This window comes from Mesorhizobium sp. M0145 (genome assembly GCF_040322355.1).
GTDB lineage: Bacteria > Pseudomonadota > Alphaproteobacteria > Rhizobiales > Rhizobiaceae > Mesorhizobium.
Genome location: NZ_JAMYTK010000004.1, coordinates 168,327 through 225,997, shown reverse-complemented (window position 1 = coordinate 225,997; position 57,671 = coordinate 168,327). Strand labels below are relative to the sequence as shown.

52 protein-coding genes and 1 pseudogene (2 of these 53 cut by a window edge) are annotated in these 57,671 nt (G+C 61.9%); 43 read left to right on the top strand and 10 right to left on the bottom strand.

All coding sequences use genetic code 11. The annotated features are described in order from the left end of the window. The 4 genes in view from asnB to nadE are tightly spaced (at most 22 nt apart) and all read left to right on the top strand, a layout consistent with a single transcriptional unit that may run on beyond the window. Positions 1-666 carry the 3' portion of an asparagine synthase (glutamine-hydrolyzing) gene (gene asnB, locus NKJ28_RS10095; RefSeq protein ID WP_352635315.1) on the top strand. 1,272 nt of this gene lie to the left of the window's left edge, so only the last 666 of its 1,938 coding nucleotides appear in the window; the start codon falls outside the window, past its left edge; its stop codon occupies positions 664-666. Between the two features lie 19 nt (positions 667-685). Beyond that, positions 686-949 carry an acyl carrier protein gene (locus NKJ28_RS10090; protein ID WP_352635421.1) on the top strand — a complete coding sequence of 88 codons (264 nt, stop codon included), beginning with the start codon at positions 686-688 and terminating at the stop codon, positions 947-949. Positions 950-971: 22 nt separating this feature from the next. Beyond that, the gene (locus tag NKJ28_RS10085) at positions 972-2,519 is read left to right on the top strand and encodes a class I adenylate-forming enzyme family protein (protein WP_352635313.1); all 1,548 of its coding nucleotides are present in this window, start codon (positions 972-974) and stop codon (positions 2,517-2,519) included. Continuing rightward, positions 2,516-3,523, top strand: a complete 1,008-nt coding sequence (gene nadE / locus NKJ28_RS10080; protein WP_352635311.1) for an NAD(+) synthase — start codon at positions 2,516-2,518, stop codon at positions 3,521-3,523. The genes NKJ28_RS10085 and nadE overlap by 4 nt, the downstream gene beginning before the upstream one ends. Positions 3,524-3,765: 242 nt before the next feature. Here nadE and NKJ28_RS10075 read toward each other — a convergent pair whose 3' ends face one another. After that, positions 3,766-5,523 (bottom strand): adenylate/guanylate cyclase domain-containing protein, encoded by a 1,758-nt coding sequence (locus NKJ28_RS10075; protein ID WP_352635309.1) that lies wholly within the window; start codon positions 5,521-5,523, stop codon positions 3,766-3,768. A gap of 303 nt (positions 5,524-5,826) precedes the next feature. After that, on the bottom strand, positions 5,827-6,942 hold the full coding sequence (locus tag NKJ28_RS10070; protein ID WP_352635307.1) for a hypothetical protein: 1,116 nt from the start codon (positions 6,940-6,942) through the stop codon (positions 5,827-5,829). 522 nt (positions 6,943-7,464) lie between these two features. On the opposite strand from NKJ28_RS10070, the gene NKJ28_RS10065 reads away from it, so the two are divergent. The 13 genes from NKJ28_RS10065 (at position 7,465) to NKJ28_RS10005 (ending at position 21,441) form a co-directional block, all read left to right on the top strand. Beyond that, positions 7,465-8,592, top strand: coding sequence for a transporter substrate-binding protein (locus NKJ28_RS10065; protein ID WP_352635305.1), 1,128 nt, complete (start codon positions 7,465-7,467; stop codon positions 8,590-8,592). Beyond that, positions 8,589-9,191, top strand: a complete 603-nt coding sequence (locus NKJ28_RS10060; RefSeq protein ID WP_352455770.1) for an ANTAR domain-containing response regulator — start codon at positions 8,589-8,591, stop codon at positions 9,189-9,191. The genes NKJ28_RS10065 and NKJ28_RS10060 overlap by 4 nt, the downstream gene beginning before the upstream one ends. Before the next feature lie 19 nt (positions 9,192-9,210). After that, positions 9,211-10,077: an ABC transporter permease gene (locus tag NKJ28_RS10055; RefSeq protein ID WP_198023515.1), complete on the top strand. Its 867-nt coding sequence runs from the start codon at positions 9,211-9,213 to the stop codon at positions 10,075-10,077. Beyond that, the gene (locus tag NKJ28_RS10050; RefSeq protein WP_352635303.1) at positions 10,074-10,994 is read left to right on the top strand and encodes an ABC transporter permease; all 921 of its coding nucleotides are present in this window, start codon (positions 10,074-10,076) and stop codon (positions 10,992-10,994) included. The genes NKJ28_RS10055 and NKJ28_RS10050 overlap by 4 nt, the downstream gene beginning before the upstream one ends. Before the next feature lie 32 nt (positions 10,995-11,026). After that, positions 11,027-12,670, top strand: a complete 1,644-nt coding sequence (locus NKJ28_RS10045; protein WP_352635301.1) for an ABC transporter substrate-binding protein — start codon at positions 11,027-11,029, stop codon at positions 12,668-12,670. Further along, on the top strand, positions 12,660-13,604 hold the full coding sequence (locus NKJ28_RS10040; RefSeq protein WP_352635299.1) for an acetamidase/formamidase family protein: 945 nt from the start codon (positions 12,660-12,662) through the stop codon (positions 13,602-13,604). The genes NKJ28_RS10045 and NKJ28_RS10040 overlap by 11 nt, the downstream gene beginning before the upstream one ends. Continuing rightward, positions 13,601-15,397 (top strand): ABC transporter ATP-binding protein, encoded by a 1,797-nt coding sequence (locus NKJ28_RS10035; RefSeq protein ID WP_352635297.1) that lies wholly within the window; start codon positions 13,601-13,603, stop codon positions 15,395-15,397. Before NKJ28_RS10040 ends, NKJ28_RS10035 begins: the two co-directional genes overlap by 4 nt. A 203-nt stretch (positions 15,398-15,600) precedes the next feature. Further along, the gene (locus tag NKJ28_RS10030; protein WP_031211068.1) at positions 15,601-16,485 is read left to right on the top strand and encodes a dihydrodipicolinate synthase family protein; all 885 of its coding nucleotides are present in this window, start codon (positions 15,601-15,603) and stop codon (positions 16,483-16,485) included. Between the two features lie 39 nt (positions 16,486-16,524). Next, positions 16,525-17,184, top strand: coding sequence for a GntR family transcriptional regulator (locus NKJ28_RS10025; protein WP_023674176.1), 660 nt, complete (start codon positions 16,525-16,527; stop codon positions 17,182-17,184). A 61-nt stretch (positions 17,185-17,245) separates the two neighbouring features. After that, complete coding sequence (locus tag NKJ28_RS10020) at positions 17,246-18,583, top strand: extracellular solute-binding protein (protein ID WP_023674177.1); 1,338 nt, start codon at positions 17,246-17,248, stop codon at positions 18,581-18,583. Between the two features lie 35 nt (positions 18,584-18,618). Next, positions 18,619-19,521, top strand: a complete 903-nt coding sequence (locus tag NKJ28_RS10015) for a carbohydrate ABC transporter permease (RefSeq protein WP_352476784.1) — start codon at positions 18,619-18,621, stop codon at positions 19,519-19,521. Then, the gene (locus NKJ28_RS10010; RefSeq protein WP_023674179.1) at positions 19,522-20,343 is read left to right on the top strand and encodes a carbohydrate ABC transporter permease; all 822 of its coding nucleotides are present in this window, start codon (positions 19,522-19,524) and stop codon (positions 20,341-20,343) included. A 39-nt stretch (positions 20,344-20,382) separates the two neighbouring features. After that, positions 20,383-21,441 (top strand): ABC transporter ATP-binding protein, encoded by a 1,059-nt coding sequence (locus tag NKJ28_RS10005; protein ID WP_352571378.1) that lies wholly within the window; start codon positions 20,383-20,385, stop codon positions 21,439-21,441. Positions 21,442-21,469: 28 nt separating this feature from the next. On the opposite strand, the gene NKJ28_RS10000 is transcribed toward NKJ28_RS10005, so the two are convergent. Together NKJ28_RS10000 and NKJ28_RS09995 are read right to left on the bottom strand one after the other, a co-directional pair. Further along, positions 21,470-22,543: a Gfo/Idh/MocA family protein gene (locus NKJ28_RS10000; RefSeq protein WP_502902176.1), complete on the bottom strand. Its 1,074-nt coding sequence runs from the start codon at positions 22,541-22,543 to the stop codon at positions 21,470-21,472. Between the two features lie 60 nt (positions 22,544-22,603). After that, entirely contained in the window at positions 22,604-23,260 is a 657-nt protein-coding gene (locus tag NKJ28_RS09995) for a GntR family transcriptional regulator (RefSeq protein WP_352635294.1), read from the bottom strand. 225 nt (positions 23,261-23,485) lie between these two features. Between NKJ28_RS09995 and NKJ28_RS09990 the strand changes: the two genes are divergently transcribed. After that, positions 23,486-24,643, top strand: a complete 1,158-nt coding sequence (locus tag NKJ28_RS09990) for an LLM class flavin-dependent oxidoreductase (protein ID WP_352571375.1) — start codon at positions 23,486-23,488, stop codon at positions 24,641-24,643. After that, a complete protein-coding gene (locus NKJ28_RS09985) occupies positions 24,643-25,125 on the top strand; it encodes a flavin reductase family protein (protein ID WP_023674185.1) in 483 nt (160 codons plus the stop codon). Before NKJ28_RS09990 ends, NKJ28_RS09985 begins: the two co-directional genes overlap by 1 nt. Here NKJ28_RS09985 and NKJ28_RS09980 read toward each other — a convergent pair. Continuing rightward, positions 25,110-26,177: a LacI family DNA-binding transcriptional regulator gene (locus NKJ28_RS09980; RefSeq protein ID WP_352455781.1), complete on the bottom strand. Its 1,068-nt coding sequence runs from the start codon at positions 26,175-26,177 to the stop codon at positions 25,110-25,112. The genes NKJ28_RS09985 and NKJ28_RS09980 overlap by 16 nt on opposite strands. A gap of 111 nt (positions 26,178-26,288) precedes the next feature. Between NKJ28_RS09980 and bglB the strand changes: the two genes are divergently transcribed. The 15 genes from bglB to NKJ28_RS09905 all read left to right on the top strand — a co-directional run bounded on the left by bglB (position 26,289) and on the right by NKJ28_RS09905 (position 46,771). Continuing rightward, positions 26,289-27,389 carry a beta-galactosidase BglB gene (bglB, locus tag NKJ28_RS09975; RefSeq protein WP_352571374.1) on the top strand — a complete coding sequence of 367 codons (1,101 nt, stop codon included), beginning with the start codon at positions 26,289-26,291 and terminating at the stop codon, positions 27,387-27,389. Continuing rightward, positions 27,386-28,219, top strand: coding sequence for a 5-dehydro-4-deoxy-D-glucuronate isomerase (kduI, locus tag NKJ28_RS09970; protein WP_352635291.1), 834 nt, complete (start codon positions 27,386-27,388; stop codon positions 28,217-28,219). The genes bglB and kduI overlap by 4 nt, the downstream gene beginning before the upstream one ends. Further along, a complete protein-coding gene (locus tag NKJ28_RS09965; protein WP_023674189.1) occupies positions 28,216-30,735 on the top strand; it encodes a hypothetical protein in 2,520 nt (839 codons plus the stop codon). Before kduI ends, NKJ28_RS09965 begins: the two co-directional genes overlap by 4 nt. An 89-nt stretch (positions 30,736-30,824) precedes the next feature. After that, positions 30,825-32,093: an ABC transporter substrate-binding protein gene (locus tag NKJ28_RS09960; RefSeq protein ID WP_352635289.1), complete on the top strand. Its 1,269-nt coding sequence runs from the start codon at positions 30,825-30,827 to the stop codon at positions 32,091-32,093. Continuing rightward, positions 32,090-33,112 (top strand): carbohydrate ABC transporter permease, encoded by a 1,023-nt coding sequence (locus tag NKJ28_RS09955; protein ID WP_023674191.1) that lies wholly within the window; start codon positions 32,090-32,092, stop codon positions 33,110-33,112. Before NKJ28_RS09960 ends, NKJ28_RS09955 begins: the two co-directional genes overlap by 4 nt. Then, positions 33,109-34,161: a carbohydrate ABC transporter permease gene (locus tag NKJ28_RS09950; protein WP_023674192.1), complete on the top strand. Its 1,053-nt coding sequence runs from the start codon at positions 33,109-33,111 to the stop codon at positions 34,159-34,161. The genes NKJ28_RS09955 and NKJ28_RS09950 overlap by 4 nt, the downstream gene beginning before the upstream one ends. Positions 34,162-34,168: 7 nt before the next feature. After that, positions 34,169-35,257: an ABC transporter ATP-binding protein gene (locus tag NKJ28_RS09945; protein WP_023674193.1), complete on the top strand. Its 1,089-nt coding sequence runs from the start codon at positions 34,169-34,171 to the stop codon at positions 35,255-35,257. A gap of 655 nt (positions 35,258-35,912) precedes the next feature. Beyond that, entirely contained in the window at positions 35,913-39,041 is a 3,129-nt protein-coding gene (locus tag NKJ28_RS09940) for a PAS domain-containing protein (RefSeq protein WP_023674194.1), read from the top strand. Between the two features lie 374 nt (positions 39,042-39,415). Continuing rightward, on the top strand, positions 39,416-42,253 hold the full coding sequence (locus NKJ28_RS09935) for a sensor histidine kinase (protein ID WP_352571427.1): 2,838 nt from the start codon (positions 39,416-39,418) through the stop codon (positions 42,251-42,253). After that, positions 42,250-42,891, top strand: coding sequence for a response regulator transcription factor (locus NKJ28_RS09930; protein WP_023674196.1), 642 nt, complete (start codon positions 42,250-42,252; stop codon positions 42,889-42,891). Before NKJ28_RS09935 ends, NKJ28_RS09930 begins: the two co-directional genes overlap by 4 nt. A 2-nt stretch (positions 42,892-42,893) precedes the next feature. After that, on the top strand, positions 42,894-43,283 hold the full coding sequence (locus tag NKJ28_RS09925) for a response regulator (RefSeq protein WP_031211076.1): 390 nt from the start codon (positions 42,894-42,896) through the stop codon (positions 43,281-43,283). Then, positions 43,273-43,956 carry a response regulator transcription factor gene (locus tag NKJ28_RS09920; RefSeq protein ID WP_031211078.1) on the top strand — a complete coding sequence of 228 codons (684 nt, stop codon included), beginning with the start codon at positions 43,273-43,275 and terminating at the stop codon, positions 43,954-43,956. Before NKJ28_RS09925 ends, NKJ28_RS09920 begins: the two co-directional genes overlap by 11 nt. Positions 43,957-44,514: 558 nt before the next feature. Next, the gene (locus NKJ28_RS09915; protein WP_502899049.1) at positions 44,515-45,495 is read left to right on the top strand and encodes an alpha/beta fold hydrolase; all 981 of its coding nucleotides are present in this window, start codon (positions 44,515-44,517) and stop codon (positions 45,493-45,495) included. A 50-nt stretch (positions 45,496-45,545) separates the two neighbouring features. Further along, positions 45,546-45,908, top strand: a complete 363-nt coding sequence (locus tag NKJ28_RS09910) for a hypothetical protein (RefSeq protein ID WP_023674201.1) — start codon at positions 45,546-45,548, stop codon at positions 45,906-45,908. Between the two features lie 113 nt (positions 45,909-46,021). Continuing rightward, positions 46,022-46,771 (top strand): glucose 1-dehydrogenase, encoded by a 750-nt coding sequence (locus NKJ28_RS09905; protein WP_023674202.1) that lies wholly within the window; start codon positions 46,022-46,024, stop codon positions 46,769-46,771. A gap of 264 nt (positions 46,772-47,035) precedes the next feature. Here NKJ28_RS09905 and NKJ28_RS09900 read toward each other — a convergent pair whose 3' ends face one another. Next, complete coding sequence (locus tag NKJ28_RS09900; RefSeq protein WP_352571370.1) at positions 47,036-47,263, bottom strand: DUF680 domain-containing protein; 228 nt, start codon at positions 47,261-47,263, stop codon at positions 47,036-47,038. Between the two features lie 470 nt (positions 47,264-47,733). Here NKJ28_RS09900 and NKJ28_RS09895 point away from each other — a divergent pair, with 470 nt between their 5' ends. The 9 genes from NKJ28_RS09895 to NKJ28_RS09855 all read left to right on the top strand — a co-directional run bounded on the left by NKJ28_RS09895 (position 47,734) and on the right by NKJ28_RS09855 (position 53,533). Then, on the top strand, positions 47,734-48,525 hold the full coding sequence (locus tag NKJ28_RS09895) for an alpha/beta fold hydrolase (protein ID WP_023674204.1): 792 nt from the start codon (positions 47,734-47,736) through the stop codon (positions 48,523-48,525). Between the two features lie 66 nt (positions 48,526-48,591). After that, positions 48,592-49,350, top strand: coding sequence for an SDR family oxidoreductase (locus NKJ28_RS09890; protein WP_023674205.1), 759 nt, complete (start codon positions 48,592-48,594; stop codon positions 49,348-49,350). A gap of 46 nt (positions 49,351-49,396) precedes the next feature. Further along, the gene (locus tag NKJ28_RS09885; protein WP_023674206.1) at positions 49,397-49,798 is read left to right on the top strand and encodes a cupin domain-containing protein; all 402 of its coding nucleotides are present in this window, start codon (positions 49,397-49,399) and stop codon (positions 49,796-49,798) included. A gap of 51 nt (positions 49,799-49,849) precedes the next feature. Further along, positions 49,850-50,497 carry an HD domain-containing protein gene (locus NKJ28_RS09880; RefSeq protein WP_023674207.1) on the top strand — a complete coding sequence of 216 codons (648 nt, stop codon included), beginning with the start codon at positions 49,850-49,852 and terminating at the stop codon, positions 50,495-50,497. 266 nt (positions 50,498-50,763) lie between these two features. Beyond that, positions 50,764-51,285 carry a carboxymuconolactone decarboxylase family protein gene (locus NKJ28_RS09875; RefSeq protein ID WP_023674208.1) on the top strand — a complete coding sequence of 174 codons (522 nt, stop codon included), beginning with the start codon at positions 50,764-50,766 and terminating at the stop codon, positions 51,283-51,285. A gap of 137 nt (positions 51,286-51,422) precedes the next feature. Then, on the top strand, positions 51,423-51,860 hold the full coding sequence (locus NKJ28_RS09870; RefSeq protein WP_031211084.1) for a CBS domain-containing protein: 438 nt from the start codon (positions 51,423-51,425) through the stop codon (positions 51,858-51,860). 129 nt (positions 51,861-51,989) lie between these two features. Further along, positions 51,990-52,724 carry a sensor histidine kinase gene (locus tag NKJ28_RS09865; RefSeq protein ID WP_352635283.1) on the top strand — a complete coding sequence of 245 codons (735 nt, stop codon included), beginning with the start codon at positions 51,990-51,992 and terminating at the stop codon, positions 52,722-52,724. Positions 52,725-52,778: 54 nt separating this feature from the next. Further along, positions 52,779-53,060, top strand: a complete 282-nt coding sequence (locus tag NKJ28_RS09860) for a GNAT family N-acetyltransferase (protein ID WP_023674211.1) — start codon at positions 52,779-52,781, stop codon at positions 53,058-53,060. A gap of 41 nt (positions 53,061-53,101) precedes the next feature. Next, positions 53,102-53,533: a DUF1810 domain-containing protein gene (locus NKJ28_RS09855; protein WP_352635281.1), complete on the top strand. Its 432-nt coding sequence runs from the start codon at positions 53,102-53,104 to the stop codon at positions 53,531-53,533. 67 nt (positions 53,534-53,600) lie between these two features. Here the strand turns inward: NKJ28_RS09855 and NKJ28_RS09850 are convergent. From NKJ28_RS09850 to petA, 4 genes and pseudogenes are all read right to left on the bottom strand, one after another. After that, positions 53,601-54,327: pseudogene (locus NKJ28_RS09850) on the bottom strand (pirin family protein). Between the two features lie 26 nt (positions 54,328-54,353). Beyond that, positions 54,354-55,871, bottom strand: coding sequence for a mechanosensitive ion channel family protein (locus tag NKJ28_RS09845; protein ID WP_352635279.1), 1,518 nt, complete (start codon positions 55,869-55,871; stop codon positions 54,354-54,356). Between the two features lie 23 nt (positions 55,872-55,894). Continuing rightward, positions 55,895-57,190, bottom strand: coding sequence for a cytochrome b (locus NKJ28_RS09840; RefSeq protein ID WP_023674217.1), 1,296 nt, complete (start codon positions 57,188-57,190; stop codon positions 55,895-55,897). Positions 57,191-57,205: 15 nt separating this feature from the next. Further along, positions 57,206-57,671, bottom strand: partial view of a ubiquinol-cytochrome c reductase iron-sulfur subunit gene (petA, locus tag NKJ28_RS09835; protein WP_023674218.1) — the 3' portion only. It continues 44 nt past the right edge of the window; the window shows 466 of its 510 coding nt (coding positions 45-510); its start codon lies off the right edge, out of view — the gene reads right to left on this strand; it ends in the stop codon at positions 57,206-57,208.

Below are 57,671 nucleotides of genomic sequence, written 5' to 3'. Positions count from 1 at the left end.
AGCGCTGCCCTGGACGATCCGCTGTTCTCGCATCGGCCGCGTTTCAAGACCACATCAGCGGCGAAGATGTTCTTTTCCGGTGACCTGCGCGCGACATTGAAGGGGTATGACGCAGCCGAGGACCTAGCCAGCCGGTTGCCTGAGGCATTTTCCCGGTGGCATCCGCTGCATCAGGCGCAATATCTCGAAACCCGCTTTCTCTTGCCGGGCTACATCCTCTCCAGCCAGGGCGATCGCATGGCCATGGCGCACGGTATCGAAGGGCGATTCCCCTTCCTTGACCATCGCTTGGTAGAGTTTGCGGCCAGACTTCCGCCGGAGATGAAGCTGAAGGGACTGGTGGAAAAACACATATTGCGCAAAGCTGCCAAGCACCTGCTTCCGACGGCCATCCGCGAGCGCACCAAACAGCCTTACCGGGCACCGGAAGCCCGCTCCTTCGTTGGAGCGGGAGAACTGGACTACGTACGCGACTCACTGAGCGAAGCGAGCATCGCCGCCGGCGGACTATTCAACGCCAACGCGGTGGCGAACCTGCACGAGAAATGCCGCTTGCAGCCAGCGTCCGGATTCCGCGACAATGCGGCTTTCGTCGGCATTTTGTCGACGCAACTGTGGCAGAAGATTTTCACTGGCGAAAAGGTCGGTGCAGCACGAGCGGCCTGAGAAATCGAGGGAATGAAAAATCATGGTAGCAATCAAGGACAAGGTCAAAGCCTTTATCGTCGACAACTTCCTGTTCGGGGACACGTCCTACGAGCTTGCAGACTCCGTATCACTGATCGAGAACGGCATCATCGACTCGACGGCCGTGTTGGAGCTCGTGGCATTCATAGAGGATGATTTCGGCATAGCGATGGTCGATGCCGACATCGTACCGGCCAATCTGGATTCGATTGACCGCATCTCAGCCTTCATCAAGGCAAAGGCAGAAGCGCTGGCAGCGTAGGCGCCATCGGCGAGGAGCGTCCGTGCGGATCGAACATTTTCTGACGGCGAAGGCCGCTGCCCATCCAGCCAAAACGGCATTGATCACCGAGCACAAAAGGCTGTGCTATGAAGAGCTGGACGATCTTTCGAGCCGCCTGGCCGCCGCCCTTTTCATGAATGGCGTCAGGCGCGACGACCGGGTGCTGATCTTCATGGACAATTGCTGGGAGGCTGCGGTTTCGATTTTCGCAGTTCTTAAGGCAGGCGCGACTTTCAGTCCGATCAATGCATCCACCAAGGCCGAAAAGCTGGCCTACATCATCGCCGATTGCGACGCAGCTGCGATCCTCACGCAAGCAAAACTGATGCCCGTGGTCGCCGAGGCGTGCGGATCGTCCGGCAAGACCGGCATCTTCGTGGCCTCCACCGTTGGTGCCGATAACCAATGCCCGGCAGGGGCCACATCCCTGGCGGATTGCTTGACGCTCCAAGCCAGGGAGATTGACCACCGCGGCGTTGACGTCGATCTTGCGATGTTGATCTACACCTCGGGCTCGACCGGCCGGCCCAAGGGCGTGATGATGACGCACCGCAATTGCGACGCGGCGGCCGACTCCATCACCACCTACCTGCGCAACTCGCCCGACGACATCATCTTGAATGTTCTGCCCCTCGCTTTCGACTACGGCCTCTATCAGTTGCTGATGGCTGTCAGGCTCGGCGCCACGCTCGTGCTCGAGAAGTCCTTCGCTTTTCCCCAGGCGGTCTTTGAACGCATCCGCCAGGAAGGCGTCACCGGGCTTCCGCTCGTGCCCACGATGGCAGCGATGATCCTGCAGATGCGTGATCTGGCGCCGGGCTTCCTGCCCAGCCTTCGCTATATTTCCAACACGGCGGCTGCCTTGCCGCCGGCTCACATAGAACGCTTGCGGTTCCTTTTTCCCGGTGTCAGGCTCTATTCGATGTATGGCCTGACGGAATGCAAGCGCTGCACCTATCTGCCGCCCGAGGAGCTAGACCGCCGGCCGGGGTCGGTCGGAATAGCCATTCCGAACACCGAAGCCTTTGTCGTCGACGACGAGGGGCAACGGGTGCCGCCGGGCGTAGCAGGTGAGCTGGTCATTCGCGGGCCGCACGTCATGCAGGGTTATTGGCGAAACGAAGCTGCGACGACACGAGCCTTGCGCCCGGGTCCGAACCCTTGGGAGAAGGTCCTCTACACCGGCGATCTGTTCAGGGCCGATGAGGAAGGCTTTCTTTATTTCGTCGGCCGCAAGGACGACATCATAAAGACACGGGGAGAGAAGGTGGCGCCCAAGGAAGTGGAAGCCGTGCTTCACGCTCATCCGGGCATCGCGGAAGCGGTTGTCTTCGGCGTGCCGGATCCTGTGCTTGGGCATGCGATCGGCGCATTTGTCGTACGGTCCGACCCAGCGCTTGGCGAAAAAGATGTCGTTCGTCACTGTGCACGTCATCTTGAGGACTTCATGGTGCCCAAGATCGTCGAGTTCCGCCGCGAGCTGCCGAAGACCGATACCGGCAAGGTCAGCCGTCGGCTTGCGGCAGAAACCATGGAGGCCGCGCAATGAATGTTCGCCCGATCGAGGATGCGCGGACCTTTCTGGCGCAGGCTCTGGCAATCGACCTGATCACCGAAACGGACCGTATCGTAACGGCCTTGCGCCAGCAGTTGCGCGGGCTTCGCAAGCGGGGCCTTGTGCTCGGTCTTTCGGGCGGGATCGATTCGAGCGTGTCGGTCGCGTTGGCCGCACGTGCCGTCGGTCCGCGGAATGTGCTTTGCCTGTTCATGCCGGAAAGCGATTCTGATCCCGAAAGCCTGCGGCTCGGCCGCCTCGTCGCCGAAACTTTTGGTGTCGAGGCTGTGACGGAGGATATCGGGCCGGCCTTGCGCGCGATGGGCTGCTACCAGCGCCGCGACGCCTTCATCCGCGAATTGGTCCCGGAATACGGCGAAGGCTGGGCCTCGAAGATCGTGATCGCGAACGCGCTCGAGGGCCAAGGCTATAATATCTCGTCGCTGGTGGTGCAGGATCCCGAAGGCAAGCAGACGAAACTGAGAATGCCGTTGCCTGTCTATCTCGGCGTCGTCGCCGCTACCAATATGAAGCAGCGCACCCGCAAGCAGATCGAATACTATCATGCTGATCGTCTGAACTTCGCCGTTCTTGGAACACCGAACCGGCTGGAATATGATCAGGGATTCTTCGTGAAGAACGGTGACGGTGCCGCGGACGTCAAGCCGATCGCCCACCTCTATAAAACGCAGGTCTATGCGCTGGCGCCCCATCTCGGCGTTCCGGAGGAAATCCGGAACCGGCCGCCGACCACCGATACCTATTCGCTGGCGCAGACACAGGAGGAGTTCTACTTCTCGCTTCCATATGACCGTATGGATATTTGCCTTTACGGTCTCAACAATGGCATGGCGGCCGAAGTGGTGGGGCAGGCGGCCGGATTGGCCGCCTCACAAGTGGAACGCGTCTGGGCCGATATCATCGCCAAGCGCAAGGCGACGCGTTATCTGCACATGCGTCCGCAACTCGTCGAGGAAGTCGAAGAACTCGGTACCTGACCTGCTTCGAGACCGCCACGTCCCAGGCCGCCGCCATGCCCGAGATGGGCGGGAAGTTGCCGTTCGTCTCATCTGCCAGACGAGCACGTTGCGCCAGGAGCGGAAGCTTAGCAGGGGTCACGCCAGCGCCCAGTTAGCGCTACGAAGCAGACCTTCAGCCTGTGCAGGAAGCGGGGCCCGGCTTACCAAGTGGCATATCCAGGAAGCGCGTCCCCCTCCTCAGCTAGGCACCGTTTTCGGCTCTACGCTATACCTGCGCGACGAGCCCCTTCCTTAATCGCAGCGAGGGCCAGAGGATTGGTGACGGGATAGGTTCGGATGAAGTTCTCGACGGTGAACCTTGGAAACTCGACGGCAATCCGCCTGGCGATCGACTGCGCCTGCGCCGGCTCTTCGAGCAGCGCGTGACACAGGGCACGGAACATCAGAGTGACGGGAATATCCGGCGGACTTTGGCACAGCGACGACAGACTGTCGGCATAGCGACCGGCGACGAACCGCGCCCGGGCGAGCTGCGCGTAGTACCAACTCGGAGCCTGCGGATTGAGGCGAAGCGCCCGTTCGGCAAGAGCACAGCCTTCTTCCGGATTTCCACACACGAGAGCTCGGCTTGAGGCAAGCATCGACAGCACATCGGCGTCATTGGGTGCCAGGGCCAGCGCCCGGTCGTATTCCTCTGCGGCCCCGCTGATATCGCCGTCAATGGCGCGGAGAGCGCCCATGTAAAGGCGCGTCATCGGATCGGTAGGGTCGAGCGCCAGAGCCTTTTCCACGCATTCTCGCCAGCGCTCGACCGAAGCGGCTGAATCTGGCGTGAAGGCATTGAAGGCATCGACCGCATGTGCCAATCCCAACGTCATCCAGGCCCGCGCGAAGCCGGGGTCGAGTTCCACGGCGCGGGACAGCATGCGTATGGCTTCTGCTCTCGCATCGGTCGTGAATCTGTCGTGCAGTTCCACCCCGAGTAGATAGCAGTCGTAAGCACCCAGGCTCGACGGAGGCTTCCGCCGAGCCACCTCACGCCCGAGATTGGCGAGCTTGCCGAAAGTGCCTGCCAGGGCATTGATGACGTTCTGTGTGATGCTGTCCTGCATGAGAAAAAAATCATCGGTCGACTCGTCGAACCGCGCCGACCAAAGGTTGGCTCCGGTCCGGGTGTCGACCAGCTGCACCGCGACGCGGACACGCTGTCCGATCGCCTGGAGGGTGCCTTCCAGCAGGTAATCGGCGTTCAGTTCCCGTCCAACCGAGCGTGTGTCGCTCGCCCGTCCCCGATAGGACTGCATGGTCTGGCGCGAAATGACCGCAAGGTCGGGATAGCGCGCTAGGTCGCCGATCATGTCGGCCGACAGGCCGTCTGCCAGCCGCGTCCAGCCGTCGTCGGCGCTCAGGTTTTCGAACGGCAAAACCGCAATTACCGGCGGCTTACTGTCGTCGCCGGAAGAAAGGCCTGGTTTGGCATCGACGATCTTGCCCGCAGTAGCGGGGTCGATCAAGACACGGTACACGCGAACCGGTTCGGCGATACTTTTCATTTTCTGCACGCCGAGTGAGGCAAAGCCGATCGGCACCTTTCCCCTCACATGGTCGCAGGCGGTGGCGGAAATCGCGATTCCTCCAGGTTCCGCCAGCCCTTGCAGCCGATCGGCGATGTTCACCGCATCGCCGTGGATGTCGTCACCCTCAACGATAACATCGCCCAGATTGATGCCGATGCGGAAATCAAGCCGCCGTTCTGGCTGCGTGAGAACGTTCACCTCCGCCTTCTGTTGCTGGATTTCGACCGCGCAGCGTAGGGCGTCGACCACACTGTGGAACTCGACCAGCATCCCATCTCCCATGGTTTTCACCAGTCGACCATGGTGCGCAGCGATCCTTGGCTCGAATACTTCGTTCAGGTCGGTTCGGAAAAGCGCACGCGTACCCTCGTCGTCGATCTGGCTCAAGCGGCCATAGCCGACGACATCGGCAATCAGGACGGCTGCGAGATGACGTTCCATCCCCCAATCCTACGCGGATTGTTACCCGCTTTCCAAGCTTACAGCAGGTCGCAGGTTGATGCCATTGCCGCCGCCCTTGAAAGACAGCTTTTCGGGTCTGTGTACCTTGCTGCATGAGAGCCCGAATGTCGGACAAGGGTCAGATCGCGTCATGCGACGCTCCCAACTGGATGACGGCAAAGGGTCGAACTCGGTCGTTCAGAGTGATTGGGTTTTGACCCAAGCATTTTGCAGCCAAGTGGAAACGCGCCTAAAATAAATAGATAGAGCGGGATGCTCGGTTCAACTTGAAAGCATCCCGCCTCAGCTGAAACGGCTGCCGATCAGCCGGCTCCACTGCTCGCCCGCAAGCCCATTCAGGAAGACTTGCGAGTTCTTCATCGCGTCCAAAAGCTCTGGATCACGTGAATGTACCACCGTTGAGGCAACGGTCAGGAAAGCAATGCGTCGTCCAAGCATCGCCTCCAGAAGTGCAGGTTGAATACGTCCGCGCAGGCCGCTGACGCCGCGCGCGGCGGCGTGATCGATCAGGCAGTCAATCACCGGGCCCGCCTGGCCGGGGAGGGCGAAGATCTGCAGCACGCGACCAATTTCATACTTTCGTGCGTAATAGGCGAAAGCGCCGACATTGGTGCCGACTGGCGACGTCACACAAACGTAGACAAGCTCGCCCAGATCCGGCTTTTGTGCCGCATCGGTCAGGATGTGGTCGAGTTGGCCTTTCGTCCATTCCGGGCGCAGGGCGAATTGAGCGGTAAACGGTTCGATGAGCCTGGCAAATGCGTGGCTGTCGATTTCGGATGTACGAAATGCTCCGTGGCCTGCCCCGTCCACCGCCACACCCGACCAACGTCGTTCGCTGGATGTCATCCTTCTGCAGTAAAATCGGTCGACTGTACGCGCCAGCGGATTGAGCATTCGCGCAAGCGCCATGCGATTGGCGGAAAGGCTGAGCATGAAGGCCGCGGGGCGCATCACGCGGACCCAGTCAAGGCTGTATTGCGGCAGGACCACGCCGCGCAGCCGGGTCCACAATTTCACGGAAATATCGTTGGCCGTCTCGCTGAAGGAGATGTCCTGCGGACCATCCAGGTAAGCTTTCAGCAAGCGGGCGCCGGCCAGCGGGTCGTGCTCATGGTCCTCGACCATGAGCGAGCTACAGATAGCCGCGCGTAGTTGTCGGCCGTTGAACGTCATCGGCAGGACGTGGACGCCGACAAATCCGGAGACGCGACCGGCGTCGTTGACATGGACAAGCGACCGGAGGTTGTCTGCGCAACCGGGCGCATCCAGATAAAACCGTTTCATGTATTCCACGAGAGAGGCCGGCGCTTCGGTCCTCTCCTTCAACAGCACGCGCTGAAACATGTTCGCAACTGCCGGGAGGTCGGCGCCTTGCAAGGCGCGAATGACGCTCAAGCCCGGCTCCCGCCACCAAAGTCCCATCCACCGAGCTTCCGGGCCAAGGCGACGCGAGGCACGAGAACATCGGGCGCGCGTTCCAACTCGACGCCCATGAAGCCGTGCAACCTCGGCCAGTTGCGATCGCCCCGGTGACAGAACGGAGTGCTGAATTGCTGCGGCAAGGTGGAACCCTTTGCTTGACCGACGAAAAACCGGCGTCATTGCTGCTAGCAGATTCAGGTAAACCGATATTAAAGTCGTTGCTTTGAATGGTAGCGAACCGGGTTTGTCCGGCCCCATACCTGGACATCAGCAATTTTGGTTCCTGGCGGACTCTACACGACCAGCGGCATGAGTTGCGTGCTCCGCGCCGAACCGGTTCGGCTGGCCAAAGTTTCGCGTGGCGGCTCTTGACTGGGAGCGCGGGCGTAATACGGTGAGGACAAATACCGGCTCTGACCGCCGGGCGGCAAGAATGCCTCGTATGCTCTCGCCTGGCGGCGGTGGCTGCGGGGCATTGTCATTTTGAGGCATTGCTTGAAACGGCATATCGAGATCGGCATTCTCTATTCGCGGTCCGGCAACTACCGGCTGGTGTCCGAATCCTGCCGTGCGGGTGCGATGAACGCCATCGCCGACGTCAACGCCGCTCCCGCTATCCCATTCGAATTCATCCCGATCGAGCGCGACCCGCAGGGCAACATCGATCGGTATGCAAGCGGCTGCGCGGACATTCTCGCCAACAGCGGCGCGCGTCACATCATTGGCTGCATCACCTCATGGAGCCGCAAGGAGGTCATTCCAATCCTGGAGAGGGCAGGCGGCACGCTGTGGTACGCCTGCCCGTACGAGGGCTTCGAAGCCAACGAGCATGTCGTCTACACGCACGCCTGCCCCAATCAGCATCTCGTACCGCTGCTTGCCTATGTCGTGCCTCGTTTCGGCGCCGACGGCTTCCTGCTCGGTTCCAACTACATCTGGGGTTGGGAGACCAACCGCGTGGCGCGCGACCTGATTGCGGACGCTGGCGGCAAGGTGCTGGGCGAACGCTATCTGCCGCTCGGCGAGGTCGATGTTGCGCGGCTGATCGCGGAGATACAGGCGACGAGACCTGATTTCATTCTGAACAATCTCATCGGCCCTTCTTCTTATGCCTTCATCGCTGCCTATGCGGAGCTTGGCCGGCGCGACCCGCATTTCAGGCCGGAGCGTTGCCCGATCCTGTCCTGCAATCTCACGGAATGCGAATTGCCGGCGCTCAATGGGGCAGGCGATGGCCACCTTTCCGTTGGGCCCTATTTTCACGACATCTCGGGGGCGGATCGCGGTGCGGCTCCAGTGCCTTCCGTCATGCCGGCCTCATCCTTCGAGGCGGCGGCTTATGCCTCGGTGCGCATGCTCGCCGAGATCCTCACCCGCAACCCCGGTGCACAATGGACGGACCTTCCCAAGGTCTTTACCGAAACTTCATTTCGATCGCCACTGGGCGACATCGCCATCGACCCGCAAACCCAGCATGCTACCTTGCCGGTGCTAATCGGACGTATCGATGGAACATCGTTCAAAACGGTCACGCTGACGAAGGGCGTGGCACCCGATCCCTACCTTTCCCGCTATGACCGGACGGAGACGTTCGGGCGGCCACGCCTGCGGGTGGTGTCGTGAGCAAGATGGCGCGTATCCCGAACCTTGGAGGCGCCAGGGCTTTTGTCCTGCATCGTCCACATCCGACCGTGCAGGCGATCACAAGGCAATTGTCGGCCATCGGCCTTGAGGCGATTGGCTTCTGGCCGGAACTGCCGGCCGAAGCCTTGGCGGCGGACTTCGTCTTCTTCGACGTCGATCTCGGCTTTGACGAGCAATTTCCGTGGAAGCCGGGCGAGGCACCGATGCCGCTGATAGCACTGATCGGCTCCGAGGCGCCGGGGCGCGTCGAATGGGCATTGTCGCACAAGGCCGATGCGCAGTTGCTGAAACCGGTGGGCAATGCCGGCGTCTATAGCGCGCTTTTGATTGCGAGGCAGAGTTTCGAGGCGCGCAAGCTTCTGGCCAGCGAGATTGCCTCGCTTCGTCAGCGGGTCGCGGAGCGCCAGACCATCGTACGCGCGGTGGAGGTCTTGTCGAAGGGCGCCGAGGACGGCCGTGCCTATGCGCAGCTCCGCTCGCTGGCGATGAGCTGGCAAATCAGTGTCGAGGAAGCCGCGCGCAGGATCGTGGCGATGACACAAGAAGAAGGCGACGATGACCAATCCGATCGCGCCTGAGCTTTCGGCCGCCGGGCGTATGCCAGCCAAGCCTCGCGCCGGCGTCTGGCGACGTCTGCTAAAACGGCCTCTCGCTTTGCTCGGCCTCGGGATTATTGCCGTTGTCTTGGCCGGCGCCATTCTTGCACCGTGGCTGACAGGCTACGATCCAAACGAGCAGATGTTCGACGGGCTCACGCTTGAAGGCGCGCCACTGCCGCCGGGGGCCCAATTCTGGCTGGGCACCGACCTGCTTGGCCGCGACCTGCTGACCCGTCTCCTTTTCGGCGCGCGCACGTCGCTGATCATCGGCATCGTCGCCAATGGCGTGGCACTTCTGATCGGCACGTTGGTCGGCATCACGGCCGGCTATTTCCGCGGCTGGATCGGCAGCGCGCTTATGCGTTTCACCGATTTGATGATGGCTTTCCCGGCGCTGCTGCTCGCCATCTGCCTGGCGGCGGTGCTCCAGCCGAGCCTATGGATCGTCGCCATGGTGATCGCATTGGTGAACTGGGTGCAGACCGCCCGCGTCATCTACACCGAGACAAGTTCGCTCTCCGAGCGCGAGTTCATCGATGCCGAGCGCACCATCGGCGCAAGCGCCCCGCGCATCCTGTTTCGTCATATCCTGCCGCACCTTTTGCCGACGATCATCGTCTGGGGCACGCTCGGCATCTCGACGACGGTGCTTCTTGAAGCGACGCTCAGCTATCTCGGCATCGGCGTGCAACCGCCGACTGCTTCCTGGGGCAACATCATCTTCGAAAACCAAACCTATTTCCAGGCAGCGCCCTGGCTGGTTTTCTTTCCGGGTGCGGCGATCCTGGCGCTGGCGCTAGCCTTTAACCTGGTCGGCGATGCGCTGCGCGACATCCTCGATCCGACGCAAAGGGGGCGGGCATGATCGCCTATCTCGGCCGCCGCGTTGTCCAGTCCGTGCTCATCTTGCTCGGCGTCTCCCTGATCACCTTTGCGTTGCTCTATCTGCTGCCCGCCGATCCCGTCCGCCAGATCGCCGGCCGCAGCGCCACGCCCGAGACGGTCGAGAACATCCGCCGGCAGCTCGGCCTCGATCAGCCCTTCGTCGTCCAGTATTGGCACTATCTGATCAGTCTGCTCAGCGGCGATCTGGGGCGCTCCTACATCCAGCGCTCGGAGGTCACGGAGCTTATCGTCTCGCGGCTCCCGGCAAGCCTGCTGCTGATGCTCGGCGCAATTGCCTGCGAAGTCGTGATCGGGCTGACGATGGGCCTCATCGCCGCCGTCAAGCGTGGCACCGCCACCGACCAGTCGCTGATGGTCGCCTCCTTCGTCGGCGTCTCGGCGCCGCAATTCGTCGTCGGCCTGCTGCTGCTTTATGTGTTCGCGGTGCGGCTCGGCTGGTTCCCGATCGGCGGTTACGGCACCTGGCGTCATCTGGTGCTGCCATCGCTGACCATGGGAATTCTCGGTGCCGGCTGGTACGCCCGCATGATGCGCTCGTCGATGATCGACGTGCTGCGCCAGGATTACGTGCGTACCGCGCGTGCCAAGGGTCTTGCACGCAGCGCCATTATCTTCCGGCACGCGCTGCCCAACGCCATCCTGCCGGTCATCGCCATGATCGGCATCGACATCGGCATCTTCATGGGCGGCATCGTGGTTGTCGAAAGCGTGTTCGGCTGGCCAGGCATCGGCCAGCTAGCCTGGCAGGCCATTCAGCGCATCGATATTCCGATCATCATGGGGGTCACCCTGGTTTCGGCCTTTGCCATCGTGCTCGGCAATCTCCTGGCCGACACTGTCGCACCGTTCATCGATCCACGCATCAAGCTCAGATGAAAACCAAGAAAACCAGAGAAAGGGAACATGACATGAGAAAATATCTGATATCGACCGTGGCGGCATCGGCGCTTGCGCTGGTGCTTGGCATGACAAGCGTACGTGCCGAAGACGCCGTCGATCCGAATGCCAAGCAGGGCGGCGCGATCACCATCACCTACAAGGACGACGTCGCCACGCTCGATCCGGCCATCGGCTATGACTGGCAGAACTGGTCGATGATCAAGAGCCTGTTCGACGGGCTGATGGACTACGAGCCGGGCACCACCAACCTGCGGCCCGACCTTGCCGAGAGCTACGAGATTGCGCCCGACGGCAAGACCTTCACCTTCAAGCTGCGCCACGGCGTGAAGTTCCACAATGGCCGCGAGATGACCGCCGACGACGTGAAATATTCGCTCGACCGGGTCACCAATCCAAAGACACAGAGCCCGGGTGCCGGCTTCTTCGGCTCGATCAAAGGCTATGACAACGTCGCTGCCGGCAAGGCGGAAAGCCTGGCGGGCATAACCGTCGTCGATCCCTACACGATCAAATTCGAGCTGACCCGGCCCGACGCCACCTTCCTGCATGTCATGGCGATCAACTTCTCGCATGTCGTGCCGAAGGAAGAAGTCGAAAAATACGGCGCGGACTTCGGCAAACATCCGGTCGGAACCGGCGTCTTCAAGCTCGCCGAATGGACGCTCGGCCAGCGCGTGGTCTTCGAGCGCAACCCGGATTACTGGCACAAGGGTCTGCCGCATCTCGACAACATCACCTTTGAGATTGGCCAGGAGCCGATCGTGGCGCTGCTGCGGCTCCAGAAAGGCGAGATCGACGTTCCCGGCGACGGCATTCCGCCGGCGAAATTCCAGGAGGTGATGGCCGATCCCGAGCAGAAGGCCCGTGTCGTCGAGGGCGGCCAGTTGCACACCGGCTATATCACCATGAATACCACCATGGCGCCCTTCGACAACGTGAAGGTGCGGCAGGCGGTCAACATGGCGATCAACAAGGACCGCATCGTCCAGCTGATCAACAACCGTGCGGTGCCGGCCAATCAGCCGTTGCCGCCGTCGATGCCCGGCTATGACAAGGCATTCAAGGGCTATCCCTATGACGTGGCCAAGGCCAAGGCCTTGCTTGCCGAGGCCGGGCATCCCGACGGATTTGACACGCAGCTGTTTGCCATGAACACCGATCCCAACCCGCGCATCGCGCAGGCCATTCAGCAGGATCTGGCGGCGGTCGGCATCAAGGCCAGCATCCAGTCGCTCGCGCAGGCCAACGTCATCGCCGCCGGCGGTGACAAGGCCGGTGCGCCGATGATCTGGTCCGGCGGCATGGCCTGGATCGCCGACTTCCCCGATCCGTCGAACTTCTACGGCCCGATCCTCGGCTGCGCTGGTGCCGTCCCGGGCGGCTGGAACTGGTCGTGGTATTGCAACAAGGAGCTCGACGCCAAGGCGGCCGAAGCCGACTCCATCGTCGACCCGGCCAAGGCTGGCGAACGCGCCAAGATGTGGAGCGAGATCTACGGCAAGATCATGGAAGACGCGCCTTGGGCACCGGTCTTCAACGAGCAGCGTTTCACCATGAAATCAACCCGCATGGGTGGTGCCGACAACCTCTATGTCGACCCGGTCCACATCCCGATCAACTACGACAATGTGTATGTGACCGATGTGCAATAACTGCGACTACACCATCCACGGGCGCCACCATCATTTCGGCTGGGACAATTCCTTTGTCCCGGCCGAACGGGTGGCGCCAGGGTCGACGATCGAGTTCCAGTGCCTGGACTCGTCCGGCGGGCAGCTGACGATGGAGAGCACCGTCGACGACGTTGCTTTGCTCGACTTTGCCAAGGTGAACCCGGTCACTGGGCCAATCTATGTCGACGGGGCAGAACCGGGCGATGCCCTGAAAATCACCATCGAGGCGTTCAAGCCGTCCGGCTTCGGTTGGACGGCGAACATCCCGGGATTCGGTCTGTTGGCGGATGACTTCACCCAACCGGCACTGAATATCTGGAAGTACGACGCCGCCTCGCTCGAACCGGCGCTGTTCGGCAAGAGCGGCCGGGTGCCGCTCAAGCCCTTCGCCGGCACCATCGGCAATGCCCCGGCTGAGCCGGGTCTGCATTCGGTGGTCCCGCCGCGGCGCGTGGGCGGCAATCTGGACATCCGCGATCTCGCCGCCGGCACCGTGCTTTACCTTCCCGTAGAGGTCGCGGGAGCGTTGTTCTCGGTCGGCGACACGCACGCCGCGCAGGGTGACGGCGAGGTCTGCGGCACGGCGATCGAGAGCCCCATGAACGCCGTGCTGACGCTCGATCTGGTCAAGGATGCCCGGCTGCGGACGCCGCGTTTCACAACACCCGGTCCGGTGTCGCGGCATCTCGACGCCAAGGGCTACGAGGTGACAACCGGTATCGGGCCGGATCTGATGGACGGCGCCAAGAGCGCCGTTTCCCAGATGATCGACCTGCTCTCCGGCCGCTACGGCATGGATCCGGTAGATGCCTATATGCTCGTCTCGGTTTGCGGTGACCTGCGCATCAGCGAGATCGTCGACATGCCCAACTGGGTGGTTTCGTTCTACTTCCCCCGCTGCGTCTTTGAATGAAGGTGGAGGACATCAAACGATCCAGGCAGGCCGCCGCGGAGAGTGGCTCTGTCAGGCCGGTACTCAGCGTCTCAGGCCTGAGCGTCGCCGTGCGCGGCGAGGAGGGCGAGCGCGACGTCGTCTCCGACCTGACATTCGGACAGATGCGCGGCGAAACGCTTTGCATCGCCGGCGAGTCCGGTTCCGGCAAGTCGATGACGGCGTTAGCCATTATGGGCTTGCTGCCACAGCCGGCGGCACGCATCGGATCAGGCTCCATCCGGCTCGGCGATCAGGATCTCGCGGCTCTCAGCGAGAGCGGCATGCGCCGCATCCGCGGCGACCGTATTGCCATGATCTTTCAGGAACCGATGACATCGCTCAATCCGGTGCTGTCCATCGGCCGTCAGCTCACGGAGGCGATCGAGGCACACACCTCGATGTCGCGCTCCAACTCGCGGCTGAGGGCGCTCGAGGCGCTGAAGGCAGTCCGAATTCCGGATGCCGAACGGCGGCTCGAGCACTATCCGCACGAACTCTCAGGCGGCATGCGCCAGCGCGTGATGATTGCCATGGCTCTGGCCCTGAACCCGGACGTGCTGATCGCCGATGAGCCGACGACTGCCCTCGATGTCACGGTTCAGGGCGAGGTGCTGGAGCTGCTGCGCGACCTGCAGCGCGAGCACGGCACCAGTGTTATCCTGATCACGCACGACATGGGCGTCGTCGCCGAGATGGCGGACCGCGTCATCATCATGCGCGACGGCCGGATGGTCGAGCAGGGCAGGGCGGCTGACATCTTCAATCGCCCGCAGGCCGACTATACACGCGAGCTTCTGGCCGCCGTGCCGCGTATCGGCGGCGGACGGACGGCCGAAGACCGACAAGATGCCGCCAACATGCCGGCCGAGCTTGTATCTGTCAGCGATCTTCACGTCCGCTTCGACCTGCACGGCGGCTTCTTCGGCCGCGTTGACCGCAGGGTGCACGCGGTCGAAGGCGTGAGTTTCTCGATCGCGCCGCACGAAACCCTGTCGCTGGTCGGCGAATCGGGCTGCGGCAAGTCGACGACGGCCAAGGCGATCGCCGGACTGGTGCCCTTCACCGGCAGCATTTCAATCGGCGGCCACGACCTGTCGGCGCTCAGCCGCAAGGAGCGCAAGGCTGTCCGCCGCAATGTGCAGATGATCTTTCAGGATCCCTTCGCGTCCCTCGACCCGCGCATGCGGGTAGGCGATCTCGTCGCCGAGCCTCTGCTGATCCACGGCCTCGGCGACAGAGAGCAACGGCATGCCCAGATCGCCGCTCTGTTCGAACGCGTCGGCCTCTCCGCTGACCAGATGGAGCGCTATCCCCACGAATTCTCCGGCGGGCAGCGCCAGCGAATCTGCATTGCACGGGCGCTGGCGCTGCGACCAAAGCTGATCATTGCCGACGAGAGCGTCTCTGCTCTCGACGTGTCGGTGCAGGCGCGCGTGTTAAGATTGCTGAAGGAGCTGCAGCGCGAATTCGGCGTCGCATTTCTCTTCATCTCGCACGACATGGCGGTGGTCGAGAACATCTCCGATCGCGTGGCGGTAATGTATCTGGGGCAGATCGTCGAGATGGGCACCCGCGACCAGATCTTCTCCAACCCGCGCCATCCTTACACAAAGCGGCTGATCGAAGCCGTTCCGGTTCCCGATCCAAGCCGGCGCCGCGCCAGGTTCGTCCGTTTGGACAGCGAAATTCCAAGCGCTGTGCGGCGCATCGGTGACGAGCCTCGGAAACTCAAGCTCGAAGATGTTGGCGACGGTCACCTCGTCGCCACTTGATCGAGCTTAGGCTGCCTCGTCCAGCCAATCCCGCAGAGACTCGGGGACAGCTGCATATGTGATGTTCGAGCGGCGAAAATGATCGGCGATGGCGCTGCCGCGGCAGCGCCGTTCGGCGATGTCGAGTTGGCAAGATCACCCGTTTACATCTGACATGTTAGCGTGCTAACGCTACGTCCACATTGATTTCAACGGAGATCGCATTGGCTTCCCGCTTTGGTCTTTCGGTTGCCCTGACCACACCCTTCGACCCGTCGGGGCAGATAGCGCTCGCGCCGATGATCGCGCATGCCCGAGCCTGCCTTGGCGCCGGCTGCAGCAGCGCGACGCTGTTCGGCACCACCGGCGAAGGAGCCTCAGTCGGCACCGACGAGCGACGGATCGTCACCGAGGCCATGCTGGCGGCCGGTATTCCGCCACATCAGCTCGTCGCCGGAGTGCTGGTCGATGCAGCCGAAGATGCCGCCGATCAGGCCCGGCACGCTTTGCAGCGCGGCGTTCGCAACATTCTGCTCGCTCCGCCGAGCTACTTCAAGAATGTCGGCGAGGACGGGCTGTTCGGATGGTTTTCCGCCGTCTTCGCCGCACTCGGTCCGCTGGCGCGCGACGTGCTGCTCTATAACATCCCCTCAGTCACCATGGTGCCGCTCCCGCTTGGGCTGATCGGCCGGCTGCGCGCCGCTTTTCCCGCTGTGGTGGCCGGGGTGAAGGATTCCGGCGGGGACTGGAGCTACAGTGAGGCGCTGCTTGAGGCGCACGGCGATCTGGTGATCCTCATCGGCGACGAACGGCATCTGGCGAGAAGCGTCCGCCGCGGCGGACAGGGCGCGATTTCCGGCATGGCTAATTTTGTTACCGGCGAAATCCGGGCAATGGTCGAAAACGGGGGCGACGACCCACGCGTCGAAGACTTCGTGCTCGAATTGCTCAAATACCCGGTCACGCCGGCGGTGAAGGTCATGGTCGCGCGCAAGACCGGCGACGAGCGCTGGCTGGCGGTCCGCCCGCCCCTAGAGGCGATCGATCCACAGGGACAGCGGCAGCTTGCCGCTGCCTACGACAGGCTGTTTGCGACAGAGGCGGCCTGACCGACAAGGCCGGGCCGACCGACAAGGAAGCGAGCTGAAGTGGAAGACGGCAGCGAACCGATCACTCTCCGGGAGAAGGCCTATGCCAGCTTCACGCGGCATTTGCTGGCCCGCGATCTGCGGCCGGGGCAGTTCGTGTCACAGCGCGAACTGGTCGCTTTCACCGGGCTGCCGCTGGGTGCCATTCGCGAGATCGTCCCGCGTCTCGAGGCCGAGGGACTGCTGACCACCATCCCGCAGCGCGGCATGCAGATCGCGCATATCGATATCAATCTGATCCGCGAGGCGTTTCAGTTTCGGTTGTTCATGGAACGCGAGGCAGTGGCGCTATTCACGACCAGCGCTTCTGATGCCGAACTTGCCCGCATGCGGCGCGAACATGAAGAGATGCTGGCTCAAGCTCTCGGGCAGGCGCCGACGCCGGAAATGGAAGCCAAGGCCCAGAACATCGACTGGGCGATGCACGACACCTTCATCAATGCGCTCGGCAACGAGATTATCGCCAAGGCCTATCTGGTCAACTCGGTGAAAATCCGGCTGATCCACCAGGAGCGTTTCCGCATCGACGGTCGTGTGGTGCCGGTGATGCGCGAACATTTGGCAGTCATCGAAGCCATGGAGAGCCGCAATCCGCAAAAAGCGGTTGAAGCGATCAGTCTGCATATCGACAATGCGCGCCGGCTGGCGCTCCAGATCTGAGGAAATATAGCCGCGCCGCGGTTCGCGGCGCATCCACAACGACAGCAACCGGGAGGAAGAAATGTCGTCCAATCTGTTCAACCCAACCAGGAGGCAACTCCTTGCCGGAACCGCGGCGCTAACCGCTGCCGGCCTTGTGGGGCTTCGCCCCGGCTTTGCCGCAGGCGTTGACTGGAAACGCTTTGCCGGGACGACGCTTGACGTCAATCTGGTGAAAAGCCCGCGCAGCGACACCATCCTGAAATATCTCGCCGAGTTCGAGGAACTGACCGGCATCAAGGTCAATGCCGAGGCAACGCCCGAGCAGCAGCAGCGCCAGAAGACGGTGATCGAGTTGAGCTCGGGCAAGCCGAGCTTCGACGTCGTGCATCTGAGCTACCACGTGCAGAAGCGCCAGTTCGAGAAGGGTGGCTGGCTGGCCGATATCGCCGGCTATCTCGCCGATCCGTCGCTCACCGACCCGGCGCTGGTCGAAAGCGACTTCGCCGAAGCCGGCATGCTGTTTGCCAAGGACGGCCAGGGCGTGCTGCGCTCGCTACCGTTCTCGGTGGACTACTGGATCCTGTATTGGAACAAGGAGCTGTTCGAGGCCAAGGGCCTCAAATACCCAGAGACCTTCGAACAACTGGTGGCAGCCGCCGAAGCGCTGACCGACCCCTCGACCAATACATACGGCTTCGTCGCCCGCGGGCTCAAGAACGCAAACACGCCGGTGTGGACGTCGCTGATGCTCGGCTACGACATGACGCCGCTAGATGACAAGGGCAAGCTGCGCACCGAGGCTCCCGAGGCGATCGAGGCTGCCGCGCTCTATCAAAGATTGATGACCAAGTCCGCCCCTCCGGGCGTTACCGGGTTCAACTGGGCCGAAGCACAGTCGGCCTTCCTGCAGGGCAAGATCGGCATGTGGCTCGACGGCGTGGGTTTTGCCCCGCCGATGGAAAATCCGGAAAAATCGAGGGTGGTCGGCAAGGTCGGTTACGGCGTGATGCCCAAGGGTCCCAAGGCGCATGCCTCGGGCACCTTCGGCGACGGGATTGGCGTTACCGCCGCCAGCGAGAAGAAGGAGGCTGCCTATCTGTTCTGCCAGTGGGCGGTATCGCCCACCATGGGTGCACGGCTGTTGCAGGCCGGCGCCGGCGTTCCGTTCCGCAAATCCGTGCTGGAGGATCCCAAGGTGCGCGAAGGCGTCACCATGCCGGCAAGCTGGCTTGATGCCGTGGTCGGCTCGGGCAATATCAGTCGGCTGGCACTGCCGGTCATCATCCCCGTCACGGAATTCCGCGACATTTATGGCGTGGCGTTGACCAACATGATTGCCGGCGCCGATCCAGCCGCGGAGCTGAAGAAGGCCACCGAACAGTTCCAGCCGGTTCTCGACAGGAGCGAGCAGGGCTGATGTCGGCCACCACCCCAGAACAGACCGGGGTGACGATGCCGGTTATCGACGGGAGCCAGACGATCCGGCTGGCTCCCAACTACTGGCCTTTCGTTGTCCCCGCACTCGTCGTCGTCGGCGCCGTCATCGTTTTCCCGTGGGCTTTCACCCTGTGGATGAGCGTCAATCGCTGGACGCTCGGCCAGTCGCGGAGCTTTGCCGGGATGGAAAACTATCTCCGCCTGGCCAGCGACCCACGTTTCTGGGAATCCCTTGTTCATACGTTGACCTACACCTTCCTCTCGGTTGCAGCGCCGATGCTGCTGGGCACTCTGGCCGCCCTGATCTTCGATGCCAGGTTTCCGCTGCGCGGCTTGCTGCGCGGCGTCTTCGTCATGCCGATGATGGCGACACCCGTTGCCGTCGCACTGGTTTGGACAATGATGTTCCATCCTCAGCTTGGCGTGCTCAACTACCTGCTGTCGCTGGTCGGCATCCCGGCTCAGGAATGGATATTCAACGCCAACACGGTCATCCCGTCGCTGGTTGCGGTCGAGACCTGGCAGTGGACGCCGCTGGTCATGCTGATCGTGCTCGGCGGGCTGGCCTCGGTGCCGCGCGAGCCCTTCGAAAGCGCCGAGATCGACGGCGCCAATGCCTGGCAGCAATTCCGCTATCTCACTCTGCCGATGATCGCGCCGTTCCTGATGATCGCGGTCATCATCCGCACCATCGATGCGCTGAAGAGCTTCGACATCATCTACGCTATGACCCAGGGCGGGCCGGGCACGGCGTCGGAGACCATCAACATCTATCTCTACAACACCGCCTTCTCCTACTACGATATCGGCTACGGTTCGGCCATGGCCGTGGTGTTCTTCGTCGTCATCGTGGCCCTGTCTTTTGTCCTGCTGATGCTGCGCCAACGCTCGCAGTGGATCGATACGGAGGGCAAATAGATGAGTTCACGGCTGCTCAACCAGATCGGTCTGTTCTTCGCTGCCCTGGTTTTCGTCTCGCCGGCGATCCTGTTCTTCCTCTGGATGATCTCGCTGTCGCTGAAATTCGAGATCGACAACGGTGCCTATCCGCCGATCCTGATCCCCGAACGCTTCGCCTGGTCGAACTATGTAAAGGTGTTCGAGGAGAACAATTTCCTGCTCTATCTCTGGAATTCGGTTCTGGTGACCGGCACGGCGACCTTGCTGGCGCTGCTGATCGGCGTACCGGCCGGCTATGGCATCGCACGGCTCAAGGCTGAACGATCGGCGGTCGTCATCATGATCGCCCGCATGACGCCTGGGCTATCCTATCTCATCCCGCTGTTTCTGCTGTTCCAATGGATCGGGATACTCGGCACGCTGTGGCCGCAGATCATCATCCATCTGGTGGTGACGGTGCCGATCGTGGTGTGGGTGATGATCGGCTATTTCGAGACCACGCCGATGGAACTGGAAGAGGCGGCCAACATCGACGGCGCCAGCTCCTGGCAGGTTTTCCGGCTGGTTGCCCTGCCCATCGCCAAGCCGGGCATCGTCGTCGCCTTCATCCTGTCCGTGATCTTCTCGTGGAACAATTTCGTCTTCGGCGTGGTGCTCGCCAGCCGTGAGACGCGCACACTCCCGGTCGCCGTCTACAACATGCTGTCCTACGAGCAGGTCAGCTGGGGGCCGCTCGCCGCGGCGGCGCTGGTGGTGACGTTGCCGGTGCTGATCCTGACCATGTTCGCGCAAAGGCAGATCGTCGCGGGGCTGACCGCCGGCGCCGTCAAGGGCGGCTGAGGGCGCGTCCTGACATCACTCTTTTCCAGGAAAGATCCAATGGCATCGGTAACAATCAACAACGTGCAGAAGGCCTTCGGGGCCACCAAGATCATTCACGACGTCAGCGTCGATATCGCCGACGGAGAATTCGTCATCCTGGTCGGCCCGTCGGGATGCGGAAAATCGACGCTGCTGCGCATGATCGCAGGCCTTGAGACGATCTCCGGCGGGAAGATCGCCATCGGCGAGCGTATGGTCAACAATCTGCGGGCACGGGACAGGAACATCGCCATGGTGTTCCAGAATTATGCGCTCTATCCGCATATGACTGTGGCCGACAATATGGGCTTTGCCCTCAAGATCAAGAGAGCCGACCCGGCCGACACCGCTGGCCGGGTCCGGAAGGCAGCCGGCATCCTCGGCCTGGAAAAGCTGCTTGACCGCTATCCGCGCCAGCTTTCGGGCGGCCAGCGCCAGCGCGTCGCGATGGGCCGCGCGATCGTACGCGACCCACAGGTCTTCCTGTTCGACGAGCCGCTCTCCAACCTCGATGCCAAATTGCGCGTCCAGATGCGCGGCGAGATCAAGGCCCTGCACCAGCGGCTGGGTACCACGACGATCTATGTCACGCACGACCAGATCGAGGCCATGACGATGGCCGACAAGATCGTCGTGCTGCATGATGGCCTGGTCGAGCAGATCGGCGCGCCGCTGGACCTCTACGACCATCCGGCCAACCTCTTCGTTGCCGGTTTCATCGGCTCGCCCGCCATGAACTTCATCGCCGGCCGCATCGAGGAGGGCGTGTTCCGCAGCGCCGGCGGGTTGATCCTGCCGTTGCCGGAAGGCGCCCAGCCGGCGGATGCCGCAGGACGCGAACTCGTCTACGGCATTCGCCCGGAACATATCCGGGCGACGGGGCAAGGCGTGCCGGGCACGATCACGCTTCTCGAGGCGACAGGCTCGGAAATCTTCGCCAGGGTCGACTGCTCCGGTGAAGAAATTTCCTGCCTTTTCCGAGAAAGGCTTGCGCTCAAGCAAGGCGAAGGGGTGCGGATCGAGATCGACCGCGCATGTGCGCATCTGTTCGACGCAGCAACCGGTCGGCGCATCTGACTCGGTGGTCCGGTAATGCGTCGTCGGCCTAGGTCGGCAACGCGAATTCACCGGCGAGTTCGATGGCGCGGCCTTCGCGGGCCGATCTCTGGGCGGCAAGACCCATGACGACGGCCCACCAGCCGTCTTGCAAGGTCACTTCCACCTTGCCTTGTCCGCGCACCGCAGCGGTGAAGCGGGCGTGCTCGAAATAGGTCGAACCGTTATGGTCGCCTGCCTCGAGCAGCCGGGGGTCGACGGGAATCTCCAGCAGTCGTGGTCCAGGCGGATTGCGCGGACTAACGATCAACTGGGGCACTGGCGCAGGGCCAAGGTGGGTCGGCCAGAAACGGCCTGGTCCGGGCACCAGACATTCGATCTTTCCGTCGCCGCCGACAGCGCAGAGTTCCTCCTGGTAGCGGCTGCCCTCGGCAAACATGCACAGTTCCAGCATGGCGCGCGCGCCGCTCGCGAAATCAACCAGCACATAGCCATGGTCAAGGATATCTGGCCTCTCACCGCCATAGCGTTCGTCGAGATGGTTTACGGCCTGTCCAGCGCTCGCCATCACGCGGACGGGGTCCGATCCGAGGATCAGCCGCATCAGGTCGAAGAAGTGGCAGCACTTCTCGACGAACGTGCCGCCGGTGTTGCGGTTGAAGCGGTTCCAGTCGCCGACCTTGGCCAGAAACGGGAAGCGGTGCTCGCGGATCGTCAGCATGCGGATGCCGCCGGTGGCGTGGCGCGCCTGCTCGACGAATACGGCGACGGGGGGCATATAGCGATATTCCATGGCCACCCAGACGAGCGGAAGCCGAGCTTTCAACGCCGCGATCCGCCCCTCGTCGGCGCCCTCGGTGAAGAGCGGCTTTTCCACCAGTACCGGCAGTGGTCGAAGTGCGGCGATCTGCTCCATCTGACCGAGGTGCTGGTGGTTGGGGCTGGCAATCAAGACGCAGTCCACCTCATCCATGGCCAGCAGTTCGGCGATCGATGCCGCCGATCGCGCGCCCGACGCCGTCGCCAGCGACGCCGCCAACATGCCGGGGTCCGGCTCGACGATCGCGGCCACATGCGCATCGGGCAACAGAGCGATATTGCGGATATGCTCGCGGCCCATCATGCCGCAGCCGATGATGCCGTAGCCGATCGATGATCTGGTCACGCTGCGTCTTCCTCCGGCCTATCTGAAACGCGTGACGTACCGCGCCGCGCCCGGATCGAACCAGCTGCGGGAATATTCCGCGCTGGCGCCGTCGCCAGCCCAGGCGATACGTTCTATGAACCCCACGACCGTCCCCGGCGGTGGCCTGAATTCGAGCGGGGCCCAGTCCGGGGCGGGTGCGACGGCAACATGGTCTTCGGCGCGAACGATTGAAAAGCCGAGCGCGAGCCGGTAGTGGAGATAGAGGGATTCCGACAAATCCTGGCGCTTGAGCCGCTCGGCGCGGCTGACGTCCAGCCAGATCTCCTCGACCGCGGCCGGCTCGCCGTCGAGCCGCCGCAGCCGGCGTATACGGTGGGCTTCGCCGGAGCTGCCGAATTGCGGCAGGTCGGCGGGCTTGGGCAGCCGCTCGACGGACAGCACGTCGGCGCTCGGCAGGCCGCCACCGCCGATGCGCTCCAGGCGAAAAAAGGCATAGACCCCGAGCAAGTCGCCGCGCGCCCGCACATAGTTACCCGAGCCCTGGATGCGGTCGAGAAGGCCCTTTTCGGTCAAATCTGCCAGCGCCCTCCTGAGCGTGCCGACGGCAATCCCGAGGCTCGCGGCCATCTCGCGCTCGGGCGGCAGCCGCGCCCCGTCGGCCAGCCGTCCGGCCACGATTTCGCGGATCAGCATTTCGCTGGTCTGCAAGTGCACAGGCAAGGGCCCACGCATCTGGCTGGATCGGTGGCCGGGGTCAGCCCTTGTCAAATGCATCCCGCGTTCCAATCACATCCCGGTTTCGGGTTCGCTCAAATTGATACAGTATTGATCTACAACAAAACGAATGCTACGCAAGCCCTATTCGCAGCTCCGGACCTCTTTGAAGAATGGCCCGGGCTTCTTTTTTGAAGAGTGGCAATGAGCATCGTCCCAATCACCTCGCCGGATCTCGATGCAGCCGAAGTCTCGTGGTTCGCCGCACTCTGCTCGGACGACTATCGCTATCTCGGTGTGCCGGACGGCGCGTTGCGCTCGAGCTGGGCGCATTGCTCCGAGATCGTGAAGACGTCCGAGGAACTAGGTTTCCGCAACATCTTGTGTCCGTCGTCCTATCAGGTCGGCCAAGACACGCTGAGCTTCGTAGCCGGCTGCGCGCCGATCACCTCGAAGATCAATCTGCTCGCCGCTGTGCGCTGCGGCGAGATGCAGCCGATCATGCTGGCGCGCACGATTGCGACGCTGGATCACATGCTGGAAGGCCGGCTGACGGTGAACATCATTTCGTCTGACTTTCCGGGCGAGACGGCCGACAGCGCCTACCGTTATCAGCGTTCGCGCGAGGTTGTGCAGATCCTGCGCCAGGCCTGGACCAGGGACAGCATCGATTTCGAGGGCGAGGTCTATCGCTACAAAGGACTCTCGACGGCGCCAGCGAAGCCCTATCAGCAAAATGGCGGCCCGCTGCTCTATTTCGGCGGTTATTCGCCCGACGCGCTCGAGCTTTGCGCCGAACAGTGCGATGTCTACCTGATGTGGCCGGAAACCAGGGAGGAACTTGCCGGCCGCATGAAGGCCGTCCACGAACGCGCCGAGCGCCATGGGCGGACGCTCGACTACGGCCTGCGCGTCCACATGATCGTGCGCGATACCGAGGCCGAGGCAAAGGAATATGCCCGGGAGCTGGTTTCGAAGCTGGACGACGAGCAGGGCAGGGCGATCCGCGAGCGCGCGCTCGACGCCCGATCGCTCGGCGTATCGCACCAAGCCAGGAACCGCCAGATCGCCGATGCCGAAGGCTATGTCGAGCCGCATCTGTGGACGGGCGTCGGGCGGGCGCGCTCTGGTTGCGGCGCGGCGCTCGTGGGCTCGGCCGATCAGGTTCTGTCGGAAATCGAGACGTATATGAAGATGGGGATCCGCGCCTTCATCTTTTCCGGCTACCCGCATCTCGACGAGGCGCGTCATTTCGGCACCAAGGTGTTGCCTCAGCTCAAGACATGCTCGCTCCCGCACGCCTATGGCCGGGTGCCGGAACGGATCCCGGCGACACCACTGGGAACGGGGGAGCGCCGCTGATGGAGCATGTCGTGTGCGATCCACGCCTTTTGCGCAATGCCTTCGGGCGCTTCGCCACCGGCGTCACGGTCGTCACCACCGGCACGGCCGACGGCCCGGTCGCAATCACTGCCAACAGCTTCTCATCCGTGTCGCTCGATCCGCCGCTGGTGCTCTGGTCTATCGGCCGCCACTCGCGCCGGTTCGAAGCCTTCGCCAATTCCGCGCACTACGCCATTCACGTGCTGGCGGAAGATCAAATCGATCTGTGCTGGCGTTTTTCGAAGTCGGGGACGGACTTTGCCGATCTTGACCTGTCGTGGAGCGAGCACGGCGTGCCATTGCTGCCGCGCGCACTGGCGCGGTTCGAATGCAGCGTCGCCGACCGCTTCCCGGCTGGCGACCATATGATCCTGCTTGGACGTGTCCTTGAACTGCAGACGCAAGAGGGTTTGCCGCTGCTCTTTGCTGGCGGCAAGTCGCGCGCTCAAGAGGCCAGTTGATGACCGCCGGCGCCGCTTCGGGCTGGTGCCGTCGACTGGCGCACCACGAGATTGCAGGCAAGTTCGACGCGACGCGGCGGCGACCCCGAATGGGCCATATCGTCGAGCAGCAGGCTAAGCGCCGCCGATCCGATCTCGCGCATGGGAATGTGCATCGCCGTCAGCGGCGGGTTGCAGAAGGCAGCGAGCGGCAAGTCGTCCATACCGACCACGGACACATCGCCAGGCACCGAATATCCGGCCTCCTGGACGCCGGCGATGGCACCAAACGCCAAGCTGTCGCCGGCCGTCAGCACGGCGGTGAAATCGAGGCCACGGGCCGCGATGCGCTCGGTCACGGCCCTGCTCGCAAGTTCCGGCAGCCAGTCCTGCACCTCAACCACGAAGTCGTCGAAGCCGGCAATTCCGGCTGTGATCAGCGCGTCGCGCCAACCTTCGTAGCGCCGCTCGATCGTGCGCCGGCCACGCCGCATCAGGAACAGGATGCGGCGGTGGCCGAGGCCGATCAGATGCTGCGCCGCAAGCATGGCGGCAGAGCGATTGCAGGGCGTCACGCTCGAATGGCGCATCGAGGGATCGTCGCCGTTGACGAGCACGATCGGCTTGGCGAATCCGGCTGTCAGCGTCAGCACATCGTCATCGTCCAGCGTCAGAAACAGGCAGCCGGCGACGCTGTCGTCGCGCTCGGATTCACGCAGCAGCGCGATTTCGTCCTCGGGCGCCGAAACCGGCCGGGTCACGAGTTCGACGCCCAGCAACCGGGCGCGCTCGTTGAGTCCATCAAGGACATGGTAGGTGAACTGATTGCGGGCACTGTCCACCATTGCCACGCTGCTTGCGGCCAGGATGACCTTGCGGCCGGCAACCGAGGCGGGAATGGCATAGTTCATCGACTTCGCCGTTTCGATGATCCTGGTGCGAAGCTCGTCCCTCACGCCGCCGACACCGCTCAGCGCACGGGAGGCGGTGCTGACCGACACGCCGCAACGCGCCGCGATCTCCTCAAGTCGAATGCGGCGGCTGGGGCGGCCGCGCTTGCCCTGGATATTCATCCACTCGGTCACCTCCGGCAAAGTCATCCGATTAATGCAAAAAATTTTCAGATTGCGCAAGAAAAATGGCTGTGAAACAGTTCTGATGAAGCGGGAGAAACGGGAGGAGTGATGCCGCTATCGGCCGAACGCCTGAATTCCGCGCTTGCCAGCCTCGTGGCGGGCATGACCGGCTTGCGTCATGACGGGCGGTTCCATGAGCCGAATCTCGACGGCACGCCGGGCGATTATGTCAGCTTCGACAGCTGGGAATGGCCGCAAGGCGTCGGGCTCTACGGGCTGGTTCGGCTGTGGGCGCAGACCGGCGACGATCGGCTGCTGCAGACGATCGAGGCCTGGTACGACCGACGCATCGCTGCCGGTCTCCCTGCGATGAACGTCAACACCACCGCGCCCCTTTTGGCGCTAAGCGAATTGTGGCGGCGCCGGCGCCAGCCGCGCTTCGAGCCGGTGCTGCGCGAATGGGCCGAGCGCGTGGCCACCGCCTTGCCGCGGACGCCCGAAGGCGGTTTCCAGCATGATGTTTCGGACCGGGTCAATGACGACGAATTGTGGGACGACACGCTGTTCATGGTGGCGCTGTTCCTCGCATCCTACGGCCAGGCTGCCGGCCAGCGTCGCTTCGTCGAGGAAGCAGAAAGGCAATTCCTGGTCCACGCCCGTTATCTCGCTGACCCGGCATCAGGGCTGTGGTTTCACGGCTGGACGTTCGCGGGACGGCACAATTTCGCCCGCGCGCGTTGGGCGAGAGGCAATGCCTGGATTACCGTCGGCATCCTGGAACTGGTGGAGTTCGCCGAAATTGCACCTTCGGTCCGGGCCTATCTGCTCGGCGTGCTGGACACGCAGATCAACGCCCTGCTCGAGGTGCAGGCAGGTTCGGGCGCATGGCACACTCTGCTCGACGACCCGACATCTTACGAGGAGATTTCCGCCACGGCCGGCTTCGGCTACGGGTTGATGAAGGCCGCGCGGCTCGGAATCGGCTCGACAGAGTGCCGTGCCGCCGGCCTCCGCGCCTTGGAAGCCGTGGTGGCCAACATCGATGACAAAGGTGTGGTGGCGAACGTGTCCTATGGCACACGCATGGGCGCCGACCTGCAGTTCTATCGCGATATACCCATCCATCCGACGGGCTACGGGCAGGCGCTGGCCATTCTGTGCCTGACCGAAGGGGCGCGGCATCTGCAGTCGAAGGTGGAGGCGGCATGATGCGGGCGCTCTATGGCGCGTCGCCGGGCGATATTGCCGGCATGGACACGGACCGGCTGAGGGCCGAGTTCCTCGTCGACGGCTTGTTCCGGCCTGGCGCGATCGAATTCGTCTACACCCATGTCGACCGCATGATCGTCGGTGGCGCGGTGCCGCTGGCCAACCCGCTGGCATTCGGCAACGGGGCCGAAGTCGGCACCCCGCTCTTCTTTGACGCGCGCGAGATGGGCATCGCCAATCTCGGCGGCAATGGCGCGGTCGCGGTGGACGGCCGGCGCTTTCACGTGGCTAACCGCGACATCGTCTATGTCGGACGCGGAGCGCGTGAGGTGACGCTGGAGAGCGACGATCCGGAGAGGCCGGCACGCTTCTACATGAACTCGGTGCCGGCCGGCGCCAATGTTGCGCACCGTCTCATCGTCAGCAGCGAAGCCAAGCCGCTTGTGCTCGGCGAGGAGGCCCGCGCGAACAGGCGCACGCTGCGCATGTACATCCATCCCGAAGTGGCCCCGTCCTGCCTCTTGCTGATGGGGATCACCGACCTCGCGCCGGGCAGTGTGTGGAACACCATGCCGCCGCATCTGCATGAGCGGCGCATGGAAGCTTATTGCTATTTCGACCTCGCCGAGGCCGACCGTGTAATCCATCTGATGGGCCGGCCAGACAAGACGCGCCACCTGATGGTCGCTGACGGCGACGTCGTCCTGTCGCCTGCCTGGTCTATCCATATGGGTGCCGGCACCGGCCCCTATGCCTTCGTCTGGGGCATGACCGGCGAGAACCAGGCCTACACCGATGTCGATCCAGTTGCCGTGAAGGATTTGCGATGAGCGAGGCCGCGCAAAGCGTTCGGACGGACTTTACGCTGCGCCGGCCGCTCATGGCGGGGCAGCCAATCGTCTATTGGCGGCTCGGGTCTATCGCCGAGCAACGCTACGACGTGGCCGACCAGCCCATGCAAGGCGAGATGGATCCCTTCTTCTTCCTGACCAAGCACAAGAATTTCATTCCCCATGAATATCCGTGCCGCACGCAGTTCGCAGCGGAACGACGCGGCAAGCGACCACAGGTCAGCGCCGAATTCGGCGCCGAGCGCATCTGGCTGCCCTTCGCCTCGCCGCGCATCGACCTATCGGGCTTCTGGTTCCGGCCGACGGTGCTTGGAACCTGGGCCGAGACCACCATCGAGGCGGCCTCGACTGGCGAGGCGCTGGTGCGGCTGCGCACATGCGGCGGCGCCACACTCTTTGCCAATGGCGAGGAAGCCGGCTGGATGGCGCCCTACGGCCGCAACCTGGAAAGTGCAGAGCATTTCAAGATCGCGCTGAAGGCTGGCCGCAACGACGTCCGGATATGGTTCGACGATCTCGCAGAGCGCGACGCCCGCTACTATTTCCAGCTCGATTATCTATCCGGTCCGGCTGCTTCAGTGGCACTGCCGATCGAAGTCGAGAGCGGCGTTGCCGATGCGATGGAAGCAGCCCTTGACGACATGCATTTCGACCGTCCCGCCTATGACGGCGGCGAGGTGGCGCTCGTCACCGGCGTGGCCCTGCCGCGCGACGCGCAAGTCGAGATCGAGATCGAAGGCGATTTCATGTCGATCGAGACGCCGGTGCGCTTCGCCTTCGATCTGCCGGCGGGCCAGACGCGGCTGCCGATCGCCGATACCGAGCAGCTGCCGGCCGACTTTCGCCATTTCAAGGTGGCGCTGACGGTCGCAGACCATTCCGTATCGCGTGTCTTCGGCGTCGAGATATGCCACGCGCGCCGTCAGGGCGATGCGCCGGAAACGCTTACCGCGCGTATAGATGAAGCCCTGCGCGAGGTCGCCGGTCACGCCGAGGCCGACACCGTGCGCGCGCTGGCGCGCCTGGCGATCGGGCGGCAGGGCGCCGAGACCGACGCCATGATCTCTGGCACGCTGCCGGCGATCGAGGATTGTCACGATTGCGCCGACTTCATCCTGGTGCCGCTGCTGTGGTGCCGCAAGGCCTATGGCGATCGGCTGGAAGCGAGCCTGCGCGCGCGCGTCGACAACGCCATCCTCGGCTATCGCTACTGGATGGACGAGCCCGGCAATGATGTGCAGTGGTACTTCTCCGAGAACCACGCGCTGCTCTTCCACACCGCCGCCTATATTGCCGGGGGCCTGTTGCCTGATGTGCGGTTCGTGCGGTCGGGCCGCCTTGGCCGCGAACAGTCCGCGGTTGGAGCCGCGCGTGTACGCGCCTGGCTCGACCATTTCGAGGCATGGGAGATGGCCGAGTTCAACTCGGCGCCTTATTTCCCGATCGACCTCAAGGGCCTGTGCGCGCTTTACGCGCTGGCCCCGGACAAGGACATCGCCGAACGTGCCGGCAAGGCAATCATACGCCTGCTTGAAATCGTCGCCCGCTCGGCGCATCGCGGCATCCTCACCGGGGCGCAGGGCCGCTCCTATGAGCACACGCTGCGCGCCGCGCGTTCCCTGGAATTATCCGGCATCTGCCGCATGCTTTGGGGCAAGGGCAACTACGGCATGCGCTTTCACGCGCTGCCGCAGCTGGCATTGTGCCTGCGGGATCACGATTTGAGCGTTCCGGACGGGTTGGCAGCAATTGCTTCCCTCACCGACGATACGGCGTGGGAATGGACTTTTGCGCAGGGACAAGACCGCTTCGCGCGGCTCTACCACTACAAGACGCGCGACCATGCGATGGGCAGCGCCGCTGGCTACCGCTGGAACCAATGGGGTTATCAGGAGACCGTCATTCACGCCCGGCTGGGCAAGAATCCGGATGCGCAGATCTGGATCAACCACCCCGGCGAAGTGCTGCAGTCGGGATATGGCAGACCATCATATTGGGGTGGCTCAGGCACTTTGCCCCGGCTTCACCAATACCGCGACCTCGCCGTCGTCAGCTTCTTCTGCTCGGATGAACAACCCGACTTCACGCACGCCTGGTTTCCCGCACGTGCCTTCGATGCCGTGCAAGTGGGTGGCGATCGGGCGTTCGCGCAATCGGGCGACGCCTTCGTCATGCTGAAGACGGATGTTCCGCTCACGCAGGTAGTGGCCGGCCCGACGGCCGGCAACGAGTTGCGGGCGGCGGGACGCAGGACGACATGGATCATTCGCCTCGGTGACCAGAATGCCAATCGGCCGGCCCTCGACGCCTGGACTGCCGTTTTTGGGGACCTGTCGGTGCGGTCGGGTCCCGGCGGCGAGTTGATCGTCGAGGATCCGGAATACGGCACGGTGCATTTCCTCGCCGACGCAAGGATCGTGGCTGAGGGACGTACACTCGATCCGGCCAACTGGACCGTGCGCGGTGAGGCGATGCGCATGAAGCACAGAGAGTAGGGAGGAGATCGGCTGCGACGCTCAAGAGGAGGAGGGCGTAGCAGGCTTGAACCATCGGGGCGCCGCCCCGCTAAAGGAGGAGACGAAGCATGAATAAGACCCGCACTTTGCTGGCCGCGCTATCGGTCAGCCTGCTCGCATCGACCAGCGCGTTTGCCGGCGACGTGCGCATCATGTGGTATTCGGACGGTGTCGAGGGCGATGTCATCCAGGACATTCTGAACCGCTTCATGAAGGACAATCCCGACATCCACGTCACGCTCGACAACGTCGCCTACAAGGTGATCCAGGAGCAGTTGCCCATCCAGCTCGAAGCCGGCCAGGGTCCGGACATCGCCCGCGTCACAAACATCAAGGAGCTTGCCCAGCACTGGCTCGATCTCAGGCCACTGGTGGCCGATCCGAAATATTGGGAGGACAATTTCGCTGACACGCTGGACTGGATGCGCCCCGACGGCTCCAACGCCATCCCGGGTTTCATGACCCAGCTCACGCTCACCGGCGGCTTCGCCAACAAGACGCTGTTCGAACAGGCCGGCGTGCCGCTGCCCGGTGACAAGGCGACCTGGGACGACTGGGTCAAAGCCGCCGCCGAGGTGGCGAAGAGCCAGCAGCTTCCGGCTGCCTTCGCCATCGACCGTTCCGGTCACCGCATTTCGGGTCCGAATGTCTCCTTCGGAGCGAACTATATCGGCCCCGATGGCATGCCGGCGAAAGTGGACGACGGCACCAAGGCTTTCGTCGGCAAGCTCGTCGACTGGACCGCCAAGGGCCTGATGCTGAAGGATACCTGGGTTTCGGCGGCAGGCTCGACCTATCGCGCGGCCGCCGACGACTTCATCAACGCCCAGATCCCGTTTTATTATTCGGGTAGCTGGCAGGTCGCCAATCTATCGACCAAGATCGGCGATAGTTTCGACTGGGTGGCGACCGGCTCGCCTTGCGCTACCGCAGGCTGTTCGGGCGTGAAGGGCGGCGCGGCGCTGGTCGCCATCAAATACACGAAGAATCCCAAGGACGTCGCCAAGGTCATGGATTATCTGGCCCGTGAAGACGTGGTAAAAGAGTTCAGCGAGCGCACGCTGTTTCTGCCCGCGCACAAGGGCGTCGTAGACAAGGGCGGGCTGAAATGGGTCTCGGCCGACAAGAACGTCGGTCCGGCGCTCGACAAGTTCGTCAAGGCGGCGGGTGAAACCCTGCCGGCGGCCGATGCGCTGCCGCCGTGGAAGTGGGCCAACGCTTACTTCGCCGCGCTGGTGACGCGCGTCAGCCAGGTGATGGCCGGCGAGCTCAGCCTCGACGATGCCTGGGGCAGGATCGACCAGGATATCGCCGACAAGGTTGCCGAGGCGAAGTGACCGCCGCCGCGACACTGAAGGCAGGGATTGGCGCCGCCCTCGCGGCGCCGGTCGTGTGGCTGGCGTCGATCGTCAACGTGCCGCTGAAGTTCTGGCAGCGAGCGACGGGCACCGGCGGCATGGCCGCGTTCTTCCTCGCCCCAAACATGGCGATCTTCGGCATTTTCGTCCTGGTGCCGATGATCATCAACTTTTTCTATTCGGCCACGTCGGGAACGGCCTACTTCCTGCAGGACCGAACCTATGTGGGGCTCGAGCAATATCAGCGCCTGCTCGATTGCGGCAACTACCTGGACACTGCCACTTGCCACGAGGATCTCTTCTGGAAGGCCGTGCACAATACCGGCCTGTTCGTCGTCGTGCAGGTGGCGCTGATGACGGTCGTGTCGATGGCGACAGCGTTGATCCTCAACCGCGAGATCGTCGGGCGCAGCTTCTGGCGCGCGGTGTTCTTCTTTCCGGTGCTGTTGTCGCCCGTCGTCACCGGCCTGATCTGGCGTTGGATCCTGCAGCGCCAGGGCCTGCTCAACCTGATCGTCCATGATCTGGGCGGCGAGCCGCACAACTGGCTGACAGACCGTTTCTGGGCTTTCACCGCCGCGGTCAGCGTTTCGGTTTGGGCACATATGGGCTTCTATACGCTGATCTTGCTTGCCGGATTGCAGGCGATCCCGCGCGACCTTTACGAAGCGGCCGAGATGGACGGCACGAAGCCGGCGCGGGTGTTCTGGCGCATCACGCTGCCGCTGCTGATGCCGAATCTGCTTGTCGTTATCGTACTGGCGCTGATCCGCGCTGTGCAGATCTTCGACGAAGTCTATGTGCTGACGGGTGGAGGGCCGGGAACCTCGACCCTCTATATCACGCAGTACATCTATGAGATCGGCTTCGCCTCCCTGCTGCGCAACCCGGGGCTGGCTTCGGCGGCTTCGATCCTGATGGGGTTGGTGCTGGTCGTGCTCACCTTGGTTCAGCTGCAGGTCGGACGCCGGGGTGAGCGGAAAGGAGCCCGCGAATGAGCGGCGTGATGACATTCCTGACCCGCCGGCGCGGCGGTCGCGGCTGGCACTGGACGGATATCGTGAGCTGGCTGTGGCTGCTCGGCGGCGTTGTCATCATGTTCGGCCCGGCCGTCTGGCTGGTGGGTTCGTCATTCAAGACGCCGGCACAGCTCGCCGAGTTCCCGCCGACCATAATGCCTTATGTCAGCCAACACGCGAGGGTCGAAGGCTATGACAAGCCGCTGACCCTCTACAGGGTGAAGTTGCCGGATGGTTCGACCAAGGTGCTGGCCGAGGTGCGGCGCATCGGCATCGTGGCGCAAATGGTGGATCCGCAGGCGCCGAACGATATCGTGAAGGTCAACATCGCCGACCGGCAGCCGGTGCGCGAAATCGGCTTCGCGACGGAGAATTACACCGAGCCCTTCGTCCATTTCGACTTCCTGCGCTATCTGCGCAATTCGGTTTTTGTGACGGCAATGGCAACGCTGATCACGCTGCTCACCAATTCGATGGCCGCCTTCGCCTTGTCGAAATACAAGTTCCGCGGTCGCGATCTGACGATGCTTGTGATCGTCGGTACGCTGATGGTGCCGCTGTCGGTCATCCTGGTGCCGCTCTATTCGGTGGTGGGCGCCGTCGGACTGCTCGATTCGCTGTGGGGCGTGATTTTGCCGACCGTGGCGACGCCAACCGGCGTCTTCCTGCTGCGCCAATATATGCTGACCATCCCCGACGAGCTGCTCGATGCGGCGCGCATGGACAACGCTTCCGAATGGCAGATCTACTGGCGCATCGTATTGCCGCTTGCAGCACCGGCGCTCGCCGTGCTGGCGATCTTCTCGGTCGTCTGGCGCTGGAACGACTTTCTGTGGCCGCTGGTGGTGCTGTCGCGCAAGGAACTCTACACACTCCAGGTCGGCCTCAACACCTATGCCGGCCAGCTAAACGTGCAGTGGCACTACATCCTGGCGATGACCGTGGTGACGATGATCCCCGTCGTCCTCGTCTTCGTCTTCCTGCAGCGTTACATCACTTCCGGCATTGCCGGCACCGGGCTGAAGTGAGGATGTCATGGGACGGATAACGCTGACCAACATCGATCGCGCTTACGGCAAGATGAAGATCTTGCACGGCATCAACCTCGACGTCGGTGACGGCGAGATGCTGGTCCTCGTCGGCCCGTCGGGTTGCGGCAAGTCCACGCTGCTGCGGTTGATTGCCGGGCTCGATCGGCCGACCGACGGCAAGGTCGAGATCGACGGGGTCGACGTCACTAACGTTTCGGCCGCGCAACGCGGTCTGGCGATGGTGTTCCAGTCTTACGCGCTCTACCCGCACATGAGCGTGCGCCAGAACCTCGCCTTCGGGCTTGAAAACATTCGTATGCCGAAGGCCGAGATCGACGCGCGGATCACGGAAGCGACGCGCATGCTGGAAATTGCTCCCTATCTAGACCGCCGGCCCGGTCAATTGTCGGGCGGCCAGAAGCAGCGCGTGGCGATCGGCCGTGCGGTGGTGCGCAATCCGACCGCCTTTCTGCTCGATGAACCGCTGTCCAACCTCGATGCCGAACTGCGCATCACCATGCGCGCTGAACTGGCGGGCCTGCACCGGCGGCTGGCAACCACGATGGTCTACGTCACCCATGACCAGATCGAGGCGATGACGCTGGCGGACCGCATCGTGGTCATGCGCTCGGGGCGGATCGAACAGGTCGGCCGGCCGCTCGATCTCTACAACGCGCCGGCCAACCTGTTCGTCGCCGGCTTCATCGGCGCGCCGCGGATGAACCTGCTGCCGGTGAAGGTGCGTTCGGCAAGCGGCGCCGAGGTGCGTGTCGAAGGTCCAGGCGGGCTGTCGGCCTCGATCGCCGCCGACGGGGTCGCGCTGAAACCGGGAGACGACGCGACGCTTGGCATCCGGCCACACGACATCCAACTTTCGAATGGCGGCAAGGGATCGGTGGAAGCGCGGGTAACGCTGGCCGAGGCGTTGGGACCGGAAACAGTTGTCCACGCCACCATTGCCGGCGACAGCAAACTTATCGCCGTTCTCAAGCAGCAGGGCGTTGAATCGCAAGGGCCGCCGATCAACCTCGCTCTGCCGCCGGAGCGCATGCATCTCTTCGATGCCGCCGGGCTGCGTGTCGCACCGCGTTAGCCGGCGGCAAGATAGTGGGTTGCTTTTCATGAACCCTCGCAACTGCGCACAGCGAATGCGTGTTGCGCTTGTCAAAATAGGTGAACGTTAAGACAACCGAACTCTTCAAGAGGGCGCTCTCTGCGATCATTGCTGCCACAGGATGATCCGGAAACACTTCAAAGTGGATTTTCTCGTGGGCGGTCTTCGGCACTACGGAGATCCGCGCCGGCACGTTCGCGCGCCTGAATCCGGCTGACTGATAATACGACCTGTGCTGAGGTTCAGTACGAACTACCGATCAGGTTCTGTTGTCCGGCTTCGTCATCCAAAGGACCGGGATGCGCCTGATCACGCTTGCGCCATTTGGCATTCTGCTCTTCGCAGGCGCGATGTGGCTGCTGTCTGCTTCGACGAGCGGTAGCGTCTTACCTGTCCGGCTCGTATTCCCAGTGATATGTGTTGATGCATCGATCCGCGTCGCTCCTCGCGCGAGGCCATCGTAAGGGCCCCCGTAGCGGCGATATCTCCGCGCAATGCATGGATTTCCATGAGATGCAGCCGAGGCATGGCGGAACTAGATTTAGGCGGTGAGTTCGCCTGTCCAGATATTGAAAACAAGTGCTATATCAAGCGCTGACCGTCCCCAGGCTTTTTTGTCCGACAGGAGAAGCCAATGACAGCAGCGTCCAACTCACTTGGCGAAATCGACCCCGAAGCAACGCTTGCGCTGCAAATCATCGAGAGCATGCCCGGCCACGCGTGGGCAGCCGATGCCGCCGGAAGATTCACCTATGTCAGCCCAAACACCCTGGCGTTCCTCGGCAACACGCATGAGGGTCTCAACACTTCCGAAGACGACGATGAGTTCGGCTGGCGTCGAGCCGTCCATCCCGACGATTATGATCCTGTAGCCGCCAGATGGCGGCATTGCCTCGAAACCGGCGATCCCTATGATACCGAGCATCGCCTGCGGCGCGCCGATGGCGTCTATCGCTGGTTTCGAAGCTCAGGACGACCTTTTCGCGATAGCCAGGGGCGCATCATTCAATGGTACGGCACGACAATAGACATTGAGGACCAGAAGCGGGCCGAGTCAGCATTGCGCGACCGGGAGCGGGAACTCTCGCAACTCGTGGACATGGTCCCGAGTCACATCTGGCGGCTCGATCCCGACGGCGAGCCGATCTTCTTCAATGGGCGCATGGTCGACTTTCTCGGCCTCGACGTAGCGGATCTGGACCGACCGGGCATGAGCCGGCTGGCGGTGATGATACAGGCCGCCGTTCATCCGGACGACGCGGCAGCATTCGGCGATGCACTCCGTGGTTGCTTCGCTACCGGTGCGAGCTTCGCGATGCGCTATCGCCTGCGCCGTGCCGATGGCGTCTATCGCTGGATGTCGAGCCGGGCGGAGCCGATGCGCGATGACGCCGGCCGCATCGTCCAGTGGTACGGCCTCTGTCACGACATAGACGATCAGATGCACGCCGAAGCGGCGTTGCGGCAGAGCGAGCAGCAACTTCAGCACATGATCGACGCGGTGCCGGTCCGCATCTGGAGTGTGATGCCGACCGGCGGGCCGGTCTACTTCAACAAGCGATACCAGGACCATTTCCGCTCCGTTATCGCGAACTTTGATGTGCTCGGCGAGCCGGGCATCGAAACGTTGCTGCACGAGGTGATTCATCCCGAAGATGCGCCCGAGGTGCAGCGCACGTTGTTGACCTGTTTCGAAACTGGCGGCGGCTCCGCGATGCGGTTTCGCTGGCGCGAAAAAGACGGCACCTATCGCTGGGCAGAGTGCAGGGTCGAGCCGCGGCGCGATGACGACGGAACGGTCGTGCAGTGGTACGGGGTTTCTCTCGACATCGACGATGAGGTGCGCGCGCAGGCCGCGTTGCGCAAAAGTGAGCGGCGCCTTCAGCAGCTGATCGACACCGTGCCCGCTTTGATCTGGAGTACGACACGGGAAGGGACGCCTTCCTACGTCAACAAACGGTTCACCGATGTAACCGGGGCCACGCTCCACGACATCACCGCCCCGGACGGGTCGCCGTCGCTGAGCGTGATCCACCCAGACGATATCGACACCGCACGGCAGGCGATCCGCCATTCATTCGCAACGGGCGTGCCTTACGTTCAGAGATATCGCCAGAGGCGGGCCGACAGCGGCTATCGCTGGACCGAGACTCGCGCCGAGCCGCTGCGCGACGAAGATGGCAGCATTCTCCAATGGTACGGCGTGAGCGTCGACATCCATGACCTGGTGACCACGCAAGCCGCGTTGCACGACCGGGAACGAGAGCTCTCGCAGCTCGTCAACATGGTTCCGAGCTACCTCTGGCGGCTGTCTCCCAACGGTGAGCCGACCTTCTTCAACAAGCGCCTGATAGATTTTCTCGGCCTGGACATAGCGGACGCGGAAAAGCCGGACACGAGCCTGCTGGCGGCCTTCATTGCCACCGTCGTCCATCCCGACGATGCAGCCAGCCTGAAGGAAGCACTCGACAGCTGCTTTGCCACCGGCGAGCGCTTCTTCATGAAGTATCGCCTGCGCCGTGCCGATGGCGTTTATCGTTGGATGGAGGGCCGCGCGGAGCCGCTGCGGGACCAGGGTGGACGCATCGTCCAATGGTACGGCCTTACGCACGACATCGACGATCAGCTGCGCGTCGAAGAGGCGCTGCGCGAGAGAGAACGCGCTCTCTGGCAGCTCGTTGAAACGCTGCCGGCAATGATCGATTGCGCCGCGCCGGATGGCGAACCGATATATCGCAGCCAGCAGCTCCGCGAATTCCTCGGATACAATCTTGAGGAATTGGACGAAGCGGGAAAGTCCCGGCTGGCTGGCACACTCGACGCCGGTGTTCATCCCGACGACCTGACAGGTGTCAAAGAGAGATATGCCCATTGCCTGTCCACAGGCGAGCCGTATGCGCGACGGCACCGTCTGCGGCGCTTCGATGGTGAATATCGCTGGGTCGAGACGCGCGCCGCGCCGATGCGCAACGCTGAAGGCGCCATAGTGCAGTGGAACGTTATCTGCCTCGACATCGAAAATGAGGTGCGGACACAAGAGGAGCTTCGGCTGGCACAAGAGAGACTTGCGCGTGCGAGCCAGGCGGCGAGCCTTGCCGAACTCTCCGCATCCATCGCTCATGAGGTGAACCAGCCGCTGGCCGCCATCGTAGCCAACTCCAACGCATGCCACCGTTGGCTGTCCGCCGAGCCCCCGAACGTCGAGCGCGCGAAGATCACGGCCGAGCGTATCATCCGCGATGCCAACTCGGCGGCGGATGTCGTCAGCCGCATCCGTGCCTTGTTCAGACCTTCGCTTGAAATGAGAACCAGCACACCGATCCCCAGCGTCGTTGCCGAAGCACGTGACCTTATGGCCGAGGAAGCCATGCGGCGTCGCGTTCGCATGGACATCGACGTCGAAAGCAACCTTCCGCTGGTTGCGTTCGATCGCGTCCAGATTCAGCAGGTCCTGGTCAACCTCATTCGCAACGGCATGGAGGCGATGGACAACACGGCGGGCGACAAGGTTCTCGGAATGCGCGTGCGCCGGATAGAGGACACGATCCAGACCGAGGTCCGCGACCGAGGCCCGGGTATCGAACGTCCCGACAAGATATTCGAGCCGTTCTTTACAACGAAAGGGAACGGAATGGGCATGGGGCTCGCGATCTCCCGTTCGATCATCGAGTCTCACGGCGGACGCCTTTGGGCGGAGAATAGCGTGCCGCGTGGGGCGACATTCATCTTCACCCTCCCGGTTGAAGCGAAAGCTGCGCAATAACTGGCGGCGCTCAGTAAGCGCTTGGTTTTTTCGGCTCTCGGTGAAGGGGCGCCGCCGCCCCGTGCAATGCATGGATTTCCATGAGGTGCGGTTGGGGCGTGGCGGGATTAGGGTGGCTACGTGAGTCCGTCAGCCCAGTCCAGCTATCAAGAGCAAGTGCTACACGAAGCGCCGACAATCTCCAGATTTTGTTTGTCCGTCAGGGGCACCCGATGACGATAGCGCCCAACTCACTTGGCGAGACCGATTCCAGCGCAACGCGCGCGTTAACGCATGACTTGGACCGATCCGGACCGGGAAGTGGCCGATCTTTCGCGACGAATGAACCGGGCCTGATTCGCGGCAACATGATCAGTGATCTTGAAAGAGGCAGGTTGTCGCGCGTCTGGTCGCACCGTCCCCAATTCTTACATCTGGGGCTTTTTATTACGGCCTATGTCCTGGGCTGCGGCTTCGCCCAGTCGCTCGCAATCATACCTGGAACAGGGATTTCCATTTGGCCTCCGAGCGGGCTTTTCATCGCTACGCTTGTCTTCGCCTCCAGGTATAGCTGGCCGTGGTGGGTGCTGGGGGCCTGTGTGGCAGAACTGTTCAGCAACTTCTTGTGGTTCCACACTCCGCTGCCCGCGGCCTTCCTGATCTTTGCCGGCAACGCTCTTGAAGCGGTGGCCGGCGCATGGCTTGTGAACCAGACCTGCAAGCGCCCAGTTCGGCTGGAAACGTTGCGGGACGTTCTCGCATTCGTCGCACTGGCCGCTGGAGTTGCGCCAGTTGCAAGCGCGACGGTGGGAAGTGCGGCGCTTTCGTGGTTTGGCATACAATCGCAAACCTTTGCGACGGCTTGGCCGCTGTGGTGGATCGGAGACGCGACGGGAGTCCTGATCGTAGCGCCACTGGCGCTGGTCGTGTTCCAGAACTGGCGCGGCAAGGCGCAGCTCTCGGCGGCGCGGTGGATGGAAGCTTGCGTCCTGGGGCTGATCTTTCTTGGTACCGCCGCCCTTTCCTTGAGCGGCTATCTGCCCTTCGCCTACATCATCATGCCGCCTCTTCTTTGGGCCGCGGTGCGCTTTGAGTTCCGAGGCGCCGCCGTAGCATTGACCGTTCTCGCTCTGATCACGGCGGTATTCACGATATCCGGCGCCAGCCAATTTGCCGGCGATCCCGAGTCCCAGAAGCACAACCAGATCATGCTGCAGCTTTTTCTGGCCATCTCTGCATTTTCGGCGCTCGTCGTGGCCGCCATTTCCAGGCAGCATCAGGCGGCGGTGCTCACTTTGCGCCAAAGTGTGGAGACCTTGCGGGAGCGGGAGCGAGAACTCTCGTTGCTGGTCGAAATGATCCCCGCTCACATCGCCCGTATGGCGCCCAACGGCGAACCAACCTTCTTCAGCAAACGCACGACAGACTATATCGGCCTCAACGACATCGCGGACTGGGACAAGCCGGGCACGAGCCGCCTGGCGACCGTGGTCGCGGCAGCCGTCCATCCCGACGATGGACCCAGGATGAGAGAATGGCTCAGCCGCTCGCTCGCCACCGGCGAACCCTATCCCATAAGGTATCGCCTGCGTCGCGCGGACGGCGTGTACCGCTGGAGGGAGGGCCGCGCCGAGCCGCTGCGGAACCAGAGTGGGGCGATCGTGCAATGGTACACGGCCAGCATTGACATCGACGATGAGGTGCGCGCGCAGGAGGCATTACGCGACCGGGAGCGGGAGCTCTCGCAGCTTGTCGACATGGTTCCGAGCCATGTTTGGCGCCTGACGCCGGACGGCGAGCCGACCTTTTTCAACAAGCGAATGGTCGACTTTCTCGGCCTTGACGTAACGGATTTGGACAAACAGGGCATCAGCCGGCTGGCGGCGATGATAGCGGCCATCGTCCATCCGGACGACGCAGCAGCATTCGGCGATACGCTCAGTCACTGCCTCGCCACCGGTGAGCGCTTCTCCATGAGGTATCGCTTGCGCCGCGCCGATGGCATCTATCACTGGATGTCGAGCCGGGCGGAGCCGATGCACGATCACGCTGGGCTGATCGCGCAGTGGTACGGTCTCTGTCACGACATAGACGATCAGATGCAAGCCGAAGAGGCCCTGCGGCGGAGCGAATTGCAGCTTCAGCAGATGATCGACGCTGTGCCGGTCCGCATTTGGAGCGCGGTGCCGACCGGCGGGCCGGTCTACTTCAACAAGCGATACCAGGACCATTTCCGCGCCGTCATCGCCAATTTCGAAACACTCGGAGAGCCGCGCATCGAGGAATTGCTGCAAGAACTGGTTCATCCCGAAGATGCTCCCGAGGTGCTGCGCACGTTGCTGAGCTGTTTCGAAACAGGCGGCGGTTCCGCGATGCGGTTTCGCTGGCGCGAAACAGATGGCTATCGCTGGGCGGAGTGCAGGGTGGAGCCGCGGCGTGATGAAGACGGGGCGGTTGTGCAATGGTACGGGGTTTCCCTCGACATCGACGAAGAGGTGCGCGCCCAGGAAGCGCTGCGACAAGCCTCCGACAAACTCGCGCAAGCCACTCAGGCTGCAAGTCTCGCCGAGCTTTCCGCTTCGATCGCGCACGAGGTGAATCAGCCGCTGGCCGCGATCGTCGCCAATTCCCATGCATGCCACCGTTGGCTGTCCGCCGCCCCTCCGAACGTCGAACGCGCGAAGATTACGGCCGAGCGCATAATCCGGGACGCTAATTCGGCGGCGGACGTCGTCGGCCGCATCCGCGCGCTGTTCAAGCAATCCACCGAGACGAGGACCAATGCGACGCTCAGCAGTGTCATCGCAGAGGCACGCGACCTCGTGGCCGAGGAAGCGATGCGTCGGGGCGTTCGCACCAGCGTTGATGTCGGAAGCGACATTCCGCTAGTCGCGTTCGATCGCGTCCAAATCCAGCAGGTTCTGGTCAATCTCATCCGCAACGGCATGGAGGCGATGGACTCTGGTGCGGATGACGGAGTTATCAGCATCCGCGTGCGCCATATCGGGGATGTTGTCCAGACGGAAGTCAGAGATCGCGGCCGGGGCGTCGCGTTTCCCGACCGGATATTCGAACCGTTCTTTACCACGAAAGAGCAAGGGATGGGCATGGGACTGGCGATCTGCCGTTCGATCATCGAGTCGCACAGCGGGCGTTTATGGGTCGAGAAGAACGAACCACGTGGAGCGACGTTTATCTTCACGTTGCCGATTGAAGCGAAAGCGGCGTCATGACGACGGACGGCCAAATTGTCTTCATCGTAGATGACGATGAACGCATCCGGGAGGCGCTCAGTGAGCTGCTGGCTACACACGGCATGTGTGCCCTAGCGTTCGGATCGGCGGGCGATTATATCCGCGCTGACAAGCCGGACGTCCCTGCCTGCCTCATCCTCGATATCGAGTTGCCGGATATTAACGGCCTCGATCTGCAGCGGCAGATTGCCGAGGGCGATCATCCGCCGATCGTTTTCCTGACGGGACATGGCGATATCCCGTCCTCGGTGCGTGCGATCAAGCACGGCGCCGTGGATTTCCTGACTAAGCCCTTCAGCGATGCAGACCTCATGGCCGCAATCCATGCGGCGATTGCCCAGGATCGGGTACAGCGATCGGAGCGCGCCGAGCTGGGCGTGTTGAAGCAACGTTATCTCGAGCTGACGCCGCGCGAACGTGAGGTGCTGCCGCTGGTGGTCAGTGGTCTGCTCAACAAGCAGGCGGCCGCTGAACTGGGGATCAGCGAAGTTACGCTGGAAATTCATAGAAGGAACGTCATGCAGAAGATGGTCGCGGCGTCGCTCGCCGACCTCGTTCGCATCGCCGAGCGATTGGGAATACCGATCACGCACTCGCGCCGGGCAGGGGGGAACTGAGGGTGAGCAAGCGGAGGCCTGTCGTGGCGATTGTCGACGATGACCCAAGACTGCTCGAGTCGCTGGAGGACCTTCTGGAGTCCGCCGGCTATGTGGCCCGCAGCTTCTCGTCGGCAGGGTCGTTGCTGGTCAGCGGCCTGTCTGGATTGGACATGCTTATCACCGACATCGGGATGCCAGGCATGGACGGCTTTGAACTTCGCGACTTGGTCAAGAAGGCGCGTCCGGATCTGCCTGTGTTCCTGATCACCGGCCGCCACGAGATAGTGGATCAGCACCGCGCCAAGGGCATTGGCAGGCTTTTCCGCAAGCCGTTCGATGGCCAGGCACTGCTTGCGGCGATCGGCGACGCTTTGCGCAACCCAGAAACGGAGGCTGAACATGAGAGTTGACCAATTGCCCTTACCGAGATCGACGCCGTCATCACAGCAGCGAAGGGCTGAAGCCGAGCAGCCGCTGGTCATTATTGTCGATGATGATGCCTCTGTTCGGGAGGCGCTGTCTGAATTGATCCTGTCGGCGGGTTTCCTGCCGGTGTGCTTTACCTCAACCCGTGAATTGCTTGACGCCGACGTGTTGGAGAGCCCCGGCTGCTTGATCCTCGACGTGCGCATGCCGGGGACGAGCGGTCTCGATCTGCAGCACCATCTTGCGAAAAACGGCAACCCCAAACCCATTATCTTCCTGACCGGGCATGGCGACATCCCGATGACTGTCCAGGCGATGAAGGCCGGCGCCGTGGACTTTCTCACCAAACCGGTGCGGGATCAGACGCTGCTTGACGCTGTGATCGCCGGCATTGCGGTGGATGCCAAGCGGCGGGCGGATGCCGTGATCGTCAAGCGCAACATCGAGCGCGTCGAGACGCTGACGCCGCGCGAGCGCGAGGTCCTGCGTGAAGTGGCGCGCGGACGCCTCAACAAGCAGATCGCCTTCGACCTCGGCATCAGTGAAGTGACGGTCAAGCTTCACCGCGGCAATGTCATGCGCAAGATGGAAGCCGCTTCCATCGGTGAGCTGATCCGGGCGTGGGAAACGCTGCCCGCGCCGATGCGCGAGGTCTAGATTTTGGCACAAGCCGATCCATGCCCCATCCAATAGGATCGCCCGGCGCGCCCGGCCATTTCAGGTGCTTTCTCAGCGCGCCCAGGCCTCCTGCCTGTTGGTACGCTCGTGCTGCTGCGGGTGATCCCGATGTACATCGGTGGTCCTGTTGGTGTTTCGCGGCAAGGCCGCGCCAAACATCGGTTACCACTGAGCGGCGCCCTTTGGCGGCGCCAGTCTGACCGACAAAGTCGCAACATTTCATGCAACAGCAACTGACGCCGGCCATGCCGCGTCGGTCCCCGCGCCGCTACCCAAGCCTAAATTGACGTGTGTCTATAAGAGCTTGCCTCAGCCCGGCCCTATCTTCGGCGTGCCTGCCCTGCACTTTGGCATCGTATGACAGATGCTTCCGTAGAATAGGTTCGCGGCCCGGATCGATGCATCCTGTTCCTCGCAAGCCATCACGACCGTCGCGTTTCTACCGCTCCTCGCTCGCTCCTCCCCGAACGCGACCGCACAGGCCGACTCGACGGTCGTGATGGTGAGCAGGATGCTCAAAGCACATGGATGGATATGATGAACAAAGACGGACTTTTCTCCGTCGGCGGATCTCGCCGCGATGTCTTGTTGGCAGGCCTGATCTCTACGGCAGCCGCCGGACTGCCCCGCGCTGCTTCGGCAACGAGCCGAAAACAAAACCTTCCCTCTTTCCCCTCAATCAAAGGAACCAAGACGATGAGCACCATCACGACCAAGGATGGCACCGAAATCTACTACAAGGATTGGGGCAAGGGTCCTGTCGTCACGTTCTCGCACGGCTGGCCGCTGAATTCCGACGCCTGGGACGGCCAGATGCTCTTTCTTGCCCATAACGGCTTTCGGGTCGTTGCGCATGACCGGCGCGGCCATGGCCGATCGAGCCAGGCCACGTCCGGCAACGACATGAACGGCTATGCGGACGATCTTGCAGCCGTGATCGAGGCGCTGGATCTCCGGGACGCCACGCTGGTCGGCCATTCCACCGGAGGAGGCGAGGTTGCTCGCTATATCGGACGGCACGGGACGAAGCGGGTGGCCAAGGCTGTTCTTATCGCCGCTGTTCCGCCGATCATGGTGAAAACGCCGGCCAATCCGGAAGGTCTGCCGATCGAGGTATTCGACGGCATAAGGGCTGGCCTCGTCAAGGATCGTTCGCAGTACTACCGGGACCTCGCACCGTTGTTTTATGGCGCGAACAGGCCAGGCGCCAAGGTTTCCCAGGGGACTCTGGATCAGTTCTGGCTCTGGAGCATGCAGGCGGGTCTCGTGAACGCGTACGAAAGCGTCAAGGCGTTCTCCGAGACCGATTTTACCGAGGACCTCAAGAAGTTCGACGTACCAACCCTCGTCCTGCATGGCGAGGACGATCAGATCGTCCCCGTCAAGGACTCGGCAGTCAAGTCGGCCCGATTGATCAAAGGCGCAAAGGATATCTATTACCCCGGCGCGCCCCACGGGATCACGGCCACGCACCAAGATCAGGTCAATGCTGACCTGCTCGCCTTCATCAAAGGATAGCACGCCCTCAGTCACGACCGCATGTTCTCCGCAATTCCTTGGAGCCGCCGATGACCACCTTTGGCAATATTTCGCGCGCCCTGAACCGCATTTCGGGTGGCGCGCCAGGTCAAACCTTGTGCGCTCGCATAGCCGAGCGGTGGCCTGAATGCTGGTTCTGTCGGCTCATGTCCCGGATTGTGGAACCGAACCACTGCGCCATCGAGCTGGAGCGCTGGCAGAGGCGCGAAACATATGCTGCGCCACGGCTGCCACTCGGGCAACTGCGCCTGTGCAGCGCGGAGGCGATCGCCGGCGTTCGACACTACGTCGCGCTGTCGGGGGTCGCCGCCGCGCGCTTGTTCTGCCTTGAAGGCCAAAGCGCTCTCCAAGACGTCAAACTGGCTAAGCGCCGGGAGTTTATCAATCGGTAGCCGTTTGCGATTGCCGCTCATTTTGGCGGTCTCAATTCGGCGTGAAATTTTCTTGGCGAGCAGTTGCGACTATCGCAGCAGCACCGGCACTATTTTTCGAAGGCAGGAACGAAATGGGCGCACTCTCGGGCAAGATCGCAGTGGTCACCGGCGGAAACAGCGGGATCGGACTATCGGCTGCAAAAATCTTTGCGGCCGAGGGCGCGCAAGTCGTCATTACCGGCCGCCGGCGGCAGGCGGTCGAGGAAGCGGTCGCACAGATCGGGGCAGGCGCGCTGGGCATTCAGGGAAATGTGGCCGACGTGTCGCACCATGACGAGGTAGCGCAACAGATCCGCCAGAGGTTCGGGGCGCTCGACATCTATATGGCGAACGCCGGCATAAACACCATCACGCACTCGGCCGACGTCTCCGAGGCAGAATATGATGCGCAATTTGCCGTCAATACGCGGGGCGTCTTCTTCGGCGTCCAGAAGCTGATTCCGGTCATGCGGAATGGCGGCGCAATCATCCTCACAGGCTCGCTGGCCAGCGAGAAGGTTCTGGACGGTCATGCTGTTTACGCGGGCTCGAAGGCGGCCATAAATGCCTTTGCGCGCGGTTGGGCGATCGAACTGAAGTCTCGCGGCATCCGGGTCAACGTGCTCAGCCCAGGTCCGGTGGATACGGCTATTCTCGATAAGCTAGGCGTACCGTTTGAGCAGCGCGGGCTGTTTGAAAAGGCGATGGCGGAGGCAATACCCCTGGGCCGGATGGGGCAGCCGGAAGAGCTGGCAAAAGCTGCTCTGTTCCTTGCCTCGGACGCGAGCAGTTTCGTCACGGGCATCAATCTGCGGGTCGACGGCGGGATGGCAGTGCTCTGAGCCACGACTGCGATGTCGCGCCAATAGACTGGCGAATAACGCCGGAGCAATCGGTCTTCCTCACGACGATTTTCCGGGAAGCTGCCGCACGAATCCCGCCAAATAGGTCGGAGGCGAGACGTTTTGTCGACGTGGTGCAAATTGAGCCACGTAAATGGCAAGTCGCATTGCAGGGATCGACGCGCAAGAGAGAAGTCGGCTCGCCGATACGGCGGAGGGACCGAGGTCACGCCCCGGTCCTTCAAATTTTTCTGTAGGTCGGGATCAGTGACCCCAGATGCCCTGGCCATATTCATCGTTGGGAACAGTCGGCTTGCGTGCGGTTTTCGGCACCCCGATATCGTTGTTCATTTTTTGGATCGAGGATGTATACATGTTGTCAGAGGCAGTCGCAGGCTGCTGGGCTCCGTTTGATCCATAGTGGTCGCTTCCGGCAGTGGCGCTTCCTGCTGTAATAACAAACACGGCGACAGCAAGGACTGTCATTTTCATTTCAGTAACTCCATTGATAGTTTGGATGGTATTCACACATGCAAATATAAATGTCGTGACGCAGCGACACGATCAGACGGTCCGGCTGTTTGACTCATACCAAGGCATTGGGCGATGCGGGCCGAAGGCCAGGAACTATGTCGTTGACGAGAGGAGGCTTTGCCGCCGTGTTCGATCCGGCCGGCTCACCAGCGCTCAACGGATCGACCGCGCCAGGTTCTCGCCACGGCGGCAGCGAAGTCTTGCAAACACAACTCTCTGGCCGCGCGCCCTCAGTGTCTGTTCCGGCTACCGCCGACAATGCACACCCGCATAGATAGCTCAATCATGCTGCAGGGCACCTGATCTCCCTGGTGACCTACCCTGCACCTTGGCATTGTATGACAGACCCTTCCGCACAATAGGTTGGCGGGCCGCGTCGGCGCATTCTCCTGAGCATTGGTCACCACAGGCCACACGGGAGAAAGCAAATGCGAAACATAACTCGAGTCCTGGCCCTCACCGCAGCGCTTGCCGCGTCGGGCGGCGGGATGGCGCAGGCCGCGAATTCTCAGCCCAAGCCGACGATCGTGCTGGTGCACGGCGCCTTCGCGGAATCGTCGAGCTGGGATGCAGTCATCACCAAGCTCAGCAAAGACGGTTATGTAGCGATAGCCGCAGCTAATCCGCTCCGCGGCGTTGCCAGCGATGCGACAGCAGTCTCAGCCATCGTCCGGTCGGTTTCCGGGCCGGTCGTGCTGGTGGGGCATTCCTACGGCGGGCCTGTCATCACCGAGGCCGCCAATGGCAATCCCAATGTGAAGGCATTGGTCTACGTGGCGGGTTTCGCGCCGGATACCGGCGAATCGAGCCTTACGTTGTCCAGCATGTTTCCCGGCAGCACCTTGGGGAGCGCGCTTGCTCCCGTCGCGTTGCCGGACGGCGGACAAGACCTCTTCATCGAGCCGGCCAAGTTCCGCGCCCAGTTCGCCGCCGACGTTCCGCAAGAGCAGACTTTGCTGATGGCTGCCACTCAACGCCCTGTTGCGCAGGCGGCTCTGGCTGAAGCCTCGGGCGTCGCCTCATGGAAGACGCTGCCGTCCTACATGATCTACGGCTCGGATGACCGCAACATCCCGGCAGCCGTCATGAGCTTCATGGCCAAGCGTGCGCACGCGGTAAAGACCGTCGTCATCGAGGGTGCGTCCCACGCGCTCATGGTTTCGCATCCCGACGAGGTCACGTCACTCATCGAGGATGCTGCTGCATCGGTCAGTCAGTAGCAGGCCGGAAACGCCCAGCATCCGATCGAGCAACGAAAATAGACACGCAACACCAGGAGACCAGACATGAAGATCGTCGTCATCGGCGGAACCGGGCTGATCGGTTCAAAGACCGTGGAGAGACTGCGAAACAAAGGACACGACGTGCTTGCGGCGTCGCCGAATTCGGGCGTCAACACCGTTACGGGAGAGGGTCTGGCGGCCGCGCTTGCCGGTGCGCAGGTCGTCGTCGACCTCGCGAACTCGCCGTCGTTCGAGGAAAAGGCTGCCCTGGAGTTCTTCGAGGCATCCGGGCGTAATCTTTTTGCCGCCGAAACGGCCGCCGGCGTCCGTCATCACGTGGCGCTGTCGGTCGTCGGTACCGACCGGCTGCAGGGCATGGGCTATTTCCGCGGCAAGTTGCTTCAGGAAAAGCTGATCAGGGAGTCCGGAATTCCCTACACCATCGTTCACGCCACTCAATTCTTCGAATTCACCGCCGCCATCGCAAACACGGGCGCCGTCGGGGATACCATTCATATGTCGCCGGCCTACTTCCAACCCATGGCGGCTGATAATGTTGCCGATGCGATGGCGGACGTCGCGCTTGCCGCGCCGTTGAACGGCATGATCGAAATTGCCGGCCCGGAGCGTGTTCGCATGAGCGAACTTGTCGAGCGCTTCCTGAAGGCCACCAACGACCCGCGCAAAGTCGTCCCGGATCCCGGCGCGCTCTACTACGGCCAAGTGGCAATCGACGATCGAACGCTGGTGCCCGGCGAGAACGCGCGCATCGGCGCCGTGCGTTTCGATGATTGGCTCAGCCGATACACACCACCGAAGTAAGTAATCATCGGATAGGCCCGCCATTCGCACAACAAGGAGACCAGACATGATCAAAACACTTCTCTGCGCCGCGCTCACCTCCGCTTCCGTCACCGCAGCAATGGCCAATGACGCCGCCAGCGTGAAGCTTGTCTACGACCAGGCTCTTCCAAACGTGCCCGGCAAGAGCATGAAAGCCGTGCTCGTCGAGTACGCGCCTGGGGGTACGTCGCCGGCTCATACCCATCCCAAATCCGCGTTCATCTATGCCACGGTCCTGCAGGGGGCGATCCGAAGCCAGGTCAACGACGGGCCGGTGAAGACTTATCGCGCCGGCGAGAGTTTCTCGGAATTCCCTGGCGACCGTCATGCCGTCAGCGAAAACGCCAGCAAGACGGAAGGCGCTCGTCTGCTTGCTATTTTCGTCGTCGACACCAGCGAGACGGAACTGACGACGAACGCGAAATGAAATCGTAGCCCCCGGGACCATCGGGGCGTACGCGAAGGGACGGTCAGTGACATGAATTCGATCGCCATCCGCACACTTGCGGGGATTTTGGTCCCCGATACTCCGCTTGTTGGCCGAGCGATCGAACATGCCCGCGCTCGATGTGAACCCTACCTGTTCAACCACGTGGTCCGATCCTGGCTTTTCGCGGCCCGGATCGGACAGATTCAGAATATCCAGCACGACGCGGAGGTTGTTGCGGTTGCAACCCTGTTGCATGACGTCACGCTCAATGAGGACTTCGCCGGGCCGCGCCGTTTCGAAGTGGAAGGCGCCGATCTTGCCCGCACCTTCGTTCGGGAGGGCGGCTTCGACGAGCGGCGCGCCCAATTGATCTGGGACAGCGTCGCCCTCAACTCGACGCCGTCAATCGGCCTCTACAAGGAGGCTGAGGTGGCGCTTTGCACAGCCGGCATCTGTCTCGATGTCGTCGGCTTGCAATACAGCCTCATTTCGTCAGCCGAGATTGCAAAGATCATCGGTGAGTTTCCACGCCTCCAAATGAAGCGACGGATGACGCGATGCTTTTGCCATATCGCCGAGGTCAGGCCGGAAACCACCTACGACAACTTTGCCCGGGACTTCGGCGAGCGCTTTGTTTCAGGCTACAAGGCGACTTCGGCAGTTGATCTTGTGATGAACGCTCCCTTCGAAGAGTGAACGCAGTTTCGATCCAGGTTCTATCGACACCGGTCGGTTCAGCCTCGCCCTTCAAGTGACCCAAACGCTGTGCGCCCGTCGCATGCCTGCGCCAAAGCGAATTGCCGGGGGCAGCGGTCAGGTGCCAATTTCCACCTCCTATACTTCGGTTTAGGCGCCCCAACCCAATCGAGTGGCAATACATATCATCGGCACGATAGCAACAGTTCGTCTCACCGGTCATCCTTACGCTGCAATGGATCGCAAACACCTCAAGGAGATAAGTAATGAATATTGCAGCGTCACCGGTCGCTCCGAAAGGAAAAGCCGTCGCCCAACGCGCGAGTTATGCGGAGCAGTCGCCGGAACTTCTGAAGAAATTTATTGAATTTCTTGGTGCGACGCGAGAGGGGTCGATCGAAGAACCGATCCGCGACCTTGTTGCAGTCCGAGCCGCGCAGCTGAACGGGTGCACCTTCTGCCTCGATATGCACGTCAAACAGGCGAAGATCCATGGCGAGCGCGAACTGCGCCTTTACCACCTGGCAGCCTGGCGGGATTCGACCTTGTTCGTTCCTCGCGAGCGCGCAGCCTTGGCATGGACGGAAGTCTTGACCAAGCTGCCCGAGCAGGGTGTCCCCGACGAGATCTACGATCGGGTCAGGTCGCAGCTTTCCGAGAAGGAAATTTCCGATCTGACCTTCGTTGTCATGGCGGTCAATTCTTGGAACCGTCTGAACATCGGCTTCAAACCCGTCCCGGGCTCGGGGGATGCGAAGTTTGGCCTGAGCAAAGCAGCACTGAGCTAATCTTTGGAACGGGTCAGAATGGCGCTTGTTTGCGCGCCATTCTGACCGGCCAGGCGAAGGCGCCGAGCTCGGCGACCAACACTGGAACCGATCTCAGCCTCCCGGCCGCGGCCGCGAGGCGCTCTCAGGAGGGCGTCATGCGCATTGACAGTCTGCATCCAGTAATATCGGCCCGTCTCATGGTGATTGATGTCGACGCTCCACTCCGCAGTGCAGCACTCTCACTTTCCAGGCCCGCAATAGGCCTGGTCGTGGTGTGCCACGGCAGTGGGGAGGCGGCAGGCGTGCTGAGCAAGTCCGACCTTGTCCGCCATCTGGCGAATTCAGGGCCAACAGAAGCGCCGATTGCGGCATTGATGAGCACGTCCATCGTGTCCTGTGGTCCCGATGACGACCTTCATTCAGTCTGGCAGACCATGGCCGCGCAAGGCCTTCAGAATGTGCCGGTGCTAGGGGCTGACTCGAAACCGCTAGGCGTCCTCGATATCCGTGATGCGATGAAGGCGCTTTTCAAACAAGAGGAACTGCAGGAACGGCTGCTTGCCAACTACATCAGCGGAATCGGTTATCAATAGAACTTGGTCTATCGTTTGGATATACAGAAGTATGTATCGGAGCCTTCTTAGATATAATGGAAAATAAATGCCGTGAATTATAGCGTATTGAAGCAAATGGGTGTCGACTGAGCCAAGCGGGGGCATGAAATGTTTCGTCCGGACATAAAAGAAGATGTCTTCGACAGCCCGCCCGATGGTTCTGGAAGTAGTATGTCCGTGCAAATGTCGACGGCCGGCATCGTCCATGACCTGGGCAATCTCATTCAGGTCGCGTCGTCGGCGTTGAACCACCTGGCCCGCGATCCGAGCATCCAAGCGGCTCCGGCGCTTGGGCCTGTAATTGCCGGCGCCAAAACGGCTTTGGAACGGGCTGGGGACCTTGTCCGGCAAACCATCAGCCTGGCCCGAGAGAGCCACGCGGAAATCGAATGCACAAACGTAGGTGCTTGCCTGGCTGAGATCGAAACCCTCGTGCGGAGCGCCTTGGATGCCAATTTCGATCTTGAGCTTCGGGTTGGATCCGACCTGCCTTTGGTGAGATGCGACCGCTTTGGATTGCAAAATGCGGTTCTGAATCTTCTGTTCAACGCGCGCGATGCAATGCCTGACGGCGGTTTCATCTCGATCGATGCCGGCTTGGCCTCTGAAAGCTCTACCGCCGGTCAGGTAGATATCCGTGTCGCGGACAACGGTCTCGGGATGACCAGCGAGACGATGGTCTGCGCCTTCGATCCGTTCTTCACCACCAAAAGCGAAGGCCTCGGCGGCGTCGGTTTGCCGATGGTGAAGCGCTTTGTCGAGCAGTCAGGCGGAAGCATCGCTATTCAGAGCACACTTGGGGCAGGCACGACCGTCACTCTGCGGTTGCCTGCGGTGCGATAGCGGCCGGCCAATCTCCCCCCGGTGACAGACGTGACATACAATCGAGAGATAGAGATGGATGCACAAGTCGTTGAAAACGTCCAACAGCACCGTTTCGAGCTGCCGATCGCCGGCGATATGTTTGCGGCGGCCTACTATCGGCTCGAGGGCGGGCAGGTCGCGCTGATACACACCGAAGTCCCGTCGGAATTTTCCGGACAAGGGATCGCGTCGCGATTGGCCCAAGGGACCTTCGAACTGCTCCGCAAAACCGGCCGTAAAGCGATCTTGAAATGTCCCTTCATGAGCCGCTTTTTCGCCAAGCACCCGGACTATGCAGATGTCGTCGACGGCTAGTCAGGGCACCAATGTTGAGGGTTTCCCAAGGATCTATCCAAATGCCTGACGAGTATGATTTGCAGAGGTTCGTCAGCGCACAGGATCCGGTCTACGACGACGCGCTGGCCATTCTACGTCGAGGGATGATGTGCACTCCCTATATGGAGTTCATCTTCCCAAGGTTGGCCACAAGGCGAAGTGGTGCAGCGCCTGAGCCATATGCAATCACATCGCTCGACGAAGCCAGCGCCTATCTGTCATTTCCGATCCTCGGAGGCCGTTATCGGGAATGCGTTGGCACCCTGCAACGGCTCTCCGGCCTAAGCGCTCGCGCTGTCTTCGGTGACGTTGATGCGAAGAAGTTGCACGCGTCCCTGACGCTGTTTTCCGAAGCAAGCAACGACGAGTTCCTGCTCGAGACAATCTTCGACGTCTGGTTCGACGGTTTGCTGGATGAGGAAACGATGAACGATCTCTACTTGATGTCGTAGTGGTCTGCCTGCGCCACCCGGCGTAAAGCTGTCGCGGCGCTGAGGTCACCATCCGCTGCCTTATCCCTCACACGCTGCCATCTGGCAGAGGCATGAGCTCGTGCTCTCCCGGCACGCCGGGGAAGCGGCGTTCGCGCCAATCCGCCTTTGCCTGCTCGATCCGTTCGGCTGAAGAGGAGACGAAGTTCCAATAGATATGACGTGGCTCGGCCAGGGGCTCACCTCCTATCAGCATCAGTCTCGCCGCATGGAAGGCAGGCGCCTGGAGCACAATCTCAGCGCCGGGCGCCAGAGCTACTAATTCGGCCTCATGAAACGTACCGAGCTGGCCGGCAATTCCAACCTCACCGGCGACGATGTGGATCGCACGCTCACGGTGTTCGGGTTTCACCTGGTAGCGCGCACCGCTCGTGAGCACAATTTCGGCATAGACCATGTCGGAGAACGTCCGGTGGCGTGCGCTCGGAATGGACGATGCCCGACCCGGCCGTCATCCAGTTGGCCTCGCCAGGACGGATGGTCTGCACTTTACCCAAATTGTCGCGATGGACGATCTCGCCATCGATCAGGTAGGTCACGGCCGCAATGCCGATATGCGGATGTGGTCCCATATCGAAACCGTGACCTGCGTCGAACATAGTGGGGCCGAAATGGTCGAACAGGATGAAGGGCCGGATCATCAGGCGATTCGAGGACGGCAATACGCGCCTTATCTTCAGTCCGTCCGCAAAATCACGGATAGCCGGCTGGATGAGTGTATCGATGCCTGTGATATCGCTTTGGCGGATGGTCATGGATCTCTGTCCTTCTGCATGCCTTATCAGCCAGGTGCCCGAACGCGCTTGAACGGAGCGGCGCGAAAGACTGTCTGAATGGCTTTGAGGAGCGCGAATTTGGAGCCCGCGTGGTGCTGTCCGGCGATGCCGCTTTCATTAAAAGCCGACACCCTCATCGACAGGGTCGCGGCAAGATCTTCGGCCATTTCGGGCCTGTCGTGCAGCAGCGGCGCAAAGCTTTCCTGGTCTATCTCGTAAACCGTGATGGGGGTCATTGCCCGCAAACTTGACATCTCGCCAATGCCCGCGAGCAAGCCGGTCTCGCCGAAGAAATCGCCAGGTGCAAGCCGGCCGATCTCCTGCAGTTGATCATCGCCCTCGCCAATTTGCCGGACGATGACTCCCGTCCGTACGATCATGAGCGACGGCAGCATCTCTCCCTGTCGTGCGATGATTTCGCCCTTATGGTAGGTGCGAACCGAGGCCGCTTTGGCGAGCGACTCCTGCTCGGTATCCGTTAGCGCCGAGAATACCGGTATGGAATTGATGAGTTCGATCGGGGTGAAGCCTTGGGAGGCCGCCGTCTCGTGGCCCGGCCGGTTGGTCATGGCAATCGAGCCCGAAAATGGCTCCGCCAGCAGCATGCCGGTCGACTTTGAATGGCGATAAATGAGATCGAAGATTTCGTTCCGAGCGGCACTTCGCTGGTCGATACTTGCGACGCGAAAAAACAACTCGATCTCGATAGCTGCGGCATCCAGGCTTCTGATGGTGACCGAAGGCGAAGGCTCCTGGAGGATTGAATTGCAGCTCAGCAAGACAGTGCGCATGAGGTCTACGATGATCGCCGGCGTCTTCGTTGGCACCACCTTGACGGTTACGGCAAGTCCATGGCTCTCGTCCGGACCGCTTAAATTTGTTACCCCGATCTTGGCGAGAAGGCTGTTTGGCAGCGCGACGACATTGTGGGTCGGGGTCAGGAGTTGAGTCGACCGCCAATTGGTCTCGACAACGCGGCCTTCGGTTCCGTCGCCCAGAATGATCCAGTTTCCAAGCACGTAAGGGCGGCCGAGGTTTAGCGCGATCGCCGAAAATACGTCACCAAGCGTATTCTGGAGCGCCAGTCCCAGGATGACGGCAAAGACGCCCGACGTGGCAATGAGCGTTCCGACCGGCACTGCAAAGACAAACGCCAGGATCGACAGGAACATTCCAGCGTAGACGACACCGACCACGACGTCCTGCAGGAGACGTGCCTCGCGCGGCTTTCGCTCAAAGACGAGATAGATACGGACAAATCCGATCAGCGCCCAGGCAAGGTGAACCCACCAGAGCAGCTTGACCGAGCCGATGAGGATCGCTCCTCCGGTTGTCTCGTTGTCTCCTGCGGCCTCGTATGGCACGACGCGCAGGTGGAGAACCATGGCCGACATCGCGAGGAAAAAGCCGAGTTGGACGAGCAGCTTCGCATTGGCGAAGCGTCTGGGGATGAGGGACCAAACGACGATCCCGGCGAGGCCGAGCAACACGAGGTAGACCAGAGGAGAGTTCCACCAGCTCATGAACGATCACCGCGATGCCAAGTTCAATGTTTGGTCTCCGGCCCGGCGATCGGGCCTCTGCCGCTGGCCTTGTCTTTTTCGAGAACTGCTTCGGTGATCGAATTCGGCAGCCGTCGCGGCTTTTCGATCAGCCCGAGCACCGGCATGGCGATGATGAAGAACGCAAAATAGTAAAGCGTCGCCAGTTGGGACATGACGACGTATGCGCCTTCCGCCGGCCGGGAGCCGAGCCAACCGAGAAAGAGAGCATTGGCAACGAACAGCCAGAAGAGCACCCTGTACCAGGGCCGATAGACCGCCGAGCGTACCCTCGAGGTGTCGAGCCACGGCACCAGGAACAGCACCGCGATCGAGCCGAACATCGCGAGCACGCCGCCGAGCTTGGAATCGATGGGCCCGATATTGAAGGTGATGGCCCGCAGGATCGCGTAAAACGGCAGGAAGTACCATTCCGGCACGATGTGGGCCGGCGTCTTCAGCGGATTGGCGATGCTGCTATTGTCGGGATGGCCGAGGTAGTTCGGCAGGTAGAAAACGAAATAGGCGAAGAAGAACAGGAACACGAGGATGCCGAAGGCATCTTTGACGGTGGCATAGGGCGTGAAGTCCACGACATCAGTTTTCGATTTGAACTCGATGCCGGTCGGATTGTTCTGGCCGACGACGTGAAGCGCCCATATGTGCAAGGTCACCACACCCGCAAGCACAAATGGCAGCAGGTAATGCAGCGCAAAGAAGCGGTTCAGCGTCGGATTATCGACCGCGAAGCCGCCGAGCAAAAGCTGCTGGAGCCAGTCGCCGATCAGTGGGACTGCGGTGAAGAAGCTGGTGATGACAGTAGCGCCCCAGAACGACATCTGCCCCCAAGGCAGCACGTAACCCATGAAGGCCGTCGCCATCATCAGCAGGAGATTGGTGCAACCGAGCACCCACAGCAGCTCACGCGGCGCCTTGTACGAACCATAGTAGAGTCCGCGGCAGATGTGGATGTAGACGGCAATGAAGAAGAACGACGCGCCGTTGGAATGGAGATAGCGCAGCAGCCAGCCCGAATTCACGTCGCGCATGATCTGCTCGACCGAGTTGAAGGCCAGCCCCGTATCAGGAGCGTAATGCATCGCCAGCACGATGCCGGTCAGGATCTGTGAAACCAGCATGATCGTGAGAATGCCGCCGAACGTATAGGCGTAGTTCAGGTTGCGCGGGACGGGATAGACGATGAAGCTGTCATAGACCAGCCGCGGCAGCGGCAGGCGGGCGTCGAACCAACGTTCGATTCTGGTTTTGGGCGTATAGGTCGAGTGTTTGTCGCCGCTCATCGAAATGCCCTTGCCTCAGCCGATACGGATCTTGGTGTCGGAAACGAATTGGAACACCGGTACCGCCATGTTCTCGGGTGCCGGCCCCTTCCGGACGCGGCCGGCGGTGTCGTATTGCGAACCATGGCAGGGGCAGAACCAGCCGTCGAAATCGCCTTCCTGACCATGCGGGATGCAGCCGAGATGGGTGCAGACCTGGATCATCACCACCCAGGCTTCCTTGCCCGGCATAGTTCGATTGGCGTCGGTTGCCGGCGCATCGGCCGGCAGATTGGCGTTGCGGGCAATTGGATCCTTGAGCTCGGCGAGACTGACTGCCTGGCCGTCCTTCCTCTCTTTTTCGGTGCGGTTGCGCACGACCACCGGCTTGCCGTGCCAGTCGACGATCAGCGACGTTCCCGGCGTCAGCGAGGAGACGTCGACCTCGATCGCGGCGGGCGCTTCGACGCGCAATGTGTGCTCGGCTGTGGAGGTTTCGGAA

Bases quoted from the DNA above. Each gene is read 5' to 3' on its own strand.
- nadE (WP_352635311.1), top strand. From the start codon at position 2,516: ATGAATGTTCGCCCGATCGAGGATGCGCGGACCTTTCTGGCGCAGGCT.
- NKJ28_RS10075 (WP_352635309.1), bottom strand. From the start codon at position 5,523: ATGGAACGTCATCTCGCAGCCGTCCTGATTGCCGATGTCGTCGGCTAT.
- NKJ28_RS10055 (WP_198023515.1), top strand. From the start codon at position 9,211: ATGCCAGCCAAGCCTCGCGCCGGCGTCTGGCGACGTCTGCTAAAACGG.
- NKJ28_RS10050 (WP_352635303.1), top strand. From the start codon at position 10,074: ATGATCGCCTATCTCGGCCGCCGCGTTGTCCAGTCCGTGCTCATCTTG.
- NKJ28_RS10045 (WP_352635301.1), top strand. From the start codon at position 11,027: ATGAGAAAATATCTGATATCGACCGTGGCGGCATCGGCGCTTGCGCTG.
- NKJ28_RS10040 (WP_352635299.1), top strand. From the start codon at position 12,660: ATGTGCAATAACTGCGACTACACCATCCACGGGCGCCACCATCATTTC.
- NKJ28_RS10035 (WP_352635297.1), top strand. From the start codon at position 13,601: ATGAAGGTGGAGGACATCAAACGATCCAGGCAGGCCGCCGCGGAGAGT.
- NKJ28_RS10020 (WP_023674177.1), top strand. From the start codon at position 17,246: ATGTCGTCCAATCTGTTCAACCCAACCAGGAGGCAACTCCTTGCCGGA.
- NKJ28_RS10015 (WP_352476784.1), top strand. From the start codon at position 18,619: ATGCCGGTTATCGACGGGAGCCAGACGATCCGGCTGGCTCCCAACTAC.
- NKJ28_RS10010 (WP_023674179.1), top strand. From the start codon at position 19,522: ATGAGTTCACGGCTGCTCAACCAGATCGGTCTGTTCTTCGCTGCCCTG.
- NKJ28_RS10005 (WP_352571378.1), top strand. From the start codon at position 20,383: ATGGCATCGGTAACAATCAACAACGTGCAGAAGGCCTTCGGGGCCACC.
- NKJ28_RS10000 (WP_502902176.1), bottom strand. From the start codon at position 22,543: ATGATGGGCCGCGAGCATATCCGCAATATCGCTCTGTTGCCCGATGCG.
- NKJ28_RS09995 (WP_352635294.1), bottom strand. From the start codon at position 23,260: ATGCTGATCCGCGAAATCGTGGCCGGACGGCTGGCCGACGGGGCGCGG.
- NKJ28_RS09990 (WP_352571375.1), top strand. From the start codon at position 23,486: ATGAGCATCGTCCCAATCACCTCGCCGGATCTCGATGCAGCCGAAGTC.
- NKJ28_RS09985 (WP_023674185.1), top strand. From the start codon at position 24,643: ATGGAGCATGTCGTGTGCGATCCACGCCTTTTGCGCAATGCCTTCGGG.
- NKJ28_RS09980 (WP_352455781.1), bottom strand. From the start codon at position 26,177: ATGAATATCCAGGGCAAGCGCGGCCGCCCCAGCCGCCGCATTCGACTT.
- bglB (WP_352571374.1), top strand. From the start codon at position 26,289: ATGCCGCTATCGGCCGAACGCCTGAATTCCGCGCTTGCCAGCCTCGTG.
- kduI (WP_352635291.1), top strand. From the start codon at position 27,386: ATGATGCGGGCGCTCTATGGCGCGTCGCCGGGCGATATTGCCGGCATG.
- NKJ28_RS09965 (WP_023674189.1), top strand. From the start codon at position 28,216: ATGAGCGAGGCCGCGCAAAGCGTTCGGACGGACTTTACGCTGCGCCGG.
- NKJ28_RS09960 (WP_352635289.1), top strand. From the start codon at position 30,825: ATGAATAAGACCCGCACTTTGCTGGCCGCGCTATCGGTCAGCCTGCTC.
- NKJ28_RS09950 (WP_023674192.1), top strand. From the start codon at position 33,109: ATGAGCGGCGTGATGACATTCCTGACCCGCCGGCGCGGCGGTCGCGGC.
- NKJ28_RS09945 (WP_023674193.1), top strand. From the start codon at position 34,169: ATGGGACGGATAACGCTGACCAACATCGATCGCGCTTACGGCAAGATG.
- NKJ28_RS09940 (WP_023674194.1), top strand. From the start codon at position 35,913: ATGACAGCAGCGTCCAACTCACTTGGCGAAATCGACCCCGAAGCAACG.
- NKJ28_RS09930 (WP_023674196.1), top strand. From the start codon at position 42,250: ATGACGACGGACGGCCAAATTGTCTTCATCGTAGATGACGATGAACGC.
- NKJ28_RS09920 (WP_031211078.1), top strand. From the start codon at position 43,273: ATGAGAGTTGACCAATTGCCCTTACCGAGATCGACGCCGTCATCACAG.
- NKJ28_RS09915 (WP_502899049.1), top strand. From the start codon at position 44,515: ATGAACAAAGACGGACTTTTCTCCGTCGGCGGATCTCGCCGCGATGTC.
- NKJ28_RS09910 (WP_023674201.1), top strand. From the start codon at position 45,546: ATGACCACCTTTGGCAATATTTCGCGCGCCCTGAACCGCATTTCGGGT.
- NKJ28_RS09905 (WP_023674202.1), top strand. From the start codon at position 46,022: ATGGGCGCACTCTCGGGCAAGATCGCAGTGGTCACCGGCGGAAACAGC.
- NKJ28_RS09900 (WP_352571370.1), bottom strand. From the start codon at position 47,263: ATGAAAATGACAGTCCTTGCTGTCGCCGTGTTTGTTATTACAGCAGGA.
- NKJ28_RS09895 (WP_023674204.1), top strand. From the start codon at position 47,734: ATGCGAAACATAACTCGAGTCCTGGCCCTCACCGCAGCGCTTGCCGCG.
- NKJ28_RS09890 (WP_023674205.1), top strand. From the start codon at position 48,592: ATGAAGATCGTCGTCATCGGCGGAACCGGGCTGATCGGTTCAAAGACC.
- NKJ28_RS09885 (WP_023674206.1), top strand. From the start codon at position 49,397: ATGATCAAAACACTTCTCTGCGCCGCGCTCACCTCCGCTTCCGTCACC.
- NKJ28_RS09880 (WP_023674207.1), top strand. From the start codon at position 49,850: ATGAATTCGATCGCCATCCGCACACTTGCGGGGATTTTGGTCCCCGAT.
- NKJ28_RS09875 (WP_023674208.1), top strand. From the start codon at position 50,764: ATGAATATTGCAGCGTCACCGGTCGCTCCGAAAGGAAAAGCCGTCGCC.
- NKJ28_RS09870 (WP_031211084.1), top strand. From the start codon at position 51,423: ATGCGCATTGACAGTCTGCATCCAGTAATATCGGCCCGTCTCATGGTG.
- NKJ28_RS09865 (WP_352635283.1), top strand. From the start codon at position 51,990: ATGTTTCGTCCGGACATAAAAGAAGATGTCTTCGACAGCCCGCCCGAT.
- NKJ28_RS09860 (WP_023674211.1), top strand. From the start codon at position 52,779: ATGGATGCACAAGTCGTTGAAAACGTCCAACAGCACCGTTTCGAGCTG.
- NKJ28_RS09855 (WP_352635281.1), top strand. From the start codon at position 53,102: ATGCCTGACGAGTATGATTTGCAGAGGTTCGTCAGCGCACAGGATCCG.
- NKJ28_RS09845 (WP_352635279.1), bottom strand. From the start codon at position 55,871: ATGAGCTGGTGGAACTCTCCTCTGGTCTACCTCGTGTTGCTCGGCCTC.
- NKJ28_RS09840 (WP_023674217.1), bottom strand. From the start codon at position 57,190: ATGAGCGGCGACAAACACTCGACCTATACGCCCAAAACCAGAATCGAA.